Origin of the sequence: Actinomadura miaoliensis (genome assembly GCF_039536785.1) — a bacterium.
GTDB lineage: Bacteria > Actinomycetota > Actinomycetes > Streptosporangiales > Streptosporangiaceae > Spirillospora > Spirillospora miaoliensis.
This window is the reverse complement of the sequence record NZ_BAAAZG010000051.1, coordinates 130,445-188,115: the sequence shown is the minus strand read 5'-3', so window position 1 is coordinate 188,115 and position 57,671 is coordinate 130,445. Positions and strand designations below refer to the sequence as shown.

Genomic DNA, 57,671 nt, shown 5'->3' with positions numbered 1-57,671 from the left:
TCGTCGGTCGCACCTCTCCCGGCGCCCCCGCCCAGGAGTTCCGGCGATCGTCTCCCCAAGGAAAACCCCGGCAAACCGGCCATAGGCCAGAGAGCGGGAACTCGCCCCCCGAAAGGGGCCCTGCCGTCCCCGCGACCTGCCCAAAAGCCGCTGGACAAGGACCGCACCCCGTAATTCCGAAGGGCTGCTCCCTGCGGAACATCCGGCCCCTGACCGAAGCCCGATGACCAGGGCCCGCACCCCTGCGGTCGCGCGGACCCCGCGAGCCTGGCCGAAGACCGGCCAGCGCGAATTCCGCGCCCCGAGAGTTCCAAGCAGTCGTCCCCCTTGCGAAACACCGCGGGTTCCGCGAAACCGGCCGATAGGCCGGTGAGCAGACCCCGCACCCCAGCGGTGCGCGGTCCCGCGAGCCGGGCCGAAGGCCTGGCGAGCGCGGACCGCGCCTCGGGGGGTTCCGGGGGTCGCCCCCCCGGGAGACACTGCGGGCCCCCGCGAAACTGGCCGAAGGCCAGTGAGTAGGGGTGCCCGCCCCGGGGGTTCCGGGGGTCGCCCCCGGAAGACGCCCGCGGGCCCCCCGCGAAACTGGCCGAAGGCCAGTGAGTAGGGGTGCCCGCCTCGGCCTCGCCCGGCCAGGTCCCCATCCGCTGCCCTGGAGGAAGAACCGCGGTGTCGCGGGGGGTCGCCCTCTGGCACCGGGGAAGCTGCGCCAGATGGCACCGGAGAGCGGCTGGAGACCTGGCCGAACGCGGGCCGACCGCCGTTTCGGGGTTCCAGGGGTGGTCCCTGGAGAACACTGCGGACCCCGGCTGAACCGGCTGGGAGCCGGTGCGCACGGACCCGTGCCCGGTCGGCGGACCGACGTGTGGAACGTCACAGGATCCCGGGCAACACCTCCTCCGAGATCTCGGCGAACGCCTGCTCCTCCTTCTCGAGGTAGCTCTCCCACGCGCGCGTGTCCCAGATCTCCAGGCGCGTGTTGGCCCCGATCACGGTGCAGTCGCGTGTGAGCCCCGCGTAAGCGCGCAGTGGCGGCGGGATGGTGATGCGTCCCTGCTTGTCGGGGACCTCGTCGGAAGCGCTGGCGAAGAAGACCCGGCTGTAGGCCCGCACGGACCTCTCGGTGACCGGTGTCGCACGCAGAGCCTCGGTGATGCGCTGGAACTCCGCCATGGGGAAGACGTAGAGGCAGCGTTCCTGGCCCTTCGTGATCACCAATCCCCCCGACAGCTCCTCGCGGTACTTCGCCGGCAGGAACAGTCGTCCCTTGTCGTCGAGGCGCGGCGTGTGGGTGCCGAGGAACATCGGGCCCCCACCTCCCCGCGCCGTGCGGGGCGCTGACACCCCCCACGGCGCCCCACTCTACTCCACTCTTCCCCACCGTCAACTAGTTGAACACGCTTCTCGGGCCAGAATCGCGAGCAAATGCGCAGGTCACAGGGGTGGAGCGGAGTGGGGGGCGGCGCGGGGCGCCGCCGCGCCGGGCGGCGGGGCGGAGCGACCCGACGGGCCGGCGCGGCATTGGGAGGGCTCCGGCGCGGCGCCGGGAAGGCACCGTCGCGGGCGTCTTTATGTCGTCTTGTCAAGTGCCCGGCGATGCTGTGTGGGGAGAAGTGGAGGGGGCGGCTCGTGTCGATGTGACTCCGTAGCGTGACGTCGCCGCCGCGCGTGCGCAACCTCACGCGGCGGCCGCGATGGGAGCGGGCAACCCGTTCCACACGAACATCGCGACGCGAGGCCCGAGGACGTACTGTCAGGGGTTGGGCAAGTCAATAGAACGTCGCACCGGCCGCGCACAGCCTGGCGTCCGTACCACTCGGCGGAGCCCGGGCGGACACCGCGAGGCCGGACGGCTGAGGAGGGTTGTTGGTGGCAGTAGGCACTCACGGCGAGTCGTATATGCAAGCCCCTACCGGCTCCGGAGAACCGGCCTCAGCCGACCGCCCGAGCCCTTCCCGGTCGTCCTCGCCTTCCGACGGTGACGGGAGCGGACCGGGCCTGGACGGGCTGGCGCAGGTCGCCAACAAGATCCGCGACGCCGTCGAGTCGGTTATCGAGGGCAAACCCGGCGTGGTGCGGCTGGCGCTGACCGTGCTGCTGGCCGAGGGGCACCTGCTGATCGAGGACGTGCCCGGCGTCGGCAAGACGATGCTGGCCAAGGCGCTGGCCCGGTCGGTGGACTGCTCGGTGCGCCGGGTGCAGTTCACCCCCGACCTGCTGCCCAGCGACATCACCGGGGTGAGCGCCTACAACCAGGAGCTGCGCGAGTTCGAGTTCAAGCCGGGCCCGGTGTTCGCCAACATCGTGGTCGGCGACGAGATCAACCGGGCGTCCCCCAAGACCCAGTCGGCCCTGCTGGAGTGCATGGAGGAACGCCAGGTCACGGTGGACGGCGTCACCTACCCCCTGGACCGCCCGTTCATGGTGATCTCCACGCAGAACCCGGTGGAGATGGAGGGCACCTACCCGCTGCCCGAGGCGCAGCGCGACCGGTTCACCGCCCGCATCTCGATGGGCTACCCCGACCCGGCCGCCGAGCTGGACATGCTGGACGCGCACGGGCAGTCGTCCCCGCTGGACCGGCTCACCCCCGTCGCCGACGCCGCCGACGTGCGCGCCCTGATCGATGTCGTCCGGCGCCAGCACGTGTCGCCGGGCGTGCGGCAGTACGCGATCGACCTGGTGACCGCCACCCGCAACCATCCCGACCTGCGGCTGGGCGCCTCGCCGCGCGCCACCCTGCACCTGGTGCGGGCGGCCCGCGCGTACGCGGCGCTGGACGACCGCGACTACGTGCTGCCCGACGACATCCAGGACCTGGCGGTGCCCGTGCTGGCGCACCGGCTGCTGCCCACCGCCGAGGCGCAGGTGGAGCGGCGCCGTCCCGAGCACGTGGTGACCGAGCTGGTGAACCGGCTGCCGGTGCCGTCCTCCGGGAAGTGACGTTGAGACGTGCGCTGTCCGGCCTGACCACCCGGGGGCGGTCCTTCGTGGCCGCCGGGGCCACCGCGATCGTGTGCGCGTTCGTGCTCGGCGAGCGCGACCTGCTGCGGGCCGGCATGCTCGTCCTGGTCCTGCCGCTGCTGTCCACGCTGGCGGTGTCGCGCACCCGCTACCGGCTGGCGTGCGCCCGGCGGCTGGAGCCCGTGCGGCTGCCGGTGGGCCACGAGGCCCGCGTCGACCTGCGGCTGGAGAACGTGTCGCGGCTGCCGAGCGGCCTGCTGATGGTGGAGGACCAGGTCCCGCACACCCTCGGCGGCCGGGCCCGGTTCGTGCTCGACCGGCTGGAGTCGAACGGCTCGCGGGAGCTCGGCTACCGCGTCCGGTCCGACCGGCGCGGCCGGTACCGGGTCGGGCCGCTGGTGGTGCGGCTGGCCGACCCGTTCGGCATGGTGGAGATGGTGCGCTCGTTCAGCATGGCGGACACCCTCACGGTCACGCCGCTGATCGTGCCGCTGCCGCCGGGGCGGCCGGCCGGGGCGTGGGCGGGCGGCGGCGACAGCCTGGCGCACGCCGTGGCCACCGCCGGCGAGGACGACGTGACCCCCCGCGAGTACCGGCACGGCGACGACCTGCGCCGGGTGCACTGGCGGTCCACCGCGCGGCGCGGTGAGCTGATGGTGCGGCGCGAGGAGCAGCAGCTGCAGAGCAGCGGCACCCTGTTCCTGGACACCCGCCGCGCCGCCCACGTGGGGGACGGCCCGCTGTCGTCGTTCGAGCAGGCCGTGTCGGTGGTCGCGTCGGTCGGCGTGCATCTGGGACAGGCCGGGATGGGCCTGCGGCTGGTCACCGACGCCGGTGAGCGGCTGCCCAGGACGACCGACGCCCAGGGCGCGGCGGAAGGACTGCTGCTGGACGTGCTGGCGACGGTCCGGCACTCCTCCGAGCGGTCGCTGACCCGCGGCATGGCCGCGCTGCGCGGGCCGAACGGCGAGGGCGACGGGCTGGTCGTCGCGGCGTTCGGGGCGCTGACGGCCGAGGAGGCGCGGACGGTGGCGGCGGCGCGGCGCGGCACCGGCACGTTCGTCGCCGTCCTGGTCGACGGCGACGAGGACGTCGACACGGGCACCGATCCGGCGGCGACGGCGCGGCTGCTGGGCTCGGCGGGCTGGCGGGTGGTGCGCCTGCGGACCGCCGCGGAACTGGCCGGCGCGTGGTCGGCGGCCGCCGAGGCCTCCGAGGACCCGGCGCGGACATTTCGCATGACGGACGGCGCATGAGACTTCGCATGACGATCATGGCGGCGCTGGCCGCCCTGGCGGGTTCGGTGGCCCTGTACCCGCTGTTCTCCGGCCGCGGCTGGTTCGGGTCCGGGCTGGGCGCGGTCGCGGTGGTCGCCGTGGCCGGGCTGCTGACGCGGCACTTCCGCTGGCCCGCGGTGTTCGGCGCGGTCGGCGGGCTGGCCGCGCTGCACCTGTACCTGACCGCGCGGTTCACCGCGTCCGAGGCGTTCCTCGGCGTGGTGCCGACCCCCGAGTCGTTGCGGCGGCTCGGCGACCTGATGCGGGAGGGGTGGGACGCGGCCAACCAGTACGCCGCGCCCGTGCCGCCGGTGCCGGGCATCATGCTGCTGGCCGTCGCCGGGATCGGCCTGGTCGCGGTGCTGGTGGACCTGCTGGCGGTGCGGCTGCGCCGTGCCGCGCCCGCCGGGCTGCCGCTGCTGGCGATGTACAGCGTGCCCGCCGCCGTGCGGGAGGACAGCGTCAGCTGGGTCGCGTTCGGCGTCGGCGCGCTGGGCTACCTGGCGCTGCTGGCCGCCGACAACCACGAGCAGGTCGGCGGGTGGGGCCACGTGGTGTTCAGGTCCCCGAACGCCCCGGCGCGTCCCGACACCGGCGCGATGGCGGCCGCGGGGCGCCGCATCGGCGTGGCCGCCGTGGCCGTGGCCGTGCTGGTCCCGGCGGTGACGCCCGGCATCCACTCGCGCGGGATGTTCGGCATGGGCAGCGGCGGCGGGCGCGGCGGCACGCAGACCGTCACCACCCCCGATCCGCTGGTCAGCCTCAAGCGGGAGCTGACCCGCCCGGACGACCTGCTGGTGCTGCGCTACCGCAGCGACGACTCCGACCGCCCCGACTACCTGCGGCTGTACTCGCTGGACCGGTTCGACGGCGACCGCTGGACCTACTCCTCGCTGCAGAGCACGGCCCGGGACCGGCTGTCGGACCGCCGCCTGCCCGAACCGCCCGGCCTGAGCGCGGTGCCCACCCGGCAGGTCACCACGCGGATCACGGTGCGGCGGCAGGTGCGGAACCTGTCGTTCCTGCCGGCCCCGTACGCGCCGTCCCGCGTGTCGATCGAGGGCGACTGGCGGGTGCACGTCCCGTCGCTGATGATCTACTCGCTGCGCGACTCGGCGGGGGGTCGCTCCTACACCGTCACCAGCACCCGGGCCCGGCCGACGGCGTCCCAGCTGAGGGTCGCCGGGCGCACCCCGACCGATCTCTACAACCGCTACACGTTCGTCCCGGACCGCATCCCGCGCGAGGTGCGCCGGCTGGCGCACGAGGTCACCGCCGGGGCGGCCACCGCCTACGACCAGGCGGTGATGCTGCAGCGCTGGTTCACCCAGAACGGCGGGTTCCAGTACGACCTGACGGCCCAGCCCCCGCAGCGCGGCAGCGACCTGGTCGACTTCCTGATCAACAACAAGAGGGGGTACTGCGAGCAGTTCGCCGCCTCGATGGCCCTGCTGGCGCGGGTCCTGGGCATCCCCGCCCGGGTCGCGATGGGCTACACCCCCGGCACGCAGGTCACCCCGGGGGTGTGGGAGGTGCGCACCCGCGACGCGCACGCCTGGCCCGAGCTGTACTTCGAGGGCGCGGGCTGGGTGCGGTTCGAGCCCACGCCCAGCGGCGCCGCCGGGCAGGGCACCGCGGCCACCCCGGACTACTCCGAGCCCACCGTCTCCAGCAACGCCGGAAGCACGCAGGAGCAGGACACCAGCGCCCCGGAGACCAGCCCGGAGACCTCGGACTCGGCGTCGCCGTCGGCGACCGCGCGGCGTCAGGACGACCTCGGCGCGGACGCCGGCACCGACGGCGGGCAGTCCGGCGGCGATGGCGCGCCCATCGGCTGGATCGTCGGGGTGCTGCTGGCGCTGCTGCTCCTGGCCGCCCCCATGGCGGCGCGGCACGTGACCCGCCGTGTGCGGTGGGCGAGCGTGGCGCCGCGCTCCGGCGGCGCCGGCGGCGCCTCGCCCGACCCGGGGGAGGCCGCGCACACCGCGTGGCGCGAGATGCGCGCCGACGCCCTGGACCACGGTCTGGAGTGGCGTCCCAGCGACACGCCCCGCGCGGCCGCCCGGCGCCTGGGCGAGCTGCTGGAGCTGGACGCTCCCGCGACGCAGGCGCTGGGACGCATCGCGCACGCCGAGGAGCTGGCCCGCTACGCCCCGTCCCGTCCCCAGACGCCACCCGAGACGCTGCGGGCGGACGTCCGGACCGTCCGGGAGGCGATCGCGGCGTCCGTGGGGCGCCGTGCCCGCCTGCGCGCCCGCCTGCTGCCGGCGTCCACCATGGGGTCCGTCAGGTCCGTGACCCGTGCGGCCGGAGGCCGCCTGGCCGACGCGGTGTCCCGGGCGGAGGCCCTGACCCGGCGGCTGCTCCCCCGCCGCCCCCGCTGACGCTTTCCGGCGGGCGTCCCGCCGGAAACAGCAACGCCCCACCCGCGAGGGTGGGGCGTTTGTGTGCGCGTGTGCGGACGGCGGGTCCGCGGACAGCGCGGAGACGTTGAGGCGTCGGGGGCGCGGAAGGCGCCGCCATGGCCGCGTGGGGGCGCGCTGGAGGGCCGCGTGAAGATCAGGATGCGGCGGGGGGAAGGTACGGGGGCCGGGGGCGGCCCCCGGGGGTCACTCGCCTTCGGTGCGGCGGCGCCAGCGCTCCTCCATGCGCTCCATGAAGGTCGCCTTGGCCTTGGCCTGGCGCCTGGGCTGCTGCTGTTGCTGTGCCTCGGTGCCGATGCCCGTCATGCGCTTCCAGCTGGACAGGGCCCAGACGCAGCAGACGACCATCAGCAGGAAGCCGGTCACACTGATCGCGATGGTGACCGAGCCCTTGTTGATCACGAGCCCCGCCATCAGCGCGCAGACGCCCACCACGAAACCGAGGGCGGCCTTGACGATGCGGCGCTTGTAATGAACCTGCGGGTTGGTCGAGCGGACCGCGTGAGCGAACTTCGGATCCTCGGCGTACAACGCCTGCTCGATTTGGTCGAGCATGCGCTGCTCGTGCTCAGAGAGCGGCACGGCGCCTCCCAACGACAGCCCCGCGACGGGGTATCCGATGCAGGACGGGAACCTCAACGGTGATATGCCCAGAATACGAGGCGCGCCGGGCGGACGAAAGCGAACGGCCGACCGCGTAGCGGATGCCGGTCATCTCGATGTCACCTCGTGTCCCCCTCGTCTCGCCCTCCGGTGGCATCGGCGCGCCGCACCAGGGCCGCCGGGCGCACGGCGCCGCTGCCGAAACGCCTGCTCACCTGGTCCACCGCGCGTTCGGCCTCGCGCCAGCCGGTCTCCGGTTCGTCCAGGGTCGGCTGGCGGACGGCCTGGTCGGCCGGGACCAGGTTCTCCACCCGGACCCCCACCAGACGCAGGCGTACCCGGTCGAGTCCGGACGCCTCGTACAACTCGCACGCTGTGACATAGATCATACGGGCGACGTCGGTGGGTTCACGGAGCGTGCGCGACCGGGTGAGCGTGGTGAAGTCGGACCGGCGCAACTTGACGCTGACCGTGCGGCCCACGTGCCCGGCGGCGCGCAGCCGGGCGCCGACCTTCTCCGACAGCCGCAGCAGCTCCCGCCGGATCGTCTCGGGGTCGTCGACGTCGGTGTCGAAGGTCTCCTCGGCCCCGATGCTCTTGTCGGGGCTGCGCGGCACGACGGGCCGGGGGTCGCGGCCCCAGGCCAGCTCGTGCAGATGGGCGCCGAGGGCGTTGCCCAGCTCGCGCTGGAGCGTGGCCGGCGGCACCTGGGCGAGCTGCCCCACGGTGCGCAGGCCGAGGCGGAGCAGGGCCTCCTCGGTGCGGTCGCCGACGCCCCACAGGGCGGCCACGGGCAGCGGGTGCAGGAACTCCTGGACGCCGTCGGCGGGCACGACCAGCATTCCGTCCGGTTTGCACTGCGTGGAGGCCAGCTTGGCGACGAACTTGGTACTGGCCACCCCGACCGAGCAGGTCAGGCCCTGCTGTTCGGCGACCTGCGCGCGGATCATCTGGGCGATCTCGGCGGGGCGGCCGAGGCGGCGGCGGGCCCCGGCGACGTCCAGGAACGCCTCGTCCAGGGCCAGCGGCTCGACCAGCGGGGTCACCGACCGGAAGATCTCCATGACGGCGGCCGACACCCGGGCGTACCGGTCGTGCCGGGGCGGCAGCACCACCGCGCGCGGGCACAGCCGCCGGGCCCGGCTCATCGGCATGGCCGAGTGCACGCCGTACGCGCGGGCCTCGTAGGACGCCGAGGACACCACCCCGCGCGTGCCGGTGCCGCCCACGATCACGGGACGGCCGCGCAGCTCGGGCCGTTCCAGCAGCTCCACGCCGACGAAGAAGGCGTCCATGTCGACGTGCAGGATGGCGCAGCCGGTGTCGTCGGCGGGCGGGCCGGGCGGCGGTCCGGGCCGGTGCAGCTGCTGCTTACGGCTCACGGCCGCCCTCAGGCGTCCTTGTGGGCCAGCAGGTGCAGCTGCGTGGCCAGCTCCCGCAGCACCGGGTGGACGGCCGCGACCTGCTCCAGGGCGATCAGCGCGGCGGCCGCGTCCTGTTCGCCGTCGAGCATCGCGTCCGGCACCAGGTCGGCGAAGATCCGCACGCCGTGCAGCTCGCCGACCCGCAGCCCGGCCTTGTCCACCAGGTCCGACAGCGTCTGCCGGGTGAAGCGGCGGGGGGTGCGGTCGCGCTCGCCCCACCGGCCGTCCGGGTCGGTCAGGGCGCGCCGGGCGTCGTCGAAGTGCCCGTGCACGGCCCGGTGCAGCGCCGCGCCGATCTGCCCGGCCACCAGCACGCTGACCGAGCCGCCGGGGCGCACGGCGGCGGTCAGCGCCGCCATGGCCGCCTCGGGGTCGTCGACGTACTCCAGCACGTTGTGGCACAGCACCAGGTCGGCGGTGCCGGTGCCGAGCAGGTCGGGCAGGTCGACCGCGTCGCCCTGCACCGCCCGCACGGTGACGCCGGACTCGGCGGCGCGCCGCTCCAGCGCGGCCAGCGCGTCGGGGCTGGAGTCGACGACGGTGACCCGGTGGCCCAGCTCGGCCATCGGCACCGCGAACCCGCCGGTGCCGCCGCCGACGTCCACCACGTCGCTCGGCCCGGACTCGGGTTTGATGCGGTCGAGGACGGCGCGCAGCGCGTCCCACAGCACGGCGGTGCGCGGCCCGCTCCCCCGCGCGCGTTTCGGCTGCCGCCCGTCCATCATGGTTCCACCCTAGTGGCCGGGCCTACAGCGCGAGCGACGGCTTGAGCCGCTGCAGCCGCGACAGCAGCCCGTTGACGAAGCGCGGGGACTCCTCGGTGGACAGCTCGGTGGCCAGCGCGACCGCCTCGCTGACCGCCACGCCGTCGGGCACGTCGTCCACCCACAGCAGCTCGAACGCGCCCATCCGCAGGATGTTGCGGTCGACGGCGGGCATGCGGTCCAGCGTCCAGCCGGTGGCGTAGGTGGACAGCAGCTCGTCGATGCGCTCGCGGTGCTCCTGCACGCCCTCGATCAGCCGGACCGCGTGCCCGTACTCGGCCAGCTCGTCCTGGTTGGGCCGCCCGCGCGCGCCCAGCACGTCGGTCGGCCGCTCCTCACGCAGCTCGGCGGCGAACAGGATGTCCAGCGCCAGCTTGCGCGCCTTCGTCCTAGCGCTCATTGCCTCGCTCCGCTCGGCGGCTCGCAGCCGTCTTCACACGACGGCTTCCCTCGTCGCTCCGGTCGCAAGCTCCCTGCGCTCCTCAGTCCAGCCGTCGTGCGTCTGCTCGCGGCCGCCATCAGCCGCGGCCGAGGTACTCGCCCGAGCGGGTGTCGACCTTGACCTTCTCGCCGGTGGTGATGAACAGCGGGACCTGGATCTGCGCGCCGGTCTCCAGCGTCGCGGGCTTGGTGCCGCCGGTGGAGCGGTCGCCCTGCAGGCCCGGCTCGGTCTCGGTGATCTCCAGCACCACGGCCGCGGGCAGCTCGACGTACAGCGGGTCCTCGCCGTGGAAGGCGATGGTGGCCATCTGCTCGGGGAGCAGGTAGTCGGCGGCCTGGCCGACGACCGCCGCGGGGATGTGCGGCTGGTCGTAGGTCTGGGTGTCCATGAAGACGAAGTCCTCGCCCTCGCGGTAGAGGTACTGCATCTCCCGCTTGTCGACGCTGGCCACCTCGACCTTGGTGCCGGCGTTGAAGGTCTTGTCGACCACCTTGCCCGACAGCACGTGCTTGATCTTGGTGCGCACGAACGCGCCGCCCTTGCCGGGCTTGACGTGCTGGAACTCCAGGACCGTCCACAGCTCGCCGTCCAGCCTCAGCGTCATGCCGTTCTTGAGGTCGTTCGTCGTCGCCACAGCGTCCTCTCCTGCCCCCTGACGGGGCCGTCCCCGCCTCGGTTCGTGGTCGTGTCTCAAAGGGTGGGGGGAGATTCCCCGCACCCCCCGGTTGTCAAGGTCGGACTCGCACGCCCCGTGGGGTCACAGGACGAGCAGGTCCTTGGTGGTCGTGGTGAGAAGCTCCGGACCGCCCGTGCGGGCCACCAGGGTGTCCTCGATGCGGACCCCGCCGCGCCCGGCGAGATAGACCCCCGGCTCGGCGGTGATCGGAACCCGGTCCACCAGCTTACCGGTCCTGTCGTAGCCCATGAGCGGAGCCTCGTGGATCTCCAGGCCGACGCCGTGTCCGAGGCCGTGGGTGAAGTCGTCGCCGTGCCCGGCGGCCTTGATGATGTCGCGGGCGGCGGCGTCCACGGCCATGGTCTCGGCGCCGGGGCGGGCGGCGTCCACCGCGGCCTGCTGGGCGCGGCGCACCAGGTCGTACAGGTCGCGCTGCCAGCCGGCGACGGCGCCGATCGCGACGGTGCGGGTCATGTCGGCGTGGTAGCCGCCGTACAGGGCGCCGAAGTCCATGGTGACCAGGTCGCCGCGGGCCAGCGGCCGGTCGCCGGGCCGGTGGTGCGGGATCGCGCCGTTGGGCCCGGAGGCCACGATCGAGTCGAACGCGGGCCGTTCGGCGCCCAGGTCGACCATGCGCCGCTCCAGCGCGATGGCGATCTCCCGTTCGGTCACGCCGGGGCGGAGCAGGGGCAGGACGGCGTCGAACGCCCGGTCGGTGATCGCGCACGCCTCGGCCAGCAGCGCAAGTTCGGCGTCGTCCTTGACCGTGCGCAGCTCCTCGACGGGGCGTCCCGCGGGCCGCAGCTCCAGCCCCTCGGCGGCCTTGCCGGTGAGCTCGGTGTGCCGCTCGACGGTGACCGCGTGGGGCTCGAAGCCGAGCCGCCGCACCCCGGCCCCACCCGCCCGCTCCAGCAACGTCTCGGCGGTGTGCCGGTCGATGACGGCCTCCAGCTCGGGGCACACGCGGGCGGCGGTGCCGGCGTAGCGTCCGTCCGTGGCCAGCAGCGGGGGCCCGTCGGCGGGCACGAGCAGCGCGGCGTTCGAGCTGTCCAGACCGGTCAGGTACCGCACGTTGACGAGCCGGGTGACCAACAGGGCGTCCAGGTCGTGGGCGGCCGTCCACGCGGCCAGCCGCTCGCGCCGTGCGCGGCGGATTTCCTCCATGGCCAGGACTGTAGTCCACCGCCGACAAAGCCCGACAGGGCGGACATTCCGCCTGACCTGGTGGACCGGTCCCGGCGCGCGACGCCCCGCGGCGCGAGCGCCGCGGGTGCAGCGGGCGTCGGTCCGGCGCCGCCGTTCCGGTGGCGGCTAGTCCAGGTCGGCGGCCATCTCCTTGATCTTCTCGACGAGCGCGAGGCGGCCCTTGTGGTCGCCCGCGATCGGCGTGACGTTCAGCGTGGTGACGCCGGACTCCTTCATCGCCGCGAGCCGCTCGCGCACGTGGCCCTCGGACCCGATCAGCGACATCTTCTGCAGTAGCTCGTAGGGCACCTTGGCCGCGGCCTCGTCCTTCTTGCCGTCCAGGTAGAGGTCCTGGATCTCCTCGGCCTCCTTCTCCCAGCCGTAGCGGCGGCACAGGTCGTTGTAGAAGTTCTTGCCCTTGGCGCCCATGCCGCCGATGTAGAGGGCGGCCATGGGACGGCCGAACTCCAGGTAGCCGTCCACGTCGTCGCCGATGGCCAGCGGCGCCTGCCCGACGACGTCCAGATCGCCGAGCGCCGGGTCGCGCCGGGCCCGGCCCGCCGCCAGCGAAGGCCCCCACACCTCGGCGGCCTTCTCGGGGACGTAGAAGATCGGCTCCCAGCCGTTGGCGATCTCGGCGGTGAGCTCGACGTTCTTGGGCCCGATCGCGGCGACCAGCACCGGGATGTCGGCCCGCACCGGACGGTTGATGATCTTCAGGGGCTTGCCGAGGCCCGTGCCCTGCCCCTCCGGCAGCGGCATGGCGTAGTGCCTGCCGCTGTGTTCGAGCCGCTCGCGCCGCCACACCTTGCGGCAGATCTCGATGACCTCGCGGGTGCGGCCGAGCGGGGCGGTGTACGGCACGCCGTGGAAGCCCTCGATCACCTGCGGGCCGGACGCGCCGATGCCCAGGGTGAAGCGCCCCTCCGACACGTAGTCCAGGCCCGCGGCGGTCATCGCCAGCAGCGTGGGCGTGCGCGAGTAGATCGGCAGGATCCCGGAGGCGATCTGCAGCCGTTCGGTCCTGGCGGCGATGTAGCCGAGCTGGCTCACCGCGTCGAAGCTGTAGGCCTCGGCGACGAACACGATGTCGAGCCCGGCCTTCTCGAAGTCGGCCAGCTCCTCCACGGTCTCCTTGAAGCCGCCCGCGTAGTTGAGCGCCATCCCGATGCGCATCGGCATCCCCTCCACGAACCGAACTGGATTCTGTCGACGGTAACGCACGCGGCCGGGCCGTCCGCGGCCGAGCCGCCCCTAGCCCAGGGCGGGGCCGCGCAGAGCCTCGATGACCTGGGCGTACATCCCGGTGCGGATGCCGCGCACCACCGCGCCGTTCTTGCCCGCCAGCGAGGCGGCCAGCTCGACGGCGGCGGGCAGCACGTCGGCCTCGGCGGCGGTGCGGTGCACGATCCCGGCCCGCTCGGCCTGCTCGGCGGTGTAGCGCCGGCCGGTGAGCATCGCCTCGTGGGCGGTGCCCGGGGACAGCCGCGCCTGGATCACCGCGCGCATGCCCGGCGAGAACGTCATGCCCAGGTCGACCTCGGGCAGGCAGAAGTAGCCGCGGTCGGTGCGCATGACGGTGAGGTCGTGGCACAGCGTCAGCATCGCGCCCGCGGCGAACGCGTGCCCGTTGACGGCCGCCACCGTCGGCATCGGCAGCTCCAGCAGCCGCGCGTACATCTCGTGGACGCGGCCCAGGTACTCCTCCAGCCGGTCGGGGTTGGCGCCGAGCCAGTCCAGGTCGAGGCCGTTGGAGTAGAACTTGCCGGTGCCGACGGTCACCAGCGCGGCACCGGGGCCGTCGTGCTTCTCCAGGGACGCCAGGACCTGGTCCATGCCGTCCAGGAACCGCGGGCCGAACCGGTTCTCCCCCGCGTCGAACCGCAGGACGTGGACCTGCCCGTCACGACTCAGATCGATCACCGGGATCTCCTCCACCGTACCTAGGTATGACGTCCGGCATACATCACTAACCGTCCCTATGACATGCGTCATGGTCAACCCGCGAAGCTTATGATGAATGTCATAATCGGTGCCATGGGCAGGGACAGCCGGGAACGCATGGTGCGCAGCGCGGCCTACCTCTTCCGCGAGCGCGGCTACAGCGGCACGGGGTTCCGCGAGGTCATCAGGCACAGCGGCGCGCCGCGCGGGTCGATCTACCACCACTTCCCCGGCGGCAAGGCGCAGCTGGCCGAGGAGGCGGTCCGCTACGCCGGGGAGTTCCTCAACTCGGGCATCCAGGCGGCCGTCGAAGGCGGCGACCCGGCCTCGGCCGTGGACGCGTTCGTCGCGTGGTGGCGGCGCGTCCTGGTCAAGAGCGACTTCCGGGCGGGCTGCCCCGTCGTGGCGGTCACCGTGGAGTCGCACGAGGACGCCCCGCAGCTGGCCGCGGCCGCCGCCGCCGTGTTCGACCGCTGGCAGGACACCCTGGCCACGGGCCTGGCCAACGCCGGCGTGCCCGACGAGCGCGCCGGCCGCCTCGCCCGCCTCATCGTGGCCGCCGTGGAGGGCGCCACGATCATGTGCCGCGCCCAGCGCGACCTGAGCCCCCTCGACGACGTGATCGCCGAACTGAAGGAGCTCGCCCACACCGCCTCCGCCACCGCCTGAGCGGCGCGGACGGCGGCGCGCGTGACGCGCGTCAGGACTTCGCCGCGTCCTGGGCGATCAGCTCGGCCACGGCCTGCAGCGCCAGCACGTACGACAGCATCCCGAACCCGGCGATCGTGCCCGTCGCCACGCCCGCCACCACCGAGGTGTGCCGGAACTCCTCGCGGGCCGCGGGGTTGGAGATGTGCACCTCGACGAGCGGCGCGGTGCGCTGCGCCAGCGCGTCGCGCAGCCCGTAGGAGTAGTGCGTGAACGCCGCCGGGTTGATCACCACCGGCAGCCGCTCGTCGGCCGCCTCGTGCACCCAGCGGATCATCTCCGCCTCGTCGTCGGTCTGCCGCACCTCGACGTGCAGGTCCAGGCGCCGCCCCGTCTCCCGGCACAGCGCCACCAGGTCGTCGAACGTGGACGCCCCGTACACGTCCGGCTCCCGCGTCCCCAGCCGCCGCAGGTTCGGCCCGTTCAGCACCAGCACCCGGCTGCTCATCGGCTGACCTCCCGGTAGGCGGCGGTGAGGAGGTCCTCGGCGGGGGCCTCCAGGCGGCCGGGCTCGGCCAGGCCGTCCAGGACGACGAAGCGCAGCGTGGCGCCGCGGGCCTTCTTGTCGATCGACATGGCGGCGCGCAACCGCGGCCAGGCGTCGGCGCGGTAGGCGGTGGGCAGGCCGACCGAGGCCAGCACCGAGCGGTGCCGCGCCACCAGGTCGGCGGGCAGGCGGCCCGCCAGGCGGGCCAGTTCGGCGGCGTACACCATGCCGATCGCCACGGCGTGCCCGTGCCGGAAGCGGTACTCCTCGACCTTCTCGATGGCGTGGCCGAGGGTGTGGCCGTAGTTGAGGATCTCCCGCAGGCCGCTCTCCTTCAGGTCCGCCGACACCACGGCCGCCTTGACGCGGACGGAGCGTTCGACCAGCTCGCGGGTGTGCGGGCCGTCCGGGGAGGCGGCGCCCTCCGGGTCGTCCTCCACCAGGTCCAGGATCTTGGGATCGGCGATGAACCCCGCCTTGATCACCTCGGCCAGGCCGCTGACGTAGTCCTGGCGCGGCACGGTGACGAGGGTGGCCAGGTCGCACAGCACGCCCGCCGGGGGGTGGAAGGCGCCGACCAGGTTCTTGCCCTCGGGGATGTTGATGCCGGTCTTGCCGCCGACCGCGGCGTCCACCATGCCCAGCAGCGTGGTGGGCAGCAGCACGACGCGCACCCCGCGCAGCCACGACGCGGCGGCGAACCCGGCCAGGTCGGTGGTGGCGCCGCCGCCCACGCCGACGACGGCGTCCGAGCGGGTCATGCCGAGCTGGGCGAACCGCGACCACAGCCCGGCCAGCACGCCGACCTCCTTGGCCGCCTCGCCGTCCGGGACGGGCAGGGCGTGCACGATCAGGCCCGCCTGCTCCAGCGCCCCGCAGACGGGACGGGCGATCTCCGGCAGCCCCTCGGCGTGCACGACCGCGACGGTGCGCACCCCCTCGCCGAGCAGGGCGGGCAGCTCGCCGAGCACGCCGGTGCCGATGACGACGTCGTAGTCCTGCCCGACGGGCACCCGCACCGCGGTCACCGGATCTCCTTGACGATCTGTTCGACGATCTCCTCGGGGGCGCGGCCCTCGGTGTCGACGTGCAGGGTGCCGAGCCGCTCGTAGATGGGCAGCCGCTCGTTCAGCAGCCTGCGCAGCTGGCTGCGCGGGTTGAGCACCAGCAGGGGACGCGCGGTGGCCAGGCCGACCCGCTTGACCGCCTCCGACAGGCCGACCTTCAGGTACACCACGGTGTGCCCGGCCAGCAGCTCCTGCGTCTCGGCGGCCAGGACCGCGCCGCCGCCCAGCGCGACGACGCCGTCGTGCTCGGCGAGGGCGGCCCGCACGGCGGCGCGTTCCAGCTCGCGGAACCGCTCCTCGCCGTCGTCGATGAAGATCTCGCTGATCGGGCGGCCCGCGGCGGCCTCGACGTCGGAGTCGGTGTCGCGCAGCGTGACGCCGAGGCGCTCGGCCAGGGCCGCGCCGACGGTGGACTTGCCCGATCCGGGCGGGCCGATGAGCACGGCCTTGGGCTGGGTCATCGTCGGCGCTCCCTACTTGACGGCCAGGGACGACAGGTAGCCCTGCGCGTTGCGGGCGGTCTCCTCGGCCGAGTCGCCGCCGAACTTCTCCAGCGCCGCGTCGGCGAGCACCAGCGCGACCATGGCCTCGGCGACCACCCCGGCGGCGGGCACGGCGGTGACGTCGCTGCGCTGGTTGATGGCCTTGGCGGGCTCGCCGGTGCGCACGTCGATGGTGTCCAGGCGGCGCGGCACGGTGGAGATCGGCTTCATCGCGGCGCGCACCCGCAGCACCTCGCCGGTGGTCATGCCGCCCTCCACGCCCCCGGCGCGGTTGGTGCGGCGGCGCACGCCCTCGGGCGTGCCCTCGATCTCGTCGTGGGCGCGGGAGCCGGGGCGGCGCGCGGTGGTGAAGCCGTCGCCGAGCTCCACCCCCTTGATCGCCTGGATGCCCATGAGGGCGCCGGCCAGCCGCGAGTCCAGGCGGCGGTCCCAGTGCACGTGGCTGCCCAGGCCGGGCGGCAGGCCGTAGGCGAGCACCTCGACGACGCCGCCGAGGGTGTCGCCCGCCTTCTTCAGCGCGTCGATGTGCGCGACCATCGCGGCGGAGGCGCCGGCGTCGAAGCAGCGCACCGGGTCGTCGTCCACGCGCGCCAGGTCGCCGGGCGCGGGCAGCGGCGCGTCGTCGGGCACGCCGATCTCGCCGAGCGCGATGACGTGGCTGAGGATCTCCACGCCGAGCGCCTGGCGCAGGAACGCCTTGGCGACGGCGCCGAGGGCGACGCGGGCGGCGGTCTCGCGGGCGCTGGCGCGTTCGAGCACCGGACGCGCGTCGTCGAAGCCGTACTTCTGGATGCCGACCAGGTCGGCGTGCCCGGGCCGCGGCTGCGTCAGCGGCGCGTTGCGGGCCTGCGCGGCGAGCACGTCGGGGTCGACGGGGTCGGCGGACATCACCGTCTCCCACTTGGGCCACTCGGTGTTGGCCACCTCGACCGCGACGGGGCCGCCCAGCGTCACGCCGTGGCGGACGCCGCCGACGACCGTGACCTTGTCCTGCTCGAACTTCATACGGGCGCCCCGCCCGTGGCCGAGCCGGCGGCGGCGCAGTTCCTCGGCGATGTCGGCCGAGGTCACGCGCACGCCCGCCGGAAGGCCCTCCACGATCGCGGTGAGGGCCGGGCCATGGGACTCCCCCGCGGTCAACCAGCGCAGCATGCTGACGATCCTATTAACTCGCCGCTCCCCGCCGTGCCCCCGTCCACTGTCTGAGACCGGAGCTCAGGTGATCTCGCGCCAGTCCAGGACGGGGGCCACCAGGTCGCGGACGGCGGCCAGCAAGCCCAGGCGGTTGGCGCGGACGGCGGGGTCCTTCGCCATCACCATGACGTCGTCGAAGTAGGCGTCGACGGGCCCGGCCAGCGGCAGCGCCGCGTCGGTGAACTCCGGCAGGGTGGGCGTACGGCCCGCCAGGCCGGCGCGCACGCGGGTGAACGCCTCCTCCAGCCGGTGCTCGGCGGGCTCGGTGAACAGCTCGGGGTCGTACCCGGCCGCCGTGCCCTCCGGGATGATCCGCAGGACCCGCTGCAACGCCGTGACGAGCCGGTCGAAGCGTTCGGTGCGCAGCAGCCCGGCCAGGTCGGCGGCGGCGCGTTCGGCGTGGGCGGGCGATCCGGCGTGTGGCAGGACGGCCCGGACGACGCGCACCGGGTGGCCGTCGTCGAGCAGCGCCTGTTCCAGCCGCCGCGCGACGAACCGTTCGGTCTCGGCCAGGGCCTCGGCGGTCACCTCGACCGGCTGGTGCCGCGCGGCGATCTCCAGCCCGTCCCGCACGGTGACGGGCGCCAGCCGCGGCACGGCGCGCAGGATCGCGGTGAGGCCGAGCGCGGCGCGGCGCAGCCCGAACGGGTCGGAGCTGCCGGTGGGCGCGGACCCGACGGCGAACAGGCCGGCGAGCAGGTCGAGCCGGTCGGCGGCGGCCAGCAGCGCGCCCGGCACGCTCGACGGCGGCTCGTCGCCCGCCGACCGGGGCAGCTCCATCTCGTACAGGGCGCGGGCGACGGCCTCGTCCTCGCCCGCGCGCCGCGCGTACTCGCGGGCCATGGTCCCGGCCAGCGACGACAGCTCGATCACCATGGCGGAGGCGAGGTCGAACTTGGCCAGCTCCCCGGCCCGGCGCAGCGCGGCGGCCTCGCTCGCGGTGAGGTCGCCGCCGAGCAGGCCGGCGAGGTCGGCGGCGATCGCGCGGATGCGGGCGGCGCGGTCGGCCATCGACCCGAGGCGGTCGGCGAAGGTGAGCCGGTCCAGGCCGCGGCCGATCTCCTCGGGCGTGGCGCGCAGGTCGTGCCGGAAGAAGAACGCCGCGTCCTCGAACCGGGCGCGCAGCACCGCCTCGTTGCCGGCGCGGACGGCGGCGTGGTCGCAGGCGCCGTTGGCGACCGCGACGAAGTGCGGGGCGAGCGACCCGTCGCGGCGCCGCACCGGCAGGTAGCGCTGGTGCTTGCGCATGACGGTGGTGAGGATCTCCTGCGGCAGCTCCAGGTAGGCCGGGTCGAACGAGCCGAGGATCGCCACCGGCTCCTCGACCAGGTGGACGATCTCCTCGATCAGGGGCTGCTCGCCCGCCGCGTCGACGGCGCCGCCGGCCTCGCGGGCGGCCAGGGCCCGCGCGTCCTCGATGATTCGCGCGCGGCGGCGGGCCGGGTCGGGCTCGATCCCGTGGGCGCGCAGCGTCTCCGGCAGCGCGGCGGCGGACGGCACGGGCACCAGCGGCTCGCCGGCGGTGCGGTGCACGCGGGTGACGCGGCCCGCCGTCAGGCCCGCCGCCGGCACCGGCAGCTCGTGCTCGTCCAGCAGCGCGACCAGCCAGCGGATCGGGCGGGCGTAGGCCAGGCCGGGGGCGTTCCACCGCATGTTCTTGTCGGCGCGCAGCCCGCGCACCACGCGGGCGGCGAGCTCGGCGAGCACCTCGGCGGCCGGGCGTCCGGGGGCCGTGCGGGTCAGCCCCGCGTACCGGCCGCCGCCGACCGTGACCGTCCCGACCTGCTCCGGGTCGACGCCCTGGGAGCGGGCGAAGCCGAGCAGCGCCCGGGTCGGGCCGCCGGACTCGTCGTAGGCGGCGGCCATGCGCGGCCCCTTGACCACCTGCTCGGTGTCGGGTTCGCGCGGCTCCAGCCGCCGGATCACGACGACGAGGCGGCGCGGCGTGCCGTACTCGTCGACCTGAGTGTCGTCGGTGAACAGGCCCGCCTCCCGCAGGCCCTCGACGAGGGTGTCGGCGACGTACCGGACGGCGCGCGGCACCTCGCGCGGCGGCAGCTCCTCCACGCCGATCTCCAGCGCGAACGTGCCCGGCGCGGTGATCTGCGGCAGCGCGGCGGGCTCGGCGGCCGCGGCCGGGCGGGTGGCGGCGTCGCCGAGCGGATGCCCCAGCTCGGCGCGGCGTTCGGTCCACAGCTCGGCGGCCTCGCGGGCCAGGTCGCGCATGCGGGCGAAGGCGCGGGCGCGTTCGGTGGTGCCGATCGCGCCGCGCGCGTCGAGCACGTTGAAGGCGTGCGAGCACTTCAGGACGTGCAGGTGGGCGGGCACCGGCAGCCGCGCGTCCAGCATCCGCCGGGCCTCGGCCGCGTACGCCTCGAACAGCTCCCGGCCGGTGGCGATGTCGGCGTCGTCCAGGTAGTACCGGCTCATCTCGTACTCGGCCTGCCCGAACGCCTCGCCGTAGGACACCCCGGGCGCGTAGGCGATGTCCTTGAAGTGGGTGACCCCCTGGAGCGCCATCATGATCCGCTCCATGCCGTAGGTGATCTCCACCGACACCGGGTCCAGGGTCAGCCCGCCGGACTGCTGGAAGTAGGTGAACTGGGTGATCTCCAGCCCGTCCAGCCACACCTCCCAGCCGAGGCCCCAGGCGCCGAGGGCCGGGGACGCCCAGTCGTCCTCGACGAACCGCACGTCGTGGGCGCGCAGGTCGACGCCGAGGGCGGCCAGGCTGCCCAGGTACAGGTCCTGGGCGTCGCCGGGCTCCGGCTTGAGGATCACCTGGAACTGGGTGTGGGTCTGCAGCCGGTTGGGGTTGTCGCCGTAGCGGGCGTCGTCGGGGCGCACGCTCGGCTCGACGTACGCGACCCGCCACGGCTCGGGGCCGAGCACCCGCAGCGCGGTGGCCGGGTTGAGGGTGCCCGCGCCGACCTCGGTGTTCATCGGCTGGACGATCAGGCAGCCGCGCCCGGCCCAGTAGTCGGTGAGCCTGAGCAGCGCCTCCTGCATCGTCGGCACGGTGGCCACGGCTTTCTCCTCGGTGACGGTTGTACGGCGGGGTGCCTGGAACGCCGAGCGTACGTCGCGGACGACGCTCAGCGCCCGAGACCTCGCCGGATCGCCGTCTCCACCGGGGAGTAGGCCCCGTCGGGCCGTTCCAGCCGCAGCGGTTCCCTCGGGTACAGCGGCGGCTGTGCCATGAAGCGCGGCTCGGTGCCGTGGTGCGGCTGCGCGGAGTGCACGACGAACGGATGGCACAGGTAGACGTCCCCGGCGCGCCCCGTGGCCAGGGCGACCGGCCGGTGCTCGGTCGCCGGTACGGCCTTCTGCGCCGCCTCCATGAACGACAGGCCCTCCTCCCCGGCGGGCTCCAGGATCGGCGCCACGTCCAGATGCGAGCCGACGCGGATCTTGGTGGGCGCGTCCAGTTCGCCGACGTCGGAGAACAGGAACAGCATCAGCAGCGCCCGCCCCTTGGACGAGACGTTCAGCCGCGCGCCCATGAAGTCGTCCGGGTCGTCCCCCGGGAAGCTGGCCTCGACGTGCCAGCCGGCGTCGCCGGGGTCGTCCTCGCTGGGGAACCGCACCGGGACGGTGCCGAGACCGGGCCGCGGCACCCACCGGCCGGGGCCGACGAGGGCGTCGAACGCGGCGTGCAGCTTCGGCGTGTTGGCGGCCAGGCGGAACGGTTCCTGCTCGTAGTGCCACAGCCGCACCACGGGCTTGGTCCAGGTGGACGGGTCGTCGGGGTCGCAGCCGGTGTCCGGCCACATGATCGCGCGGCAGGCGTCGGCGACCTCGCGGGGGAACGCCTCCGGCACGCGCACGAAGCCGTTCTCGATGAAGGCGGTCACCTGCGCGTCGTCGAAGATCTCCGGCATGCGCCCCAGCATGCCCAAGGCGCCCGGGCCCCCGCGAACCATTTACCGGGTGCCGGGCGGTGCGTTCAGCGGCGGACGACGGTGAGCTCGACGCCGCCGACGATGCGGCCGCGCAGCATCTCGGCGAGGCGGTCGGAGACGCGGCGCACGGCGTCGCGCTCGTCGTGCCCGGGCCGCACGGCGAAGCTGATGGCCAGCTCGGCCTCGCCGCCGCGGCCGACGCGCACGCCGCTCACCGCCTCCTCGGGGCCGAACGCGGCCTCCACGGCGGCCAGCACGTCCGGGTCCTCGTGCGGCGGCGGGACGGGACGGCCCTCGGCCAGCAGGTGCAGCCGGATGCCGTCCACGGCGAACGGCACCGGGCCCGCCACGTCCAGCACCAGCGCCTGCGCGCCCTCGTCCAGCGCGGCCTGGCACGCCTGCCGGGCGTGCACCGCGACCGGGCGGGCGTCGGGCCGCCACGCCTTGAGGGTGTCGGCGCTGGTGAAGCCGAGCACGCCGCGGCGGCCGTCCGCGCCGACCAGCGTGGGCAGCGCCATGTCGCTGGACTTCTCGCGGCGCAGCTCGCCGGGGGCGACGTCCTCCTCCTCGGTGAGCACGGCGACGACCGGGATCAGCAGCCGCGCGCCGGCCAGCTCCCGCAGCACCGCGTGCTCGCCGAGACGGCCCTCGGCGTATCCGGCCAGCGCCTCGCGCAGCCGCGGGTCGGCGGAGCCGTCGTCGCCGGGGAACTGGGGTTCGGGAATGGTCAGGTCGCGCACGGCCACGAGGCTATAGCCTCCGGCGACCACCCAGTGCGGTTATCGGCTCACCGGTCGTGATCACCTCAGCCCAGGTCGGCGATGGCCGCCACGGTGCCGCCGCCGGACGGGCCCTGGTGGACGGCGGCGACCGACACGAACACCGCCGGGTCGCCGGTGACCGACGCGGCCACGCCGCCGACGCACGCCTTGATCTGCCGGTGCCAGTGCACGTCGGAGTCGTCCAGCATGATGTTGCGGCGCCCGCGCACCCGCCCGGACGGGTCGGCCTCGCACTTGATGAACACGTTGACCAGGCGGCCGTCCAGGTCGCCGGGATGGGGCCGGTCGGGCAGGTCCAGGCCGGACGAGCGGATCGCGGCCCAGATCCCGTCGGCGTCCAGCGCGTCCCGCATGACCGCGTGCCCGGCCCGGTACCGGCCGCCGATGCCGCGCACGTTGCCGACCACGACGATCTGGGCGCGGTCCAGCTCCACGCCGGACGAGCACGACGCCACCGACGAGTACAGCGTCAGGTCGCGGTGGATCTGCTCGGGCCGGGGCGGCTCGATCTCGCCGAGCGCGACCGCGATGCCGAGGGCCGTGGTCGAGTTGGAGATGTCCATCGACTTCAGCGTGTCCTCGGTGACCACGTCCCGGCCGCGCGAGCGCGCGTCGTTGATGGTGTCGAGGGTGAGCAGCGGCGTCTTGGTCTGGACGTAGTGGACGTCGGCCGGGTCGTCGATGCCGGCGGTCTTCATGGCATCGCGCACCCCGGCGGCGACCTTGTCGACCATGGCGGGGCGGCCGATGTCCTCGGGCAGGATGACCTCGCTCATCGCCACCCCGACCGACAGGCGCGGCTCGTCGGTGGCGGGCACGGTCGCCGGGTCGACGGTGGCGAACACGGTGGCGTGCGGGCTGAGCACCCCGTCGGTGCCGCCGGACCACACCAGCGGGACGTTCCGCACCTCCTCCTCGGTGCGGGTGCTGCGGGCGACCAGCACCTCGCGGAACGCCCGGTCGGCCAGCAGGCGGGTGTAGTCGTTGACGCCGCCGTTGCCCTCGGTCTTGCCCACCACGGCCAGCACCCGGTCGGCCTCCAGCACGCCGTCGTCGATCAGCCGGGCCAGCCCGGAGGCGTCGGTCACGCTCTCGATGGGGATCTTGCGGACTTCGATCGGGTCGGGCACGTCGCCGCTCCTCGCTCTCCAGTCGTGTTCTCGCCGCCTGCTCAGTGGGCGGCGGAGGGCCCGCCGCCGGCTCCGGTGCGCTCGCCGGGTTCCACGACGGTTCCGGCCTTGCCGCGGACCGCGTCGGTGATCCGGTCGAGCGAGGTGATCGCGGCGCGGCGGCCGCCCCCCTCGACGAACCGGCACGCCGCCGCCACCTTCGGCCCCATGCTGCCCCCGGCGAAGTGCCCGGCGGCGGCGAGGGTGCGCAGCTCGCGCGCGGTGGTGCGGTGCAGCGGACGTTCACGGGGGGTGCCGTACCCCACCAGGACGTGCTCCACGTCGGTGGCGATCACCAGGGTGGTGGCGCCCAGCCGCCGGGCCAGCAGCGCCGCCGCCAGGTCCTTGTCGACGACCGCCTCCACGCCGCGCAGGGCGCCGTCGGTGTTCCCCTCCGCCCGCGCGTCCTCGCCGCCGGCGGCGCGGACGACGGGCACGCCCCCGCCGCCGGCGGCGACGACGATGTGGCCGGCGTCCAGCAGCAGGGCGGCGGCCCCGGCGTCGAGGATCTCCAGCGGCTCGGGCGAGGGCACCACGCGCCGCCAGCCGCGCGGCCCGTAGGAGCGCCACGCCTGCCCGAGCGCCATGAACCGTTCGGCCTCGGCCCGCGGGAAGTAGCGGCCCACCGGCTTGACCGGGTCGGCGAACGCGCGGTCGGCGGCGTCCACCAGCGTGCGGGTGACGATCGCGGTGACCGGCCGGGCGGCGCCGCGGGCGGCCAGGGCCCGCTCCAGCGCGTTCATGATCAGCACGCCGACGGTGGCCTGGGTCTGGGCGCCGCACCAGTCCAGCGGCACCGGCGGCACCACGTCGGCGGCCAGCTGGTTCTTGATCAGCAGGTTGCCGACCTGCGGGCCGTTGCCGTGGGTCAGCGCGACCCGGGCGCCCGCCGCCACCAGGTCGGCCACGTGCTCCATGGCCGCCTCGACCGCCGCGCGCTGGGCGTGCGGGGCGGCGCTGCCGTCGGGCGCGGTCATGGCGTTGCCGCCCAGCGCGATCAGGACCCGCTCGCCGTCGAACGGTCCCGCTGCGTGCCTGCTCACGGCCCGACCGTAGCCCCGAAACGACGGCTTCGCCTGGGCGAAATTCGCCCAGGCGAAGCCGTATGTTCGGCAGATGTGGCCGGTTCGGCACGCGTTCGGGCGCCGGGGCCGGGCGTCCGGCTAGGGACGCGCGTCGAGCCGGTCGACCCAGCCCATGTCCAGGTACGTCACCGACGAGCCGCGGGCCCCGGGCGTGTCGCCGGTGCGGTTCTCGGCGGCCAGCAGCCGCCCCGTCCCCGGGTCGACGATCAGGCGGAGGCTGTAGCCCTCGCCGCTCATCGACACGGCGACGCCCGCCCGGCCGAGCGGGTCGGTGGTCCTGCCCTCGGTGCGGATGCCGGGCTGCTCGGCCAGCACCCGGTAGAAGGCGGCCTTGGTGCCTGGTGTGATCGGCCCCGCCAGCAGGCTCTCCGCCGTGCTCCACACGAAGTACTCGAAGGGGCCCGCGATGTCCTCGCCCGACCGCCGCACGTCCCGCTTGTACCTGCGCTTCAGGTCGGCGGTGAGCGCGTCGGCGTCCGTGGGCAGCTTCAGCAGGGCGTCGACCGTCACCGGCTCGTTGGCGACGATCTCCCCGAACTTCTGGTGGTCGTCGAGCACCCTCGGCTTGGAGCCGTGCGGGCCGGTCAGGCGCGGCGCGCCCGTGCTGCGCCACTTCGCCTCGTCCTGCGGGGTCGGGAAGTCGACCTTGTCGTCGATGCCGGTGATCGAGCGAGAGCGGTCGCGGCCGGTGCGCGACAGCCAGCGCTCCTCGGTCGTGGTGCGGCGGTAGGTGTACGGCAGTTTGGCCTTCCGCGGGTCGCCGCCGGGGGTCAACCTGATGTTGCTCAGCGTCTGCATGCGCCACTTGGTGTACCAGTAGCGGCCGGGCGTCTCCCTGGTCCGTTCGACGGTCTGGGCGCTGGCCAGCAGGACGCCGCGGGCGTCGGTGGGCCCGGACGGGCGCTGCGTCGTCACCGCGCGCGGGGCGTCGTCCCGCGCGGCCGAGACGACGACCATGCCCGCGACGGTGGCGCAGGCCGTCGCGACGCTCGCGACCAGCAGGGTCGGCCGCCGCAACGGGCGCGGCCGGGCCGCCCGCGCGGGTTCGCCGGACCGCGTGATCTCGTCGATGTCGGCGTCGCGGCGCCGGGCGTAGGCGTCCTCGGCGAGCGCGTCGAGGGCGGCGGGCCGCAACGCGGAGAACGTCCGGTCGATGTCTGCCGGGGTGCGCTTCATGTCGGCTCCGATGGTCATCGGGTCGCCTCCTCGGCGACTCTGCGGTTCACGGGGCGGGACGGCGCGGCCGGCGGGCCGTTCTCCAGGGCGCGCGCGAGGCGTTTGCGGGCCCGGTGCAGGCGGACGAACAGCGCCGCCGACGAGCAGCCGACGACCCTGGCGGCCTGCCGGGGCTCCAGGCCGTGCCAGGTGACCAGGGCGAGGACCTCCAGGTCCCGCTCGGGCAGCCCGGCGACGGCGGCCAGCGCGCTCTCGCGTTCGACGACGTGCTCGGCGACGTCCCAGGCGGCCTGGTCGGCGGGGGTGGCGAGCGCGGCGACCCGCTCGGCCAGGGCGCGTCTTCGCCGTCCGCCGTCGCGTTGTTTCCGCAGCATGTTGCGGGCGACGCCGAGCAGCCACGGCAGCGCGGGGTCGCGCACCTCGCCGAGCCGCCGCCAGGCGATCAGGAACGTCTCGCTGGCGACGTCCTCGGCGGTGTGCGGTTCGGCGTGGGTGAGCGCGTACGCCAGGACCCGCCGGTAGTTCTCGTCGTACAGCCTCGTGAACCGCGCCGCGGGATCATCCACGAAGGCCCTCCCTCGGGCTCGGGGGATCGTTGTCGTCACGTAGTCCCGGGAGGGCCGCCGGATTTACAGCCGGCGTTCGGGTTTCTCAGCCGAGGCGGCGCAGGCGTTCGACGGCCTCGTCGATGACCTCGTCCTTCTTGCAGAAGGCGAACCGGACGAAATGCGATCCGGCCGCGGCGTCGTCGTAGAACACCTGGGTGGGGATGGCGACGACGCCGGCCTTCTCCGGCAGGGCCAGGGCCAGTTCCATGCCGTCGGTGAAGCCGAGCGGGCGGATGTCGGCCTGCACGAAGTAGGTGCCCTGCGGGCGGACGGTCGCGAAGCCCGCCGCCTCCAGGCCGGTGACGAGCCGGTCGCGTTTGGCCTGGAGCGAGTCGCGCAGCCGGGCCACCCAGTCGAGCTCGTTGCTGAGGGCGTAGGCGGCGGCGCGCTGCCAGGGGCCGCCGACCGCGTACGTCATGAACTGCTTGACCGTCTGCACGGCCCGCACGTACGGGGCGGGCGCGGTGACCCAGCCGGTCTTCCAGCCGGTGACCGAGAACGTCTTGCCCGCCGACGACACCGCGACGGTGCGTTCGCGCATGCCGTCCAGGGTCGCCAGGGGGATGTGCTCGGCGCCGTCGAACGTCAGGTACTCGTAGACCTCGTCGGTGACCGCGATCAGGTCGTGCTCGCGGCACAGCGCGGCGATCGTCTCCAGCTCCGCGCGGGTGAACACGGTGCCCGCCGGGTTGTGCGGGGAGTTCACCAGGATGATGCGGGTGCGGGGGCCGACGGCGGCGCGCAGCTCGTCCGGGTCGAAGGTGAAACGGCCGCCGTCCGGGCGCAGCGTCACGGGCCGCCGCACCGCCCCGGCCAGCGCGATGGTGGCGGCGTAGGAGTCGTAGTACGGCTCGAAGACGATCACCTCGTCGCCGGGGTTCGCCAGCGCCAGCATGGCGGCGGCGATGCCCTCGGTGGCGCCGACGGTGACGTAGACCTCGGTGTCGGGGTCGTAGTCCAGGCCGTAGCGTTCGCGCCGCTGCGCGGCCACGGCCCGGCGCAGCTCGGGCAGGCCGGGGCCGGGCGGGTACTGGTTGCCGCCGGAGCGGATCGCCTCGACGGCCGTCTCCAGCATCCGCGGCGGGCCGTCGGTGTCCGGGAAGCCCTGGCCGAGGTTGATCGACCCGGTCCGCACCGCGAGCGCGGACATCTCCGCGAAGATCGTCGTCCCGAATCCCTGCATGCGAGGTACGAGCGGCTCAGTCACGTGCACCATCATCCCGGGTCCCGGACACGGGCGTGCCCCCGGCCGGGGCCGGGGGCACGCGGACGGCTCAGCGGGTGCCCTGCCGCTGGCCCGCGGTCACGGCGCTCCAGTGCAGCGAGCGGGCGACCTGGGCGAACATGCCCTTGGGGTGGTTGCGGAACAGCGGCTCGGTGCCGAACAGCGCCACCGCGGCGCCGCGCTCGTCGACGCCCCGGATCACGGTGGCCTGCCCGGCGGCGGCGTTCTGCCCGCCGGTGCCGTCGGCGTTGGGCCGCCAGTGGCCCGAGATCAGGGGCCCCTGGGCGGCGTAGCGCTGCTCCACGGTGACCTCGGGGCCGAGGCCGGTGAACCAGCGCGGCGAGTAGACGAACGAGGCGCCGGGCGCGCGCGAGGTGAGCGCGCCGCCGCTGTTGGACACCGCGACGACGCCGTTGGCGTCGGAACGTCCCGCCACGGAGGTCGCGGTGAGCAGCCCGGCGGCGCTGTTGAACGACGCGCCGGTGGAGCCGCGCCCGACGACGCCGCCCTTGGCGAGGAAGGCGTTCAGGGCGGTCCGGGCCTGCTCGTTGAGCTGGGCGTAGCTCAGGCCGCTGGACACGTACAGCACGTCCACGCCGCTCCAGTCGAAGCCGGCGTTGAGCGTCGCGGTGGACACCGCGGTGACGTCGAAGCCCATCTCCTGCAGGGAGAACGCGTCGTCGCTGCTGGCGGCCGCCGCGACCCTCAGCTTGCGCAGCGGCGCGGCGCCCTTGGCGGCGGCCCGCTCGAACCGGACGCCGTAGCGGTCGGCCATGGTGCGGGCGGCGGCCCGCGCGGACGCGGGGATGACGGCGGTGCCGTCGTCGGCCCAGGTGGCCTTGACGCCCTCGTCCAACAGCGCGTTGAGGGCGGTGACGTCCTTGGCGTCGTCCAGCCGCAGGGCCAGGTCGCCGGTGGGCGCGACGTAGCCGGTCGGCGCGGCGGCCTTCACCTCGCGGGCGGGCACGCCGCGCAGGTCGCCGGAGGTCACCGGGGTGACGGTGGCGCCCCACAGGTAGGCGTGGCTCCAGCCGGAGATGTCGTACATGGCGTCGACCTTGTCGGTGATGTCGCCGCCCGCCTCCAGCATGACGTTGGCCAGCCCGCGCTTGGGCTGGTGCATGTCCACGACGTACGAGCCGGCCGGGTAGGCGGTGCCGCCGAGCCTGAAGCCGCGGGTGGCGCGCGTGACCCGGACGTCGTTGGCGATCAGGTGGTCGACCAGGCGCGCCGCCGCCGTGGCCGAGCGCTGCCCGGTGCCGGCCGGGATGACGTACGCGCGCGGGAACCGGGTGGTGTAGACGTCCTCGGGCCCGAACCCGGGCACCCAGCCGGCCGGCGCGGGCCGCTGCTGCTCACCGGCGGCGCTCCGGCGGAACACCTCGATCTGGTCGGCGATCAGGGAGGTCCGGCGCTGCCCGACGAACGAGACCGTCGAGCTGATCGCGGCCTCGGCCACCGCGGTGTTGATCTTCGAGCGGCGGCGCAGCTCGTCCACCGGCAGGTTGGTGTAGTCGGCGTTGTTGACCCGCAGCGGGATCTCCACGGTGCTGGAGGCCACGGCGCCGTGGAACGGCGCGTACTGCGGGGTGAAGATCGGCGGCCAGTCGTCCCAGCCCTCGTCCCAGTCGCGGAACGGGATCTGCGGCGGCTGCACGCCGTCCTTGTCGGGCGTGTACCCGAGCGCCTTGATCGCGGCCTCCATGTTCAGGCCGTTGGCGTAGGTGTTGCGGATGAACAGGTCGTACTCGTAGTTCTGCCCGTGCGGCGGCGTCGTCGGCTCGATCAGCGTGCCGTTGACGTACCCGTGCAGGTCGATCATCATCAGCGGCTGCGTGTCGATCATGACCTGCCGCATCGCCCGGGTCTCCGGCTGGGAGGCGGTGATGAAGTCGCGGTTCAGGTCGAACCCGGCGGCGTTCGCCCGGACGCCGCCGGCCCGCCCGTCGGGGTTGGCGGTGACGTTGAAGTACAGCCGGGTGGAGCCGAGCAGCTTCGTGGTGGCGGCGTCCTTGGCGGTGGCGAGCCGCTCGATGACGCGCAGGGCGGCGTCGGTGCCCTCCCACTCGTTGCCGTGGATGTTGTTGTTGACGAACAGCGGCGCCTTGTAGGAGCGCTTGATCTGCGGGTCGCGCGCCGCCTTCGCCGGGTCGTTCTCGATCTCCTCGCGCATGCGCTCCTGCCGGGCCGCCTCGCCGCGGCTCTCGGGAGCGGTCACGGTGACCAGGTACAGGTCGCGGCCCTGGTGGCTCCTGCCGATGACCTCGACGCTGACGCGGTCGCTGGCCTTCTGCAGGGCGTTCAGCTTGGGCGCGATGCCGTGGTAGGGCATCAGCCCCAGCTTGATGGACTTGTCGTCGGGGTTCACGGGGGGCTCGGGCAGCTTCGTCTGCCGCGGATACCCTTCCGTCCGCGCGTGGCCGTAGTGCGCGCCGGCACCGCGCGCCTTCAGCTGGGCGGCCAGCTCGCGTCCGGGCGAGGCGGCGGAGTTGCGCTCCGGGCCGTTGCCGAACTCGCGCACGGGCGGGGTCCGGTGCGGCCGGGGCTCGGGGTCCGCCGCCGCGGACGTCACGGGGACCAGCAGGGACACCAGCAGCGCCCCACCGGCGATCGGATGTGAAAGCCTCTTCATTCATGCCCTCCGTCAGGCGTGTCCTCAGCTGTCTAACGGCGTGAGATCGCGCCACAAGAGGGACAATGTGACAATTCAGCCCCAACTTCGTACGGACGCCCCTTTGGTCGTGCGGTCGCGTCCGGCCGCACGCCGATTCGGGGACCACGCGCCGTCCTAGGCCGCCCGCGCGGGCACCGGCACGTCACGGTGCGGCGTGGCCGGCAGCGCGACGAGGGTCGCGCCCTTGCGCCCGCGCACCGTCCCGGCGGTCAGCAGCCCGATCGGGACGGGCGCCCAGTGCGACACGGCCCGGAAGATCAGCACGGCCGTCAGCGCCGGGGCCGCCGGGACGCCCGCGGCGGCCAGCAGGGCGACCAGCGCCGCCTCGGTCGAGCCCAGGCCGCCCGGCCCCGGGACCAGGCCGCCCGCCGCCGCGCCGGCCATGTAGACGACGATCAGCGTGCCGAACTGCCCCGGCGTCACGGCGGCGCCGGGGACGGCCAGCACGCTCAGCGCGAACGCCACGGCCATGACGAACGTCGTCGCCGCCGACGCCGCCAGCATGACCGCCAGGTCGCCGGGGCGCCGCGCCAGCCGCGCGCACGCCTCGGCCGGCCCGCGCAGCCGATCCCGCAGGAGCCACACCGCGACACCGGCCACGGGCACCGCCACGGCGAGCACGGCCAGCAGGGGCCCGCCGAGCCCGTCGAGACGCTCCCCCAGCCGTGCCGTCAGGGCGCCGTCACCGGTCGTCAGCGCGATCGGCAGCACCACCGCGAACAGCAGCAGGTCGGCGACCCCGCCGCCGACCTGCAGGACGCCCGCCACCGCCACCGCCCGCCCCGCCGGGACGCCGCGTCCGGTCAGGTACCGGGCGTTGACCGCCACGGTGCCGAGCCCGCCCCCGGTCAGCCGGTTCGCCGTCGCCCCGGTGAACTGCGCCATGGTCGCGTGCAGCAGCGGCAGCCGCACCCCCGCCGCGCGGCGCAGCGCCACGGCCGAGAACCAGAAGTGCACGACGACCAGAACCGCCAGCACGGGCACCAGGCCCCAGTGCGCGTCCCCGATCCCCCGCAGCGCCCCCGACACCGTCGCGGCCGCCTCACCACTGGACGCCGTCACCCAGGCGCCCGCCGCGAGCACCGCCACGGCCAGCCCCCAGCCGATCGCCCGCCGGTGCTCTCTGGCACGGCGCAGGACATGGTGGGCGCGGACGTTCATCGATTCCTCCGGACGGGGCGGCAGCACTGTGTTCCAGCCAACCCGTCCGGCCGCCGAAGATCAGTGGTGCGACCATGCCACTGGCAGGTGGGGCCTGCCCCACCACTCCGCCGGCGCGTCAGGTAGTACTTGATCGCATGAAGGGGTTCTATCCGCCGGTCGAGCCGTACGACTCCGGGCTGCTCGATGTGGGCGACGGCAACGAGATCTACTGGGAGACCTGCGGGAACCCGGACGGCAAGCCGGCGGTCTTCCTGCACGGCGGGCCGGGCGGAGGGGTGCTGCCGGGGTTCCGGCGGTTCTTCGATCCCGCCGCGTACCGGATCGTGCTGTTCGACCAGCGCAACTGCGGCGCCAGCAGGCCGCACGCCGGGGACCCCGCCGTCTCGCTGGAGCACAACACCACGCCGCGTCTGGTCGCGGACATGGAGCGGCTGCGCGAGCACCTGTCCATCGACCGGTGGCTGGTCTTCGGCGGAAGCTGGGGCAGCACGCTGGCGCTGGCGTATGCCCAGGCGTATCCGGAGCGGGTCACCGAAATGGTGCTGCGGGGCATCTACCTCGTGCGGCCGGAGGACGAGGCGTGGGCGTTCACCCCGACCGGCGCGGCGCACCTGTTCCCTGCCGAGTGGGCCGCGTTCCGGGACGCCATCCCCGCCGCCGAACGGGACGACCTCGTCGCCGCCTACGGCCGCCGCATCCACGACCCCGACCCGGCCGTGCACCTTCCGGCGGCCCGTGCGTGGATGGCGTGGGAGCTGGCGGCCAACACGCTGCTGCCGGTGGAGCCCCCGAAGCTCGACGACACCGCGCTGCTGGCGTTCGCCCGCATCACCCACCACTACATCGGCAACGGCGGGTTCCTCCCCGCGGAGGGGCTGCTGGCGGGCGTCGACCGCATCCGGCACATTCCCGCCGTGATCGTCAACGGGCGTTACGACATGAAGACGCCTCCGGGGCAGGCGTGGGCGCTGCACCAGGCGTGGCCCGAGGCCGAGTTCCACATCGTCGAGGACGCGGGGCACGGCGGCTCGGAGCCCGGCACCCTGCACCGTCTCGTCGAGGCCACCGACCGCTTCCGCGCCTGACGGTCTCGAATCGGTCACCGGTCGGTGAAGGGGGCGTCAGGGGCGGCGCCACGGGTGATCACTGGGCGATGGAGGAGGTCCACACCACAACCGGGGACGGCGAGGCCGGGCTGCGGCGGGCGCTGCGGCCGCGGCACCTGAGGATGATCGCGCTGGGCGGGATCATCGGGGCCAGCCTGTTCGTGGGCAGCGGCGCCGTCGTCCACACGGTCGGCCCCGCCGCCGTGCTGTCGTACGTGATCGGCGGGCTGCTGGTCGTGTTCGTGATGCGCATGCTCGGCGAGATGGCCGCCGCGCAGCCCGCGCTCGGGTCGTTCATGGAGTACGCGCGCGAGTCCCTGGGCGGCTGGGCCGGATTCACCGTCGGCTGGCTGTACTGGTACTACTGGGTCGGCATCGTGGCGTTCGAGGCCGTGGTCGGCGCGCAGATCCTGCAGAAGTGGGTGCCGGGCGTCCCGCAGTGGGCGTTCTCCCTGGTGCTGATGCTGGCGCTGACCGCGACCAACCTGGTGTCGGTGCGCTCGTTCGGCGAGGCCGAGTACTGGCTGGCGTCGGTCAAGGTCGCCTGCATCACCGTGTTCCTCGTGGTCGGGACGCTGTACGTGGTCGGGCTGTGGCCGGACTCCACCGGGTCGGTGACCCACATCGCCGATGACGGGTTCCTGGCCAAGGGCGGGTTCGCGGTCGTGCACGGCGTGGTGATCGTGGTGTTCTCCTACTTCGGGGCGGAGATCGTCACGATCGCGGCGGCCGAGTCGCGGGAACCGGCCAAGGCGATCGCCACCGCGACCGTCACGGTGGTGTGGCGGGTGCTGCTGTTCTTCGTCGGGTCGGTCACGCTGCTGGTGATGATCACGCCGTGGGAGCGGGTTCCGCACGACGGCACCAGCCCGTTCGCCGCCGCGTTCGACCGCTTCGGCATCCCCGGCGCCGAGACGATCATGAACGTGGTGGTGCTGACCGCGGTGGTGTCGGTGCTGAACTCCGGGCTCTACATCGCCTCGCGCATGCTGTTCGCGCTGCGCGAGCACGGGTGGGCGCCGCGGTGGACCGGCGACACCCGGCGGGGGGTGCCGTGGAAGGGCATCCTGCTCAGCACCGTGCTCGGCTACGTCACGGTGGTGATGAGCTTCGTGTCGCCGGACCGCGTCTTCTACTTCATCATCAACTCGGCCGGGGCGGTGGCGCTGTTCCTGTACGGGATCATCGCGCTGTCGCAGCTGCGGATGCGGACGCGGCTGGAGCGGGAGGCCCCGGAGAAGCTCAAGCTGAGGATGTGGCTGCATCCGTGGCTGAGCTGGGCCACGTTCGTGTGCGTGCTGGCGGTGCTGGTGTCGATGGCGGTCGTCGACGACACCCGGTCGCAGCTGTGGCTCAGCCTGATCAGCCTCGCCGGGTTCCTGGCCGCGTACGCGGTGATCGCCCGCCGGCGTGCGGGGCGGGCGTAGTCGGCTGCGGGCCGGATGCGGGCCGGACCCCGGTCAGATCCAGCCCATGTCGCGGGCGCGGCGGACGGCGGCCAGGCGGTTGGACTCACCGAGCTTGGTCATGGCCGTCGACAGGTAGTTGCGCACCGTCCCCTCGGACAGGTGCAGCACCGCGGCGACGCGGGACGTCTCGGCGCCCTCGGCGACCAGGCGCAGGATCTCGCGTTCGCGGGCGGTCAGCGGGTTGTCCCCGGCGGCCATGGCGCTGGCGGCCAGCTCGGCGTCCAGGTAGCGGCCCCCGGCGTGGACCCTGCGGATCGCGGCGGCCAGCTCCTCGGTCGGGGCGTCCTTGGCGACGAAGCCGCGCACCCCCGCCGCCATGGCCCGGCGCAGGTAGCCGGGACGGCCGAAGCTGGTGAGGATCAGCACCGCGCAGCGGGCGCCGCCGGCGTGCAGCCGCTCGGCCACGCTCAGCCCGTCCGCGCCGGGCATGTCGATGTCCAGGACGGCCACGTCGGGGTCGTGCGCGGCGACCGCGCCGGTCACCTCGTCGCCGCGGCCGACCTCGGCGACCACCCGCAGGTCGGGTTCCAGGCCGAGCAGCGCGGCGACGGCGCCGCGGATCAGGTGCTCGTCGTCGGCGAGCAGGACGCGGATCACGCGTCCTCCCCCAGGGGTACCACCGCGCGCAGCAGGAATCCGTCGCGGCCGTGCGGCCCGGCGGTGAGGGTGCCGCCGAGGACGCCGACGCGCTCGGACAGCCCGGTCAGCCCCGAACCCTCGCCGCGCCCGGGCCGGGCGCCGTCGTTCGTCATCTCCAGGACCACGGAGCCACCGTAGGAGACGACACTGACCCGGCAGGTGCGGGCCGTGCTGTGCTTGATGACGTTGGTGGCGCCCTCGCGGATCACCCACGCCAGCGTCGAGCCGACCTCCGGCGGCAGGCCGGGCGGCGGCGGGCCGGCCGTGCAGCGCACCCCGGCCGCCTCCAGCACCGCGCGCACCCCGGCCAGCTCGGCGTCCAGCTCGACCTCCCGGTAGCCGCGGACGGCGGCGCGCACCTCGCGCAGGGCGCTTCGGGCCGCGCCGCGCACGTCGGCCATCTCGGCGCGGGCCCGCTCGGGGTCGCGTTCGGCCAGCCGCATCGCCAGCTCGCTCTTGACCGCGATGAGCGACAGGCTGTGCCCCAGCAGGTCGTGCAGGTCGCGGGAGAAGCGCAGCCGCTCCTCGGCGACCGCCAGGCGCGCCTGCGCCTCGCGGGCGGCGTGCGCCTCCTGGTGCATCTCCCACATCCGCTTGAGCACCAGGTTGGCGTACAGGCTCATGGCGAACACCGCCACGTAGATCGCGATCATGATCGGCGGGGTGAACCAGTGCACCCGGCGGCCGTCCGCGTGCACGGCGAGCGTCGTCAAGCCGCCCCAGTACACGCCGCCGCCCAGCGACAGCGCGACCAGCCACCGGTGCGACGACAGGCACACCGCGACGCCCGACGCCCAGAACGGGCCGATCACCGCCCAGACCGGAGAGGTGACGGTCATCCAGGCCAGCGCCGCCGCCAGCACGCCGCTGACCGCGATGTCCCGCCACGGGACGCGCCCGGCCAGCCCCGCGCGCACCAGCCGCATGTAGAGGACGAACTGCAGGGCGGCCCCCGCGGTCGCCACCGCCAGCAGCGGCGGCGGCGCCGACCGCTCCATGAGCGCCACCACGACCGGCACGGCCATCCCGAAGAGCGCCAGCAGGAACGACCGGTCGGTGATCTTGCGGTACTGCGCGAAGCGGCTGGCGGCGCGGGCCTCCAGGTCCGCGGTCGTCGGAGTCGCCTGCATGCGCCTATTGTTCACCTCGCCCGCCCGTCGTCTCGTGTCACGCGTGCCGCGGCTCCCAGCGGAACCGGCGCCTGGCCACCCGGTGGGCGACGCCGCCCCACAGCACCAGCACGGCGAACGGCCTCAGGCACGCGAGCCACCGCTCGGCCAGGGCCAGGGACGCGTGGTCGCCGCCCACGGTGAAGTCCTGCCCGAAGTAGGCGGTGCGGGCGATCTCCACGACGGGGGTGAGCGGCAGCCAGCGCGCGGCCTCCCGCACGCCCTCCGGCACCCCGGCCAGGGAGAACATCACCCCGGACCCGAGCATGCAGCCGAACATGATCGGCAGGACGGTGATCTGCGCCATCTCCGCGGTCGGGGTGAACGCCGACACCACCCCCGCCAGCAGCGCGAACACCGCCGTGCCCGCCGCCAGCGCGGCCGCCAGCAGCAGCGGGTCGGCCGGGACGCTCCGCCCGTCCAGCACCGTCGCCAGGAACGCCAGCAGCAGCACGGCCTGCACGGCGAACATCAGCGCGCCGGTCAGCACGGTGCCGCCGAGGATCTCGGCGTCACTGGCCGCCCCGCCGCGCAGCCGCTTGAGCACCAGATCCTCGCGGCGCGCGGTGTAGACGGTCACCAGGTGCGTGAACACCGAGAAGATCAGGAAGCAGGCCAGGTATCCGGTGCCGGTGAACAGCGCCACGTCCACCCCCTCCACCTCCCGGCCGCGCAGCGACGGCAGCAGCGCCGCGAAGATCACGGGCAGGCCCACCACCGTGAACATCGAGGTGCGGTTGCGCCACAGGAGCAGCAGTTCGAGCCGGGTCATCCGCAGCAGGTACGTCGCGTTCACCGGGCCTCGCCTCCGGCCGTGTGCAGGAAGACGTCCTCCAGCGAGGCGCTGCGGGCCTCCAGCCCGTCCAGCGCGAGACGGTGCTCGTCGGCCCAGCGCAGCAGGTCGCGCAGGGCGGGCTGTAGGGTGCCGCCGCCGAGCCGGTAGGTGGCGACGGCCCGCTCGCCGCGCACCTCGATCCGCGGCGCGGCGCCGTGCAGGACGGGCAGGTCCGCCACCGCGAGCCGGTCGGGCACCGCGAAGCCGACGCGGTCGCCGTGCCCCGCCGAGACCTCGGCGACCGTGCCCTCGACCTCGACGCGGCCGCGGTGCATGATGGCCAGCCGGTCGGCCAGCTCCTCGGCCTCCTCCAGGTAGTGCGTGGTCAGCACCACCGCGACGCCGTCCGCGACCAGGCCCCGGACGGTGCGCCAGGTGGCACGGCGCGCCTCGGGGTCCATGCCGGTGGTGGGCTCGTCGAGGAACACCACGCGGGGACGTCCGAGCACGGCCAGCGCCAGGTCGAGGCGGCGCTTCTGCCCGCCGGACAGCTGCCGTACCCGCACGCCCGCCCGGTCGGCCAGCCCCACCATGTCGAGCACCTCGTCGCCGGGGCGCGGGTCGGGCGTGAGGCCGCGCCAGTGGTCGACGGTCTCGGCCACGGTCAGGTCGGCGAGGAAGCCGCCCTCCTGCAGCATGATCCCCATCCGGGGACGGACGGCACGGCGCTCCCGGTACGGGTCGCGGCCCAGCACCCGGACGGTCCCCGCGTGCGCGGGCCGGTACCCCTCGACCGTCTCCAGAGTGGTGGTCTTCCCGGCCCCGTTCGTGCCGAGCAGGGCGAACAGCTCACCGTGGCGCACGTCGAACGAGATCCCGGCGACGGCCTCGAAGTCGCCGTACCGCTGGCGCAGGCCCTCCACGTGAACGGCGGTATCTGTGGACATGCGCCCAGCGTCGCGAACGCCGCGCCCGCCCGGTAGAAGCCGCTGTCACCGGTGCGAGGTGACACCTGTCATCTGCCGCGGCTCATCTGTCGCGGTCGCGGACGAAGTCGATGTCGCGGGGGTCCTCGCCGGGCCAGGTGAGGCGGGTGGACGTGGCGGGCGTCTCGGCGACGAGCCGGCCGCGGGACACGACGTGGGTGGGCCGGGTCTGGCGGCGGACCGCGTCGAAGCGGGACGCGGCGGGCAGCACGACGAAGCTGGCCGGACGTCCCTCGGCGACGCCGTAGCGGTCGCCGAGGCCCAGCACCCGGGCGGCGCGTTCGGTGACCATGGCGAACGCCTCGTCGATCTCGGCGGGGCCGGTGAGCTGCGCGGCGGCGACGCCGACGAGGGCGACCTGCAGCGGTGAGGCGGTGCCGAGCGGGAACCAGGGGTCCATTACGTCGTCGTGGCCGAACGCCACGTTCACCCCGGCGGCGAGCATCTCCTTGACCTGGGTGAGGCCGCGCCGCTTGGGGTAGCCGTCGAACCGTCCCTGCAGGCACAGGTTCGCCAGCGGGTTGGACACCAGGTTGATGCCCGCGCGGGCCAGGATGCGCTGGAGCTTGTAGGAGTAGGCGCCGTTGTAGGAGCCCATCGCGGTCGTGTGGGAGGCGGTGGCGCGGCCGCGCAGGCCGGTGCGGCGGGCGAGGGTCGCCAGCACCTCCACGAACCGCGACTGCTCGTCGTCGATCTCGTCGCAGTGCGCGTCCAGCATCAGCCCGTGCTCGGCGGCGACCTCGAAGGCGATCTCCAGGGAGCGGACGCCGTCCTCGCGGGTGTCCTCGAAGTGCGGGATCGCGCCGACCGCGTCGACGCCGCGCCGGGCCGCCTCCGCCAGCAGGTCGGCGCCGCCGTCGAACGAGCGGATCCCCTCCTGCGGGAAGGCGACGAGCTGCAGGTCGACCACGTCCCGGACGCGTTCGCGGACCTCCAGCATCGCGTCCAGGGCGACCAGCCCGGGGTCGGTGACGTCGACGTGGCTGCGCACGTGCAGCACGCCGTTGGCCGCGTACCAGCGCAGCACCTCGGTGGCGCGTGAGATCACGTCGTCGCGGGTGAGGGCGCGCTTGCGCTCGCTCCACACCGCGATGCCCTCCCACAGCGAGCCGGAGGCGTTCCAGCGCGGCTCCCCGGCGGTGAGGGTGGTGTCGAGATGGACGTGGGGTTCGACGAACGGCGCCGAGACCAGGCCGCCCCGGGCGTCGATCCACTCCTCGCCCGAGCCCTGCCCGGCGGGCAGGACGCGGCCGAAGCGGTCGCCGTCGATCTCGATGTCGTACGCGCCCTCGCGCCCGTGCAGGCGGGCGTTGCGCAGCAGTCTCACGCGGTCTCCGTGGGGTTCTCGGTCAGGCGGGTCTTGACGACCTTGCCCATGGCGTTGCGCGGCAGCGACCCGACCAGGTGCACGACGCGGGGCCGTTTGTGCGCCGACAGCCGCTCCGCCACGAAGTCGATCAGTTCCGGGCCGGTCGCGCCGTCGGCGACGACGTAGGCGGTGACCTGCTCGCCGAGGTCGGCGTGCGGGGTGCCGACCACCGCCGCCTCCCGCACCGCCGGATGCGCCAGCAGCGCGTTCTCCACCTCGCCCGCGCCGATCCGGTACCCGCCGCTCTTGATCAGGTCGGTGGACGCGCGGCCGACGATGCGGTGCCAGCCGTCCGGCCCGATCGCGGCGATGTCGCCGGTGCGGAACCAGCCGTCGGAGGTGTACGCGGCGGCCGTGGCCTCGGGACGGCCCAGGTAGCCGCCGAACAGCATCGGCGCGCGCACCTGCAGTTCCCCGGGCGTCTCCCCGTCGGCGGGGACGGCGGACCCGTCCTCGGCCACCAGCCGCGTCCGCACGCCCGGAAGCGGGGTGCCGACGTGGCCGGGCCGCCGGTCGCCGCCGGCGCGGGCGGAGATCGTGATGAGCGTCTCGGTCATGCCGTACCGCTCGACCGGCCGGTGCCCGGTCAGCTCGGTCAGGCGGTCGAACACCGGCACCGGCAGCGCGGCGCTTCCCGACACCAGCAGCCGCGCGCCCCGCAGGGCGCGGGCGGACGCCGGGTCGTCGCACACCCGCGACCACACCGTGGGGACCCCGAAGAACAGCGACCCGCCGTGCCGCTCCGCGGCCGCCGCGTACGCGGCGGGACGGGGACGTCCCGTGTGCACCAGCGGCGACCCGGTCCGCAGCGCGCCCAGCACGCCGAGGACCAGGCCGTGCACGTGGAACAGCGGAAGGCCGTGGACGAGCACGTCGCCGGCCGTCCACTCCCACGCCTCGGCCAGCGCGTCCAGCCCGGCGGCGATCGCGGCCCGGGAGATGAGCACGCCCTTGGGCGCGCCGGTGGTGCCGCTGGTGTAGAGGATGAGCGCGGTCGCGTCGCCGGGCGGCGGCTGCGGCGCCGGCGTGGACGACCCGGACGGCAGGGCGTCCACGGGGACGAGGGGCGGGCCGCCGGCGGCCGGGTCCCAGGCGCCGCGGGCGGCCAGCAGCAGCCGCGCCCCCGAGTCGCCGAGGATGTGGTCGCGTTCGGCTGGGCCCGAGTCGGGCGGGAGCGGCACGACGGGCACGCCCGCCAGGATCCCGCCGACCACGGCGACGACGGTCTCGAGGGTGGCCGTGGCGTGCACCGCGACGGCCTCGGCGCCGCCGATCTCGGCCGCCACCGCCGCCGCGCGGGCGAACAGTGCGGCCCGGGACAGGCCCCGGCCGTCCACCCGGACCGCGTCCGGCGCGTCGGGCGCGTCCCCCGAGTGCCCCGCCGGGTCGCCGAGCAGGTCCATCGCTCCCCTTCCGTCCTTCTCCGGTGCTCTCAGGCAGTATGCCCGCCGGGGAGATCGACGTCGGCGTGGGGACGGCCGCCGGACAGGCGGGGGAAGCCGGGGCCGCGGTCGAAGAACGGGGCGGGTCCGCGCGCGGCGCGCAGCTCGGCCCGCAGCGCCTCGGTGGCGGCGCGGTCGACGGCGCCGTCGGCGAGCACCACGCCGTAGTCGTCGCGGGCGCCCTCGGGCGACACCTTGCCGTCGCGCACGTCGGCGGCGACGCGCTCGGGGTCGCGGTCGAACGGGTCGCCCCACCCGCCGCCTCCGGTGGTGCGAATGCGGATGACCTGGCCCGCGCGCACCGGATGGTCGTCGACCAGGCCGTCCATCTCCTCGCCGTCGATGTCCACGCGGAACGGGCGCCCGGCGCGGCCCCCGTTCACGCCCCAGCACGACAGGATGGACCGGTCGGCGATCGACATGTAGCGGGCGTCGCGCAGCATGCGGATGTGCTTGTCGTAGCCGAGGCCGCCGCGGAACCTCCCCGGCCCGCCCGAGTCGACGGCCAGGCCGAGCCGCTCCACCACGAACGGCCAGCGGGCCTCGGCGAACTCGGCGGGGATGTTGCGGGAGTCGGGGACGATGTGGATGGTGTCCTCGCCGTCGGCGTAGTGGCGGCCGCCCGAGCCGCCGCCCAGCACCTCCCGCATCAGGTACGGGCCGCGGTCGTCCTCCCCGTACACGCCGGTGTAGCGGATGGTCTCCTGGTCGGCGGGCATGCGGCCGCCGGTGGCCTTGGCCAGCACCCCGGCCAGCACGCCCAGCAGCCGCAGGATGACGAAGGTGCGCGCGTTGGTCGGCGCCGGGAACACCGGCGTCAGCAGCGTGCCCTTGTCCGGGAACCGCATCTCGATCAGCGGCACCACGCCCTCGTTGACGTCCAGCTCGGCGGCGCGTTCGGGCGTGTCGGCCAGGTTCCGCAGGACGGGCGCCAGCCACTTCTTCAGGAACACCCCGTCGGCGTAGTCGCCCGCGTGGTTGATCGGGCCCTTGGCCTGCGGGGACGTGCCGGTGAAGTCGATGACCAGCGGCACCTCGGCGGACGCGTCGGCGGTCAGGGTGATGCGCTGGGCGTGCAGGCGCGGCGGGTCGACGCCGTCGTGCTCGGCGTAGTCCTCCCACACGTACGTCCCGTCGGGGATCTTCGCCAGCAGCTCGCGGCGGAACGTCCGGGTGGTCTTGTCGATGATCGCGTCGAAGCAGTCCTCGACGGCGGCGCGGCCGTACCGGCCGAACAGGTCGGCCAGGCGGCGGGCGCCCATCAGGCAGGCCGAGCACTCGGCGTCCAGGTCGCCGGCCAGGGAGTCGGGCATACGGGAGTTGCGCGTCATGATCCGCAGCGCCGCCTCGTTGGGGACGCCCTGGTCCCACAGCCTGATCGGGGGCACCATGAGCCCCTCCTCGAAGGCGCTGCGCGCGTGGCTGGGCATGGACCCGGGGACGGCGCCGCCGATGTCGTCGTGGTGGCCGAACGCCTGCACGAACGCCACCACGTCGCCGTCGTGGAACACCGGCACGGTGACGCACAGGTCGGGCAGGTGCCCGATGCCGCCCTCCGACAGGTACACGTCGTTGTGGAAGAACACGTCTCCGGGACGCATCGTCTCGATCGGGAAGTCCCGGACGATCGGCTGCACCAGCGCCGAGTACGACCGGCCGGTCAGCTTGCGCAGCCGCCGGTCGTGGATGCCGGCGCGGAAGTCGTGCGCGTCCCGGATCATGGGCGAGCGGGCGGTGCGGGCGATCGCGGTCTCGACCTCGCGCTCCACCGACGCCAGCGTCCCCTCGACGATCTCCACGAGGATCGGATCGGCGCTCATGCCGTGTCTCCCGCCCGCCTCCGCGGCTCGCTCATGGGGCGTCGTCTCCCTTCGTGATCACGAGGTTGCCGTGGGCGTCCACGCGGGCCCGGAAGCCGGGGTGCAGCGGCAGCGTCGAACCGAACTCCTCGATCACGGCCGGGCCGCGCAGCACGTCGCCCGGGGCGAGCCGTTCCCGCCGGTAGACGGGGGTCGGCGTCCAGTCGTCGAAGTGGACGTCGCGGACGCCGGTGCGGGCGCGTTCGGGGTTCCCGTCGCCGGGCGGGCGTTCCCGCAGGCGGGGACGGGTGATCGGGCCGATGCCGGAGACGCGCAGGTTGACCCATTCGACGGGATGGCGGACGGTGTCGTCGCGGTAGCAGTAGCCGTACAGCGCCTCGTGCGCGTCGTGGAAGCGCCGCACGACCTCGGCGCGGAACGCGTCGTCGACCGGCCCGTCCGGCGCCGCGACCCGCACCTCGAACGCCTGCCCGTAGTAGCGCAGGTCGGCCGAGCGGGCGAAACGGTGTCGCCCGGCGGGGAACCCCTCGCGTTCGAGGGCGTCCGCGGCGCGGCCCTCCAGCTCGGCGTAGGTCGCGCCGAGCACGGCCGGGTCGAGCTCGGTGTCGCGGGTGACGCGGGTGCGCACGTAGTCGTTCCTGACGTCCACGGTGAGCAGGCCGAACGCCGACAGGCTGCCCGGGTCGGCGGGGATCACGGCGGCGGGCAGGCCCAGCACGTCCAGCAGGCGGCAGGCCTGCAGCGGGCCGGAGCCGCCGAACGCCACCAGCGGGAAGTCGCGCACGTCCAGCCCGCGCCGGACGGTGATCTGCCGGATCGCGTTGGCCTGGTTCCACGCCGAGATCTCCAGGATCCCGGCGGCGGCGCGGTCACCGGACAGTCCCAGCTTCGCCCCGAGCGACTCCACGCCCGCCCGCGCGGCCGCCACGTCCAGCGGGATCTCCCCACCGAGCAGGTGCGGGGGGATGCGGCCGAGCGCGGCGTGCGCGTCGGTGACGGTCGGCTCGGTGCCGCCGCGTCCGTAGCACAGCGGGCCGGGGTCGGCGCCCGCGCTGCGCGGCCCGACCTTCAGCGTGCCCTCCGGGGAGATCCAGGCGACCGAGCCGCCGCCCGCCCCGACCGTCACGATGTCGATCATCGGGATCCGGACGGGGTGGCGTCCGACCGCGCCCTCGGTGGTGAGGGTCGGCTCGCCGTCCAGCACCACCGCCACGTCCGTGGACGTGCCGCCGCCGTCCAGCGTCACCACCGAGGGGTAGCCGGGCGCCGCCACGTAGGCGGCGCCGAGCGCGCCGGCGGCCGGGCCGGACAGCACGGTGGTGACGGGCTGGTGGACGACCTCCTCGGCCGACAGCACCCCGCCGTTGCTCTTCATCACCCGCAGCGGCGCGGGCAGCAGCCCCGACAGGCGGGCCAGGTAGCGGCTCATCGTCGGCTTGACGGCGGCGTCCACGAGCGTGGTGACCGACCGTTCGTACTCGCGGTACTCGCGCAGCACCTCGCACGACAGCGACACCACCGCCTCGGGGTGCTCGCGCGCCAGCACCTCGCGCATGCGCAGCTCGTGGGCGGGGTCGGCGTAGGAGTGCAGGAAGCACACGCCGATCGCGTCGATGCCCTGCTCGCGGAACCAGCGGGCCGCCGCGACCGCGGCCTCCTCGTCGAACGGCCGCAGCTCGGCGCCGGTGTGGTCGAGCCGCCCGCCGACGGTGCGCACCCGGTGCACCGGGACGATCCGCGGCGGCTTGACCCAGAAGTAGGAGTTGCCGTAGCCGTCCGGGACGCTCTGCCGGGCGATCTCCAGCATGAACTCGAAGCCCTCGGTGGTGACGAAGCCGAGGTCGTCGAGCCGGTCCTCGAGCAGCTGGTTGGTCGCCACGGTCGTGCCGTGCGACACCGCCGTCAGCGCCGACGCCTCGGCGCCCACCAGGCCGAGGATCTTGCGGGCGGCGTCGCCGAACCCCTCGGCCGGGTCGGCGGGGGTGGACGGGGTCTTGGTGGTGAACAGCTCACCGGTGTCCTCGTCCAGCGCCACCACGTCGGTGAACGTGCCGCCCGTGTCGATGCCGATCCGCAGCCGCCGTGCCATGCCTGGTGTCTACCGGTGCGGCCACGGCGCCGAAACGTCGCAAACTGCCAACGGAACGCCCGATCTTTGGCGACCTTCACGCGCCGTGTTCGGGCCGCCGCGCGCACCCCGCTACGCTGAACGGCGACCGAGCACGAGGGCGCGACGTCCTCATGTGCGCATCCGACGACACCCCTGGAGCCCTGCATGGCCCTGGAACGGCCCGAGATCGACTTCCCCGAGGGCGAGCCGCCCGCGTTCCTCGACATCACCGACATCGAGGTCGGGGACGGCCCCGAGGCCACCAAGGGCTCGCAGGTGTCGATGCACTACGTCGGCGTCGCCTTCTCCACCGGCGAGGAGTTCGACGCGTCCTGGAACCGCGGCCAGACCCTCGACTTCACCCTCGGCGCCGGCCGCGTCATCAAGGGCTGGGACATGGGGATCCAGGGCATGAAGGTCGGCGGGCGCCGCAAGCTGGTGATCCCGCCGCACCTGGCCTACGGCGACCACAGCCCCAGCCCGGCGATCAAGGCCGGCGAGACCCTGATCTTCGTGGTCGACCTGGTCGACGTGAAGTAGCCCGCCCGGCGGCGGCGCGCCCGGCGGGCCGCCGCTAACGCGGGAACGGGGTGGACGCCGGTCCCAGCAGGTCGGCGGCGTACTTCTCGTACACCTCCAGGTTGCGTTCGGCCAGGTGGTCGAAGGAGTGCCGCACCGACGAGCCGGGCGTCAGCGACGCCATCGCGGCGGCCGGGTCCAGCCGCGCCGCCGCCCACCCCTCGTGGGTGGCCGCCCGCGCCACGACCTCGGCGATCGGCGTCACCACCATCGAGTTGCCGAAGTACAGGGTGCCCGCGGGGTCGGCGCCGACCGCGTTGGCCGCCACGACGTACACGTGGTTGTCGTAGGCGCGGGCGCGGGTGGTCAGCTCCCAGATGTCGGCCGAGCGCAGCAGCGCCGAGGGGCGGCACACCACCTCGGCGCCGCGCACAGCCATGATCCGCCACAGCTCGGGGAAGTCGCCGTCGAAGCAGATCGCCATCCCGATCCGGCCGAGCGGGGTGTCGACGACCGTCACCTCGCCGCCGGGCGCCGCCCAGCCGCCGTGCCGGGCGTCCTCCACGCGGAACGGGTGCACCTTGCGGTAGACGCCGAGCACGTCGCCGTCCGGCCCGACCAGCACCGCCGCGTTGTGGACGGTCTCGGCGGCGCGTTCGTAGGTGCCGAAGCACACGTGCACGCCCAGTTCCCGCGCGACCCGCTGGATCGGCTCGCTCACCGGCCCGGGGATCTCCGACACCAGCCCGCGCAGCTCCGCCGCGGGCACGCCCGGATTGAACCCGGTGGTGCACGTCTCGGGCAGCACGACCAGCTCGGCCCCCGAACGTTCGACGCATCGCCGCGTCCACGACACGGCCCTGTCGATGTTGCGCCGCACCGACGCCTCGGTCAGCGGCCCCGGCTCCGGCGCGAACTGGACCGCGGCCGCGGTGAACGCCCTCATCACCTGCCCCTGCGGCCCAGCGCGTAGCCGACCGCGACCCCGGCCAGGGCGACCGCGCCGCCCGACAGGAACGCCGCGAGCATCGGCCCCGGCGACACCGGCGGGGGCACCGGAACCGTCGGCGGCATCGGCGCGATCGGCCCCGCCGCGACCGCGGGGGGCGCCTCGGGCGCCGGGGCGGGGACGGCGGGCCGGGTCAGGTCGCGTTCGACGGCGGCGAAGAACTCGGCGGCCGTCTTGCGGGCGACGGTGCCGAGCACCCGCTGCCCGACCCCGCCGATCATGCCGCCGACCGTCGCGTCCGCGTCGTAGTCGACCCGGGTGCCCTCGCCCGAGTCCTCCGACAGCCGCACGCGCACCGTCGCGTCGACCGTGCCGGGCGCGCCCTGCCCGCGGGCCCGCAGCGTGAACGCCCGGGGCGGATCGGGGTCGGTCAGCTCCACCCGGCCGACGTAGGTGCCCCGGACGGACGCGACGCCCGCCGAGACGGTCATCGTGTAGACGTCCTCGCCGGTCGCCTCCAGCGAGCGGCAGCCCGGGATGGTGCGGGCCAGCACCGCCGGATCCCGCAGCGCCTCCCAGACGCGCGGCAGCGGCGCCCCGACCATCGCAGTCCCCATCACCTTCATGAGCCGACCCTAAGGAATCCCCGCGTCCGGCCGAACGGCAACTCCTGCCGAGCGCGCGCCGCGTCTTGGGCAGAATCGGCCCCCGCGTGGACACGGCATGATCAGATGTATGCCGTCGTGTGACTCGGCTCCCCTGCGGGGAACGCGAACCTCAGCGGGTGTCCAAGCGTCCACCCAAGCGTTGACCGCCGACCGTCGCGCGACACGGCTTCGACGTCGGCCGAGGGAACGGGAGAACGCGCCTGATGCGAGGGAAACTGCCGGTGGCCGCCACGGTGGCGGCCGGTGTGCTTGGCGTGGCCGCGGGGACGTGGCCGACGGTGCGCGCCGCGGCGGGCGGCGACTCCGGCCCGTCCATGCGCAGCCAGCTCGCCGCCGTGGTGGCCGACCAGCACTGGCCCGCGCCCAGGCCCGGGTCGTGGACGCCGCCGCGGCCCGCCCCGGACGGCCTGCCGCCCGTCATCAACCGCATCACCACCAACGACAAGGTCGTCTTCCTCACCATCGACGACGGCTACGAGTACGACGCGGAGTTCGTCCGGCTGGTGCGCACCCGCAAGGTGCCGATCATGACGTTCCTGACCACCCGGTACGTCGACGGCCACGGCCAGTACTTCTGGGCGCTGCGCCACGCCGGGTCGCGGATGGAGAACCACACCATCTCCCACCCCGACATGCGCACGCTCGGCCCCGAGGCGCAGCGCAAGGAGATCTGCGAGGCGTCCCAGACCATCACCCGGCAGTACGGCCGGCGGCCGGAGATCTTCCGCCCGCCGTTCGGCAGCTTCAACCAGGCCACGCGCGAGGCCGCCAGGCAGTGCGGCATCAAGTCGCTGCTGCTGTGGTCGGCCGAGTACTACAACGGCACCACCGGCCCCGGCGTCGGCTTCGACGGGTTCGCCCGCGCCGACGGCGGCAAGGGCTTCAAGCCGGGCGACATCGTCCTCATGCACTACCGCAAGGGCCTGGCCAAGCAGTTCGAGACGATCCTCGGCTGGATCCAGCAGCAGGGCTTCCGCCCCGCCGCCGTGGAGAACTACCTCCCCCGGTCCCTCGGCGGCAACGCGCCGGACGCTCCCACGCCGCCCAAGCAGCAGTGATCCGCGTCGTCCTCGGCGCCCTCGGCGTTCTGGGAGCGGAGGCGCAGGTGGTAGAGGTCGTCGGGTGACAGGGGCATGCGGTGGACACGGATGCCCTCGGCGTCCTCGATCGCGGCGGCGATGACGGCCGAGACCGGGATGACGCCCGCCTCGCCCGCGCCCTTGACGCCCAGCGGGTTGAGCGGCGACGGGGTCTCCAGGTGGGCGGTCTCGATGCGCGGGATCTCCGTCGCGTACGGCATCAGGAAGTCCATGAACGAGGCGTTCAGGAGCTGGCCCGACTCGTCGTAGGCCATGCGTTCGTACAGGGCGCCGGCGATGCCCTGCGCCACTCCCCCGTGGATCTGGCCCTCGACGATGCGCGGGTTGACCAGACGGCCGCAGTCGTGCACGACCGCGTACCGCAGGACGCGCACCTCGGCGGTGTCGGGGTCGGTCTCGACGATCGCGGCGTGCATCCCGGCGGCGAACGTCGACCGGACGGGCGAGTAGTAGCCGCGCCCCTCCAGCCCCGGTTCCTCGCCGCGCAGCGGGGGCTCGGCGTCGTCGCCGCCGACGGCGAACTGGGTGGCGCGCGCCGCCTCCTCGTCGAAGGCGTACCGCAGCGGGTTGGACAGGACGGCGACGGTGCGCAGCGGCACCGACGCCGAGGGGTCGCCCTTGACGTGCACGATCCCGTCGGTGATGTCCAGGTCGCGCGGGTCGGCCTCCAGCGCCTCCCCGGCGATGCGCAGCGCCTTGTCCCGCACCTTGCGGGCGGCCAGCGCGATGGCGTTGCCGCTCGTCACGGCGGCGCGGGAGGCGAACGTGCCGACCGCGTACCCGAAGCGGCGCGTGTCGCCCGTCGTGACGTGCACGTCCTCCACCGGGACGCCCAGCTCGGCGGCGGCGATCTGGGCGAACACGGTCTCGTGCCCCTGGCCCTGCGAGGTGAGCCCGGTGGCCACGTGCACGCGCCCGGACGTGTCGATCTCGACGTGGCCGCCCTCGTACGGCCCGACGCCCGTGCCCTCCACGTAGCAGCCGAGGCCGATGCCGACGCGGCGGCCCTCGGCGGCGGCCCGCGCTCGCCTTTCCGCGAAGCCGTCCCAGCCGATCAGTTCCTTGAGACGGGCGAGCAGCGCCGGGTAGTCGCCGGAGTCGTAGATCAGGGGACGGCCGTCCTGGAACGTCAGGCCCTGGTCGTAGGGGAACTCGTCGGGGCGGATGAAGTTGGCCTCGCGCACCTGCGTCCGGTCGCGGCCGAGGTGGTCGGCGATGCGGTCCATCGTGCGTTCCATGCAGAAGACGCCCTGCGGGCGGCCCGCGCCCCGGTACGGGGTGACGATGACGGTGTTGGTGTAGAGGCTGGTGACCTCCGCCCGGTAGGCGCCGATCTTGTACGGGCCGAGCAGCTGGGTGGAGGTGACGATCGGGATGATCACGCCGTACGGGGTGTAGGCGCCGTGGTCGTGCAGGATCCGCACGTCCAGGCCGAGCACGCGCCCGTCGTCGTCGAACCCGACCCGCACGTGCTGGACCTGGCCGCGTTCGTGGGCGGCGGCGACGAAGTGCTCGCGCCGGTCCTCGGCCCACTTGACCTCCCGGTCCAGCAGCCGGGCCGCCCACGGGACGAGGATCTCCTCCGGCCACGGGTGGACGATCTTGACGCCGAAGCCGCCGCCGACGTCCGGGGCGATCACCTCGACCTTGCCCGGCGGCAGCTCCAGCTTGGCGGCGATGGCGGCGCGCACGCTGGTGGAGGCCTGGGTGGAGGAGTAGACGCGCAGCGACCCGTCGGCGGCGTCCCACCGCGCGTACACGCCGCGTCCCTCCAGCGGCATGGACGCGCTGCGCTCGATGTCGAGGCGGAACTCCAGCACGTGCGGGGCGGCCTCGATCGCGGCGTCCACGTCGCCGCCGGTTTGCTGGCGCAGGACGGCGCCGACGTTGCCGGGCACGTCGTCGTGCACCAGGTGCTCGGCGCGGGCCGCCGCCTCGATCCCGACGACGGCGGGCAGCGGCTCGTAGTCGACCCGGATGCGGGCGGCGGCGTCCTCGGCCAGGTAGCGGTCGCGCGCCACGACCATCGCGACGGGCTCGCCGACGTGCCGGACGACGTCGCGGGCCAGCGGGTGGGCGGTGCGGCCGTGGGTGAGGGACGGGTGCGGGATCAGCAGCGGCAGCGGTTCGCCGACCCGTCCCGGCAGGTCCTCCCAGGTGTAGATGGCCACGAGCCCGTCCACGTCGAGGGCGTCGGCCACGTCGATGTCCAGCACGCGGGCGTGCGCGTGGGGCGAGCGGACGAACGCGGCGGCGAGGGCGTCGCGGCCGAGGTCGTCGAGGTAGCGGCCCTGCCCCGTGAGCAGCCGGGGGTCCTCCCGCCGCGGGATCGGCTCGCCGAAGACGCGGGTGCCGCCCATCAGCCCGCCTCCCCGGCCCGGAGCCCGGCCCGCCGTTCGGCCCGAAGCTCGCCCCGGGTCTCGCCCTGGGCCTCGGCCTGGAGTTCGGCGGCCCGGTGAACCGAACGGACGATGTTCTGGTAGCCGGTGCAGCGGCACAGGTTGCCGGAGATGCCCTCCACGACCTCGTCGTCGGTGGGACGGGGGTTGTCGCGCAGCAGCGCCGTCACCGTGCACAGGAAGCCGGGGGTGCAGTAGCCGCACTGCAGGCCGTGGCACTCCTGGAAGGCGCGCTGCACCGGCGACGGGGTGCCGTCCGGCGCGGCCAGGCCCTCCACGGTGGTGATCTCGTGTCCGGCGGCCGTGACGGCGAACATCAGGCACGAGCGCACCGGCTCGCCGTCCAGCAGCACCGTGCAGCATCCGCACACGCCGTGCTCGCAGCCGACGTGCGTGCCGGTCAGGCCGAGGTCGTGCCGCAGCAGGTCGGACAGCAGGCGGCGGGCGGGCGCCCGTGCCGTGCGGTGCACCCCGTTGACGGTCAGCTCGACGTCGTAGGTCTCCTCCATCACCACCCCGCCTCCTCGTTGATCGCCGATGTGTGGGCGCGGCCCAGCGCGTCGGCCGTGGCGGCGCGCAGCGCGCGTTCGGTGAGCACGCCCGCCAGGTGCCGCCGGTAGTCGGCGCCGGCGTGGATGTCGGACTCGGGGTCGAGGCGCTCGCGGACGAACCCGGCCACGCCCGACCAGTCGGCGTCGCCGGGCGGGCGGCCGGTCTGCGCCTGGCGGGCCCGGCGGGTCAGGTCGAGCACGAGCGGTGTGGCGGCCACGCCCAGGTATCCGGCGCGGGCGGCGCTGACCCGCAGGTCCTCGTCCAGGCTGACCACGGCGGCGACCCCGGCGAGGGCGTAGTCGCCGTGCCGGCGGGACGTCTCGGTGAACGCGACGCCGGTGCGGGGCGGCAGGGCGGGGAAGAACGCCGAACCGGCCAGCTCCCCGGGACGCAGGGTGCTCTCCAGCGGTCCGGCGAAGAAGTCGGCGGCGCGGATGGTGCGGCGCCCGGCGGCGGACACCGCCTCGACCGTGCCGTCCAGCACGGCCAGCACGGCGGGCAGCTCGGCGGCGGGGTCGGCGTGCACCAGGCTGCCGACGACGGTGCCCCGGTTGCGGATCGCCGGGTGCGCGACGTGCCGCAGCGCGGCGGGCAACAGCGGCTGGACGGCCGCGACGCCGGCGGAGCGTTCGACGGCGGCGTGCCGGGCCAGCGCGCCCACGCGCACCCCCCGCGCGTCGGCGCGGACGTCGCCGAGAGCGGCGACGCGGTTGATGTCGACGATGTGGGCGGGCTCGGCCAGCCGCATGTTGAGCAGCGGGATCAGGCTCTGCCCGCCCGCCAGGACCTTGGCGTCGGCGCCGTGCTCGGCCAGCACGTCCAGCGCCTCGGCGAGCGTGGCAGGGGCGTGGTAGGCGAACGGCGGCGGCTTCACGGCTGGGCGTCGCCTCCCGCGGGCGCCGCCTCGGCCGTCCCGCCGGGCGGGCCGCCGGACGCGGTCCCGCCGGACGGGGGCGCGCCGCCCGCCGGGGCCGCGGCGGCGGAACCGCCGAGCCGGTCGGAGATGGAGCGCAGCAGGTGGTAGCCCACCAGCACGACGATCGTGCCGAACGCGATGCCCTCCAGCTTGAAGTCCTCGTTGATCTCGTGCACCACCGGGCCGAGCGCCAGGATGATGCCCGCGCCGACCGGGACCATGTTGACCGGGTCGGCGAAGTCCACCCGGTTCTCGACCCAGATCTTGGCGCCGAGCAGCCCGATCATCCCGTAGAGGATCACGGTGACGCCGCCGAGCACGCCGCCGGGCGTGGCGGCCACCAGCGCGCCGAACTTGGGGCACAGCCCGAACAGGATCGCGATGACCGCCGCCAGGTAGTACGCCGCCGTCGAGTAGATCCGGGTGGCGGCCATGACGCCGATGTTCTCGGCGTAGGTGGTGGTCGGCGAGCCGCCCACCGAGCTGGCGACCACGGTCCCGACCCCGTCGGCGAACACCGCCCGGCCGATCAGCGGGTCCAGGTCGGTGCGGGTCATCTCCCCCACGGCCTTGACATGCCCGGTGTTCTCGGCGATCAACGCGATGACGGCGGGCAGCACCAGCAGGACCGCCGACAACTTGAAGTCGGGGGCGTGCATGTGCGGCAGCCCGAACCAGTCGGCCTGCCGGACGCCGTCGAAGCTCACCCGGTCGTGCGGGAACGCGGTCGCCACGCAGTACGGACCCTCGGGCGCGCAGGCGCGGCCCGCCGCGTCGCGCAGGTTCTGCCCGGGCAGGACGGACGTGACCGGCCCGGCGGCCCGGTCGAGCACCCATGACAGCGCGTACCCGAAGACCAGCCCGACCAGCACGGCGACGCGGCCGACGAACCCGCGGAACACCACCATGACCAGGAACACGAACGTCATGGTGATCAGCGCGACCCAGTGGTCCTGCGGCCAGTAGGTGTCGGCCACCACGAACGCCAGCCCGAACCCGATGAGCATGACCACCGCGCCGGTGACCACGGGCGGGAACACCCGGTGGATGAGCCGCGGGCCGAGCAGGTGGATGAGCACGCCGCACGCGGCCAGCACGCCCCCGGCGACCAGGATCGCGCCGGTCACCCAGGCGTCGGTCCGGGCGGTGTCGACGCCCGCCCTGATGGCGAACACCCCGCCCACGAACGAGGCGCTGGTGCCCAGGTAGCTGGGCACCCTCCCCTGGACGATGAGCAGGAACAGGATCGTGGCGACGCCCGACATCATCACCGCGAGATTCGGGTCCAGCCCCATCACCAGCGGGAACACGAACGTCGCGCCGAACATCGCCACGACGTGCTGGGCGCCGATGCCGGCCGTGCGCGGCCACGACAGCCGCTCGTCCGGCGCGACGACCTCACCGGGCGGCGGCGTCCCGCCGTCGCCGTGCACCTTCCAGCCGATGCCCATCCCCGCCCTCCCTCGGGCCGCCCGCGTCCGCGGCGCGTCTACGGCTCTTTGCCCCGCTACACGGCCTTTTACGGCCTTGCGGGCAAACTAGATCCAGGCAGGGGGGCGGGCATCGGCGACATCTGCCAAACCCGCGACCCGCTGTTGGGTGGGGAGTGTGGCGTACGTCACCGATGTGTTACGTATCCGGGCGCAACGGACATGCCCCGGCACGTTCGAACGAAGGGGGCGGGAGGACGGGGGGTCGGCGGGGGGGTTCTGAGGGTTGGCGGGTTCGGCGGGGAGCGTCGGGAGTCGTCGGTGCGTGCGGAGAGGGTCAGATGCCGCGCATGCGCAGGACGTGCAGGGCCAGGGTGAGGTTGAGGCGCAGGTGGGCGTCCTCGGTGAAGGGGCCGAGCATCCGTTCCAGCTTGCCGATGCGGTAGCGCAGCGTGTTGTAGTGGAAGTGCAGGCGCCGGGCCGTCTCGGCGACGTTGAGGTTGGTCTCCAGCAGCACCTGCAGGGTGCGGCGCAGGTCGACCAGCTCCGGCTCGTCGTCGCCCGCCAGCTCGCCGAGGGTCTCCCGGACGAAGGCGTGCAGCTCCTGCGGGTCGGACACCAGGCTGAGCAGCCGGTAGACGCCCAGCTGGTCGAAGTGCGCGCGGGCGCCGTCGCCGTGCAGCTGCCGGCCCACCCGCACCGCCTTGACGGCCTGCTCGTAGGCCTCGGGCAGCGCGGACGGCGAGGAGACCGTGCGGCTGATGCCGGTGGAGAACGTCCGCTTGGCCGACAGGTGCTCGGCGAAGATCGCGGTGGCCTCCTTCAGCATCGCCTGGACCGGTCCACTGGAGAGTGCCGCCTCGTCGCCGTCGGCCGTCCCGATCACCGCGACGACCTCGTGGGCGAAGCTGGCGACCGCGGCGCCCCGGTCGTGCCGCCGCACCGCGGTGCTCCAGGCGGCGGCCAGCCGCTCCTGGGCGACCCGCTCGTCGGCGCCGCGGCCCCCGCCGCGCGCCGCCTCACCCGCCTGACCGTTCTGGCCGCTCTGGCCGTTCTGGACGCTCTGGGCGCTCTGACCGTTCTGGCCGTCGGCCGGGCGGGTGCGGCCGTCCAGCTCGGCGACGACCACCATGACCGGACGGTCCAGGTCCCAGCCGAACCCGGCGCAGTGCGCGATCACCCGGTCGTCCTCGCCGGCCCGGCCCGACAGGATGTCGCGCAGGTAGTCGGCGCGGTACTTGCTCTCCACGGCGGCGACGGCCTGCTGCTTGGTCACCACCAGCGCGGCCACGGTGGCGGCCCGCTCCAGGATGCCGAGGTCGGCCTCGCGCAGCGTGCCCGCGGGGCTGTAGGCGATGATCCGGCCGTGGTCGAAGCCCCCGGCCACCACGGGCACCACCAGGTGGTCGCCCTCGCCGTTGACGCACACGCCGGGACGCCCCGACAGCACGTCGAACGCCCGCATCGCCTGGATGTGCTCGTCGGGGCCGGATCCGGCCAGCACCCGCTGGTCGCCGTCCAGCACCACGACGGCCACGTCCAGCAGCGTGGCGACCTCGTCCACGACCTCCTGCAGGCCGCCGCCGCACAGCACGATCTGCACCAGCGCCCGGTGCACCTCCTCGGTGCGGGCCAGCACGGCCGCCTGCCGGTTGAGGATGTCGGTGAGCACCTGGTTGAGGATGTCGTCGAAGCCCACGTCGTTGGGCAGCAGGATGAGCGGGAAGCCGCGCCGGTCGGCCTGCGCGATCATCTCGGCGGGCAGCGAGTCCAGGTACCGGCCCAGCTTGATCGCCAGCGCGGCCAGGCCGCGCTCGTCCAGGTCGGCCACCAGGTTGTCCAGCGACTGCGGGGTGTTGCGCAGCGGATATCCGGTGGTCAGCAGCAGTTCGTTCGGCTTGACCCACGCCAGTACGTCGGGCACCTCCATGACGTTGAGCCGCTGCACCACACGGTCCAGTCCCGAGCGGCCTCCGATGAGCCGCGCCCCGGCGAGGGTGGACACCCCCAGCACCTCGCCGACGGGCAGGCCGTAGGTCAGCGTGCCGGTGCTCGCCAGCCGCAGCGCGGGCGGGCCCGGGTCCGCATTCAGTGACATCACTTCGCTCCCAACCGTGAACAGGCGCCGAGGTTCTTCGGCCGCCGACTATCTACGGGCGCGGCCCGGGTGGGGGCTGGCCCGGCGGTCCCGGGGTCGGGTCCCCCCGGGACGTCACTTCGCATGCGCGGCCCGGCGGTGGCGCACCTGCCGGTTCGCCCGGCCCGGTCGGCGGCCGGTCGCGTCGGCCAAGGGCGATCGTCCGCCCGGCGACGCGGCCGGTCAAATGGCCGGTCGCACGGCCGGACGCGCGGACGCAGCGCAGCCCTGAGGCCGCCGGAGCCGTCCGGGCGGTCCCGGCCGGTCGGGGCTGCCTGCGTGAGGTGCTCACCAAAGCTCGCTCAAGGGAACGGTCACCTCGCTTTTGCTGCTTACATCGCGCAAGATGCCCCGATCGCTACCGGTATGCGATCAACCCTGACAACAAACACCAAGGACGGAGACCATCCTTGGCAGGATTCACCATACGTCCGGTGGCGGGCCCGGTCTACGGTCCTGCCTGAGGTCGGGCCCGAGCGACCGCCGACGACACACGCCCGGCGGCACCGGCCTCGGGAGGATCCGTGACCATCGTCCTGCGTGACCCGATCCCGCTGCGCGCGCTCACCGGGCGACCCCCGGCCGCCGGCGCCGCGGGGCTCCCCCTGCGCCCGCTGCTGGAGGCGCCGCGCCGCCCGGCGCGGGTGATCGCCGCCTTCCCCTCCGCCGTCTACCTGGAGATGCGCGTCGAGCCGCGGGCCGACCCGCGCACCGGCACCTGCCGCGCCCCCGAACCCCGCGTGCTCGCGGTGGTCTGCTCCGACGCCGTCCGGCTGCCCAACGCGCTGGTGCTGGCCGCGACCCGGCGCGAACGCCCCTTCCGCTCCGTCCGCGAGGGCGCCGAGGCCTGGGTCGGCGACGGCCTGGTCGAGACCGACGGGCTGTACGTGCGGGCCCGCCGCTGGTGGGACCCGGTGCCCGCGCTCGGCCCGCTCACCCCGTCCGGCGCGGCCCGCGGCCTGCACGCGCTGGAGGACGCCCTCGACGAGGCCGACGCCGCCGCGGCCTGCGGCCTGGCCGGGCATCCCGACCCCGAAGCCCTGGCCGGCGCCTGCGCCGCGGGCGACCTGGCGGGGGCCGTCGAGGCCGCCGAGCGGATCGTGGGCCTGGGCCCCGGGCTGACGCCCAGCGGCGACGACATCCTGTCCGGCCTGCTGGTGTCGCTGCGGCTGGTCGGCGGCGCCGTGCGGGGCGGCGAACGGGCCGTGTGGCTGGCCGGCTGGCTCGGCGCCGCCGTCACCGCCGACGCGGGCACCCGCACCACGGCGCTGGCCGCCACCCTGCTGCACTGCGCCGCGTCCGGCTCCGCCGGGGCCGACGTGGCCGCCGTGCTGCGCGTCGTCGCGGGCCACGAGGCGCCCCGCCCGGCCGTGCGGCGGCTGCTGGCCGCCGGGCACACCTCCGGCGCCGACCTGGCCTGGGGCGTTCGCGCGGGGTGCCACGCCGCGCTGGCCCTGGCCGCGTCCGCCGCGTCCCCCCACCGGGCCACTGCATGACGGAATGCGTCGCGATCGGGGGCACCATGAGCACGACGGGGACGACCGGCGGCAGGTGGGTCGAGGTGCGGCGCGGCGCCTACCACGACTCGGTGACGCTGATGCGGGTCAGCCGCAGCCTGGCCGAGCGGCCGGATGTGGCCGAGGCGATGGCCGCGATGGGCACCGACCTCAACCGCGAGATGTTCGGCCGGATGGGCTTCGAGGTGCCCGCCGACGCCGGTCCGGGCGACCTGGTGGTGGCGATCCGCACCGCCGCCGACGCGCCCGGCCACGCCCTGGACGACGCGCTCCGCGCGCTCGACGAGCTGCTGAGCCGCCCGGCCGCGGCCGGGACCGCCGGTGAGGAGGAGCCCGCGCGGACGACCGCCTCGGCCGCGCGGCGGATCGACGCCTCGCTGGCGCTGCTGTCGATGCCCGGCCCGCAGGTGTTCCCCGAGGCCATGGACGCCCTGGACGCCGGGCTCAACGTCATGGTGTTCAGCGACAACGTGCCGGTCGAGCAGGAGATCGCGCTCAAGGAGGCGGCGGCGCGGCGCGGCCTGATCGTCATGGGCCCCGACTGCGGCACCGCCGTGGTCGGCGGCGCGGGCCTGGGGTTCGCCAACGCGGTGCGGCCCGGCCCGGTCGGCGTGGTGGCCGCGTCCGGCACCGGCGCGCAGCAGGTGATGTGCCTGCTGGACGCGGCGGACGTGGGCGTCAGCCACGTGCTCGGCGTGGGCGGGCGCGACCTGTCACTGGAGGTCAGCGGGCGCTCGGCGCTGGCGGCGCTGGCCGCGCTCGACGACGACCCCGCCACCGAGCTGATCGTCGTGGTGTCCAAGCCGCCCGCCCCGCGCGTGGCCGGGCTGATCCGCGAGGCGGCGCGCCGCCTGGACACCCCGGTGGTGTTCGCGCTGCCCGCCCCCGGCGAGGACGACCTGACGGCGGCGGTGGAGCGGGCCCTGACCGCCCTCGGCCGCCCGGTGCCGCGCTGGCCGCGCTGGCCCGCGCCGCAGCCGCCGGTGCCGCCCGGCCGCGCGCTGCGCGGCCTGTTCGCCGGCGGCACGCTGCGGGACGAGGCCGACGCGATCGTCCGCGAGTCCCTGGAGGGCGGCGGGCACGCGCTGCTGGACTTCGGCGACGACGCCTACACGCGCGGACGCCCCCACCCCATGATCGATCCGACGCTGCGGCT

The 57,671-nt window shown here is 74.4% G+C and carries 48 protein-coding genes; 10 read left to right on the top strand and 38 right to left on the bottom strand.

Annotated elements, in window-relative coordinates:
• Nucleotides 1-870: 870 nt before the first annotated feature.
• The gene (gene mraZ, locus ABD811_RS32820) at nt 871-1,302 is read right to left on the bottom strand and encodes a division/cell wall cluster transcriptional repressor MraZ (RefSeq protein ID WP_344955546.1); all 432 of its coding nucleotides are present in this window, start codon (nt 1,300-1,302) and stop codon (nt 871-873) included.
• A 564-nt stretch (nt 1,303-1,866) separates the two neighbouring features.
• Between mraZ and ABD811_RS32815 the strand changes: the two genes are divergently transcribed.
• Genes ABD811_RS32815 through ABD811_RS32805 form a run of 3 tightly spaced genes read left to right on the top strand, consistent with a single transcriptional unit; the run spans nt 1,867 to nt 6,622 of the window.
• Nucleotides 1,867-2,940, top strand: coding sequence for an AAA family ATPase (locus ABD811_RS32815; RefSeq protein WP_425549484.1), 1,074 nt, complete (start codon nt 1,867-1,869; stop codon nt 2,938-2,940).
• A gap of 2 nt (nt 2,941-2,942) precedes the next feature.
• Nucleotides 2,943-4,217: a DUF58 domain-containing protein gene (locus ABD811_RS32810; RefSeq protein WP_344955542.1), complete on the top strand. Its 1,275-nt coding sequence runs from the start codon at nt 2,943-2,945 to the stop codon at nt 4,215-4,217.
• The gene (locus ABD811_RS32805) at nt 4,214-6,622 is read left to right on the top strand and encodes a transglutaminase TgpA family protein (RefSeq protein ID WP_344955540.1); all 2,409 of its coding nucleotides are present in this window, start codon (nt 4,214-4,216) and stop codon (nt 6,620-6,622) included. Before ABD811_RS32810 ends, ABD811_RS32805 begins: the two co-directional genes overlap by 4 nt.
• 225 nt (nt 6,623-6,847) lie before the next feature.
• Here ABD811_RS32805 and ABD811_RS32800 read toward each other — a convergent pair whose 3' ends face one another.
• The 8 genes from ABD811_RS32800 to ABD811_RS32765 all read right to left on the bottom strand — a co-directional run bounded on the left by ABD811_RS32800 (nt 6,848) and on the right by ABD811_RS32765 (nt 13,678).
• Nucleotides 6,848-7,243: a DUF3040 domain-containing protein gene (locus ABD811_RS32800; RefSeq protein WP_344955538.1), complete on the bottom strand. Its 396-nt coding sequence runs from the start codon at nt 7,241-7,243 to the stop codon at nt 6,848-6,850.
• A 140-nt stretch (nt 7,244-7,383) separates the two neighbouring features.
• Entirely contained in the window at nt 7,384-8,646 is a 1,263-nt protein-coding gene (locus ABD811_RS32795; protein WP_344955536.1) for a DNA polymerase IV, read from the bottom strand.
• 8 nt (nt 8,647-8,654) lie between these two features.
• Nucleotides 8,655-9,413: a methyltransferase domain-containing protein gene (locus tag ABD811_RS32790; protein WP_344955534.1), complete on the bottom strand. Its 759-nt coding sequence runs from the start codon at nt 9,411-9,413 to the stop codon at nt 8,655-8,657.
• Between the two features lie 22 nt (nt 9,414-9,435).
• Nucleotides 9,436-9,852, bottom strand: coding sequence for a transcription antitermination factor NusB (nusB, locus tag ABD811_RS32785; RefSeq protein ID WP_344955532.1), 417 nt, complete (start codon nt 9,850-9,852; stop codon nt 9,436-9,438).
• A 118-nt stretch (nt 9,853-9,970) separates the two neighbouring features.
• Nucleotides 9,971-10,528: an elongation factor P gene (gene efp, locus ABD811_RS32780; protein ID WP_344955530.1), complete on the bottom strand. Its 558-nt coding sequence runs from the start codon at nt 10,526-10,528 to the stop codon at nt 9,971-9,973.
• A 123-nt stretch (nt 10,529-10,651) separates the two neighbouring features.
• Complete coding sequence (locus ABD811_RS32775; protein ID WP_344955528.1) at nt 10,652-11,734, bottom strand: M24 family metallopeptidase; 1,083 nt, start codon at nt 11,732-11,734, stop codon at nt 10,652-10,654.
• A gap of 147 nt (nt 11,735-11,881) precedes the next feature.
• On the bottom strand, nt 11,882-12,931 hold the full coding sequence (locus ABD811_RS32770; RefSeq protein WP_344955526.1) for an LLM class F420-dependent oxidoreductase: 1,050 nt from the start codon (nt 12,929-12,931) through the stop codon (nt 11,882-11,884).
• A 78-nt stretch (nt 12,932-13,009) separates the two neighbouring features.
• A complete protein-coding gene (locus ABD811_RS32765; protein ID WP_344955524.1) occupies nt 13,010-13,678 on the bottom strand; it encodes an enoyl-CoA hydratase-related protein in 669 nt (222 codons plus the stop codon).
• A 114-nt stretch (nt 13,679-13,792) separates the two neighbouring features.
• Here ABD811_RS32765 and ABD811_RS32760 point away from each other — a divergent pair, with 114 nt between their 5' ends.
• Nucleotides 13,793-14,368, top strand: coding sequence for a TetR/AcrR family transcriptional regulator (locus tag ABD811_RS32760; protein ID WP_344955522.1), 576 nt, complete (start codon nt 13,793-13,795; stop codon nt 14,366-14,368).
• A 31-nt stretch (nt 14,369-14,399) separates the two neighbouring features.
• On the opposite strand, the gene aroQ is transcribed toward ABD811_RS32760, so the two are convergent.
• The 14 genes from aroQ to ABD811_RS32690 all read right to left on the bottom strand — a co-directional run bounded on the left by aroQ (nt 14,400) and on the right by ABD811_RS32690 (nt 31,440).
• The gene (gene aroQ / locus ABD811_RS32755; RefSeq protein ID WP_344955520.1) at nt 14,400-14,855 is read right to left on the bottom strand and encodes a type II 3-dehydroquinate dehydratase; all 456 of its coding nucleotides are present in this window, start codon (nt 14,853-14,855) and stop codon (nt 14,400-14,402) included.
• Nucleotides 14,852-15,922, bottom strand: coding sequence for a 3-dehydroquinate synthase (gene aroB, locus ABD811_RS32750; RefSeq protein ID WP_344955518.1), 1,071 nt, complete (start codon nt 15,920-15,922; stop codon nt 14,852-14,854). The genes aroQ and aroB overlap by 4 nt, the downstream gene beginning before the upstream one ends.
• Entirely contained in the window at nt 15,919-16,422 is a 504-nt protein-coding gene (locus tag ABD811_RS32745; protein WP_344955516.1) for a shikimate kinase, read from the bottom strand. The genes aroB and ABD811_RS32745 overlap by 4 nt, the downstream gene beginning before the upstream one ends.
• A gap of 12 nt (nt 16,423-16,434) precedes the next feature.
• A complete protein-coding gene (gene aroC, locus ABD811_RS32740) occupies nt 16,435-17,616 on the bottom strand; it encodes a chorismate synthase (protein ID WP_344955514.1) in 1,182 nt (393 codons plus the stop codon).
• Nucleotides 17,617-17,679: 63 nt separating this feature from the next.
• Complete coding sequence (locus ABD811_RS32735) at nt 17,680-20,685, bottom strand: glycine--tRNA ligase (RefSeq protein ID WP_344955512.1); 3,006 nt, start codon at nt 20,683-20,685, stop codon at nt 17,680-17,682.
• A gap of 68 nt (nt 20,686-20,753) precedes the next feature.
• Entirely contained in the window at nt 20,754-21,539 is a 786-nt protein-coding gene (locus ABD811_RS32730; RefSeq protein ID WP_344955509.1) for a phytanoyl-CoA dioxygenase family protein, read from the bottom strand.
• 65 nt (nt 21,540-21,604) lie between these two features.
• Nucleotides 21,605-22,300, bottom strand: a complete 696-nt coding sequence (locus ABD811_RS32725; RefSeq protein ID WP_344955507.1) for an SseB family protein — start codon at nt 22,298-22,300, stop codon at nt 21,605-21,607.
• A gap of 65 nt (nt 22,301-22,365) precedes the next feature.
• Nucleotides 22,366-23,472, bottom strand: a complete 1,107-nt coding sequence (gene bar, locus ABD811_RS32720) for a barbiturase (RefSeq protein WP_344955505.1) — start codon at nt 23,470-23,472, stop codon at nt 22,366-22,368.
• A gap of 41 nt (nt 23,473-23,513) precedes the next feature.
• Nucleotides 23,514-24,554, bottom strand: coding sequence for a carbamate kinase (locus ABD811_RS32715; RefSeq protein ID WP_344955504.1), 1,041 nt, complete (start codon nt 24,552-24,554; stop codon nt 23,514-23,516).
• A 120-nt stretch (nt 24,555-24,674) separates the two neighbouring features.
• Entirely contained in the window at nt 24,675-25,790 is a 1,116-nt protein-coding gene (locus ABD811_RS32710) for a CU044_5270 family protein (protein WP_344955502.1), read from the bottom strand.
• Nucleotides 25,787-26,338 carry an RNA polymerase sigma factor gene (locus tag ABD811_RS32705; RefSeq protein WP_344955500.1) on the bottom strand — a complete coding sequence of 184 codons (552 nt, stop codon included), beginning with the start codon at nt 26,336-26,338 and terminating at the stop codon, nt 25,787-25,789. The genes ABD811_RS32710 and ABD811_RS32705 overlap by 4 nt, the downstream gene beginning before the upstream one ends.
• A gap of 85 nt (nt 26,339-26,423) precedes the next feature.
• Nucleotides 26,424-27,587: a pyridoxal phosphate-dependent aminotransferase gene (locus ABD811_RS32700; protein ID WP_425549483.1), complete on the bottom strand. Its 1,164-nt coding sequence runs from the start codon at nt 27,585-27,587 to the stop codon at nt 26,424-26,426.
• A 67-nt stretch (nt 27,588-27,654) separates the two neighbouring features.
• Nucleotides 27,655-30,237 carry a M14 family zinc carboxypeptidase gene (locus tag ABD811_RS32695; protein WP_344955496.1) on the bottom strand — a complete coding sequence of 861 codons (2,583 nt, stop codon included), beginning with the start codon at nt 30,235-30,237 and terminating at the stop codon, nt 27,655-27,657.
• Nucleotides 30,238-30,393: 156 nt separating this feature from the next.
• Nucleotides 30,394-31,440 (bottom strand): lysylphosphatidylglycerol synthase domain-containing protein, encoded by a 1,047-nt coding sequence (locus tag ABD811_RS32690; protein WP_344955494.1) that lies wholly within the window; start codon nt 31,438-31,440, stop codon nt 30,394-30,396.
• Between the two features lie 137 nt (nt 31,441-31,577).
• On the opposite strand from ABD811_RS32690, the gene pip reads away from it, so the two are divergent.
• Together pip and ABD811_RS32680 are read left to right on the top strand one after the other, a co-directional pair.
• A complete protein-coding gene (gene pip, locus ABD811_RS32685; RefSeq protein WP_344955492.1) occupies nt 31,578-32,528 on the top strand; it encodes a prolyl aminopeptidase in 951 nt (316 codons plus the stop codon).
• A gap of 68 nt (nt 32,529-32,596) precedes the next feature.
• Entirely contained in the window at nt 32,597-33,976 is a 1,380-nt protein-coding gene (locus ABD811_RS32680; RefSeq protein ID WP_344955490.1) for an amino acid permease, read from the top strand.
• A gap of 33 nt (nt 33,977-34,009) precedes the next feature.
• Here ABD811_RS32680 and ABD811_RS32675 read toward each other — a convergent pair whose 3' ends face one another.
• From ABD811_RS32675 to ABD811_RS32640, 8 genes are all read right to left on the bottom strand, one after another.
• On the bottom strand, nt 34,010-34,615 hold the full coding sequence (locus ABD811_RS32675) for a response regulator (RefSeq protein WP_344955488.1): 606 nt from the start codon (nt 34,613-34,615) through the stop codon (nt 34,010-34,012).
• Nucleotides 34,612-35,787: a sensor histidine kinase gene (locus tag ABD811_RS32670; RefSeq protein ID WP_344955486.1), complete on the bottom strand. Its 1,176-nt coding sequence runs from the start codon at nt 35,785-35,787 to the stop codon at nt 34,612-34,614. The genes ABD811_RS32675 and ABD811_RS32670 overlap by 4 nt, the downstream gene beginning before the upstream one ends.
• Before the next feature lie 37 nt (nt 35,788-35,824).
• Nucleotides 35,825-36,622 carry an ABC transporter permease gene (locus tag ABD811_RS32665; protein WP_344955484.1) on the bottom strand — a complete coding sequence of 266 codons (798 nt, stop codon included), beginning with the start codon at nt 36,620-36,622 and terminating at the stop codon, nt 35,825-35,827.
• A complete protein-coding gene (locus tag ABD811_RS32660) occupies nt 36,619-37,548 on the bottom strand; it encodes an ABC transporter ATP-binding protein (RefSeq protein WP_344955482.1) in 930 nt (309 codons plus the stop codon). The genes ABD811_RS32665 and ABD811_RS32660 overlap by 4 nt, the downstream gene beginning before the upstream one ends.
• Nucleotides 37,549-37,630: 82 nt before the next feature.
• Nucleotides 37,631-38,914, bottom strand: a complete 1,284-nt coding sequence (gene codA, locus ABD811_RS32655) for a cytosine deaminase (protein ID WP_344955480.1) — start codon at nt 38,912-38,914, stop codon at nt 37,631-37,633.
• Nucleotides 38,911-40,359, bottom strand: a complete 1,449-nt coding sequence (locus ABD811_RS32650) for an acyl-CoA synthetase (protein ID WP_344955478.1) — start codon at nt 40,357-40,359, stop codon at nt 38,911-38,913. Before ABD811_RS32650 ends, codA begins: the two co-directional genes overlap by 4 nt.
• 29 nt (nt 40,360-40,388) lie before the next feature.
• Nucleotides 40,389-42,218, bottom strand: coding sequence for a hydantoinase B/oxoprolinase family protein (locus ABD811_RS32645; RefSeq protein WP_344955476.1), 1,830 nt, complete (start codon nt 42,216-42,218; stop codon nt 40,389-40,391).
• 31 nt (nt 42,219-42,249) lie between these two features.
• Nucleotides 42,250-44,307 carry a hydantoinase/oxoprolinase family protein gene (locus ABD811_RS32640; protein WP_344955474.1) on the bottom strand — a complete coding sequence of 686 codons (2,058 nt, stop codon included), beginning with the start codon at nt 44,305-44,307 and terminating at the stop codon, nt 42,250-42,252.
• 186 nt (nt 44,308-44,493) lie between these two features.
• On the opposite strand from ABD811_RS32640, the gene ABD811_RS32635 reads away from it, so the two are divergent.
• Nucleotides 44,494-44,868: an FKBP-type peptidyl-prolyl cis-trans isomerase gene (locus tag ABD811_RS32635; protein WP_344955472.1), complete on the top strand. Its 375-nt coding sequence runs from the start codon at nt 44,494-44,496 to the stop codon at nt 44,866-44,868.
• 34 nt (nt 44,869-44,902) lie between these two features.
• Here ABD811_RS32635 and ABD811_RS32630 read toward each other — a convergent pair whose 3' ends face one another.
• Both ABD811_RS32630 and ABD811_RS32625 read right to left on the bottom strand, forming a co-directional pair.
• Nucleotides 44,903-45,793: a carbon-nitrogen hydrolase family protein gene (locus tag ABD811_RS32630; protein WP_344955470.1), complete on the bottom strand. Its 891-nt coding sequence runs from the start codon at nt 45,791-45,793 to the stop codon at nt 44,903-44,905.
• Complete coding sequence (locus ABD811_RS32625; RefSeq protein WP_344955468.1) at nt 45,793-46,422, bottom strand: SRPBCC family protein; 630 nt, start codon at nt 46,420-46,422, stop codon at nt 45,793-45,795. Before ABD811_RS32625 ends, ABD811_RS32630 begins: the two co-directional genes overlap by 1 nt.
• A 245-nt stretch (nt 46,423-46,667) precedes the next feature.
• On the opposite strand from ABD811_RS32625, the gene ABD811_RS32620 reads away from it, so the two are divergent.
• Nucleotides 46,668-47,522: a polysaccharide deacetylase family protein gene (locus ABD811_RS32620; RefSeq protein WP_344955466.1), complete on the top strand. Its 855-nt coding sequence runs from the start codon at nt 46,668-46,670 to the stop codon at nt 47,520-47,522.
• Here the strand turns inward: ABD811_RS32620 and cutA are convergent.
• The 5 genes from cutA to ABD811_RS32595 all read right to left on the bottom strand — a co-directional run bounded on the left by cutA (nt 47,459) and on the right by ABD811_RS32595 (nt 54,959).
• The gene (gene cutA, locus ABD811_RS32615; protein WP_344955464.1) at nt 47,459-49,924 is read right to left on the bottom strand and encodes an aerobic carbon-monoxide dehydrogenase large subunit; all 2,466 of its coding nucleotides are present in this window, start codon (nt 49,922-49,924) and stop codon (nt 47,459-47,461) included. The two genes, ABD811_RS32620 and cutA, sit on opposite strands and share 64 nt — an antisense overlap.
• A complete protein-coding gene (locus ABD811_RS32610; protein WP_344955566.1) occupies nt 49,924-50,472 on the bottom strand; it encodes a (2Fe-2S)-binding protein in 549 nt (182 codons plus the stop codon). The genes cutA and ABD811_RS32610 overlap by 1 nt, the downstream gene beginning before the upstream one ends.
• Complete coding sequence (locus tag ABD811_RS32605; protein ID WP_344955462.1) at nt 50,472-51,389, bottom strand: FAD binding domain-containing protein; 918 nt, start codon at nt 51,387-51,389, stop codon at nt 50,472-50,474. The genes ABD811_RS32610 and ABD811_RS32605 overlap by 1 nt, the downstream gene beginning before the upstream one ends.
• A complete protein-coding gene (locus ABD811_RS32600) occupies nt 51,386-52,882 on the bottom strand; it encodes a uracil-xanthine permease family protein (RefSeq protein WP_344955460.1) in 1,497 nt (498 codons plus the stop codon). The genes ABD811_RS32605 and ABD811_RS32600 overlap by 4 nt, the downstream gene beginning before the upstream one ends.
• A gap of 316 nt (nt 52,883-53,198) precedes the next feature.
• Nucleotides 53,199-54,959, bottom strand: a complete 1,761-nt coding sequence (locus ABD811_RS32595) for a PucR family transcriptional regulator (protein ID WP_344955458.1) — start codon at nt 54,957-54,959, stop codon at nt 53,199-53,201.
• Between the two features lie 563 nt (nt 54,960-55,522).
• Here ABD811_RS32595 and ABD811_RS32590 point away from each other — a divergent pair.
• Both ABD811_RS32590 and ABD811_RS32585 read left to right on the top strand, forming a co-directional pair.
• Entirely contained in the window at nt 55,523-56,494 is a 972-nt protein-coding gene (locus tag ABD811_RS32590) for an oxamate carbamoyltransferase subunit AllH family protein (protein WP_344955456.1), read from the top strand.
• Nucleotides 56,495-56,520: 26 nt separating this feature from the next.
• Nucleotides 56,521-57,671, top strand: a 1,151-nt coding sequence (locus ABD811_RS32585; protein ID WP_344955455.1) for an AllF/FdrA family protein, incomplete at its 3' end; no start/stop codon positions are given.

Coding starts and splice junctions, on each gene's coding strand:
- pip (WP_344955492.1), top strand. CDS start 31,578: ATGAAGGGGTTCTATCCGCCGGTCGAGCCGTACGACTCCGGGCTGCTC.
- ABD811_RS32670 (WP_344955486.1), bottom strand. CDS start 35,787: ATGCAGGCGACTCCGACGACCGCGGACCTGGAGGCCCGCGCCGCCAGC.
- ABD811_RS32760 (WP_344955522.1), top strand. CDS start 13,793: ATGGGCAGGGACAGCCGGGAACGCATGGTGCGCAGCGCGGCCTACCTC.
- ABD811_RS32775 (WP_344955528.1), bottom strand. CDS start 11,734: ATGGAGGAAATCCGCCGCGCACGGCGCGAGCGGCTGGCCGCGTGGACG.
- ABD811_RS32805 (WP_344955540.1), top strand. CDS start 4,214: ATGAGACTTCGCATGACGATCATGGCGGCGCTGGCCGCCCTGGCGGGT.
- aroC (WP_344955514.1), bottom strand. CDS start 17,616: ATGCTGCGCTGGTTGACCGCGGGGGAGTCCCATGGCCCGGCCCTCACC.
- ABD811_RS32600 (WP_344955460.1), bottom strand. CDS start 52,882: ATGGGCATCGGCTGGAAGGTGCACGGCGACGGCGGGACGCCGCCGCCC.
- ABD811_RS32790 (WP_344955534.1), bottom strand. CDS start 9,413: ATGATGGACGGGCGGCAGCCGAAACGCGCGCGGGGGAGCGGGCCGCGC.
- ABD811_RS32635 (WP_344955472.1), top strand. CDS start 44,494: ATGGCCCTGGAACGGCCCGAGATCGACTTCCCCGAGGGCGAGCCGCCC.
- ABD811_RS32680 (WP_344955490.1), top strand. CDS start 32,597: ATGGAGGAGGTCCACACCACAACCGGGGACGGCGAGGCCGGGCTGCGG.
- ABD811_RS32770 (WP_344955526.1), bottom strand. CDS start 12,931: ATGCGCATCGGGATGGCGCTCAACTACGCGGGCGGCTTCAAGGAGACC.
- ABD811_RS32690 (WP_344955494.1), bottom strand. CDS start 31,440: ATGAACGTCCGCGCCCACCATGTCCTGCGCCGTGCCAGAGAGCACCGG.
- ABD811_RS32595 (WP_344955458.1), bottom strand. CDS start 54,959: ATGTCACTGAATGCGGACCCGGGCCCGCCCGCGCTGCGGCTGGCGAGC.
- ABD811_RS32695 (WP_344955496.1), bottom strand. CDS start 30,237: ATGAAGAGGCTTTCACATCCGATCGCCGGTGGGGCGCTGCTGGTGTCC.
- ABD811_RS32610 (WP_344955566.1), bottom strand. CDS start 50,472: ATGGAGGAGACCTACGACGTCGAGCTGACCGTCAACGGGGTGCACCGC.
- ABD811_RS32620 (WP_344955466.1), top strand. CDS start 46,668: ATGCGAGGGAAACTGCCGGTGGCCGCCACGGTGGCGGCCGGTGTGCTT.
- ABD811_RS32650 (WP_344955478.1), bottom strand. CDS start 40,359: ATGGACCTGCTCGGCGACCCGGCGGGGCACTCGGGGGACGCGCCCGAC.
- ABD811_RS32625 (WP_344955468.1), bottom strand. CDS start 46,422: ATGAAGGTGATGGGGACTGCGATGGTCGGGGCGCCGCTGCCGCGCGTC.
- ABD811_RS32745 (WP_344955516.1), bottom strand. CDS start 16,422: ATGACCCAGCCCAAGGCCGTGCTCATCGGCCCGCCCGGATCGGGCAAG.
- ABD811_RS32630 (WP_344955470.1), bottom strand. CDS start 45,793: ATGAGGGCGTTCACCGCGGCCGCGGTCCAGTTCGCGCCGGAGCCGGGG.
- nusB (WP_344955532.1), bottom strand. CDS start 9,852: ATGAGCGCTAGGACGAAGGCGCGCAAGCTGGCGCTGGACATCCTGTTC.
- ABD811_RS32640 (WP_344955474.1), bottom strand. CDS start 44,307: ATGGCACGGCGGCTGCGGATCGGCATCGACACGGGCGGCACGTTCACC.
- ABD811_RS32710 (WP_344955502.1), bottom strand. CDS start 25,790: ATGACCATCGGAGCCGACATGAAGCGCACCCCGGCAGACATCGACCGG.
- mraZ (WP_344955546.1), bottom strand. CDS start 1,302: ATGTTCCTCGGCACCCACACGCCGCGCCTCGACGACAAGGGACGACTG.
- ABD811_RS32730 (WP_344955509.1), bottom strand. CDS start 21,539: ATGCCGGAGATCTTCGACGACGCGCAGGTGACCGCCTTCATCGAGAAC.
- ABD811_RS32645 (WP_344955476.1), bottom strand. CDS start 42,218: ATGAGCGCCGATCCGATCCTCGTGGAGATCGTCGAGGGGACGCTGGCG.
- cutA (WP_344955464.1), bottom strand. CDS start 49,924: ATGGGCGGCACCCGCGTCTTCGGCGAGCCGATCCCGCGGCGGGAGGAC.
- ABD811_RS32660 (WP_344955482.1), bottom strand. CDS start 37,548: ATGTCCACAGATACCGCCGTTCACGTGGAGGGCCTGCGCCAGCGGTAC.
- aroQ (WP_344955520.1), bottom strand. CDS start 14,855: ATGAGCAGCCGGGTGCTGGTGCTGAACGGGCCGAACCTGCGGCGGCTG.